At 44.9% G+C, this 49,376-nt stretch carries 41 protein-coding genes; 21 read left to right on the top strand and 20 right to left on the bottom strand.

The genetic code is table 11. The features are described from left to right. Nucleotides 1–281 precede the first annotated feature (281 nt). Both JMY03_RS06320 and JMY03_RS06315 read left to right on the top strand, forming a co-directional pair. The gene (locus JMY03_RS06320; RefSeq protein WP_201602027.1) at nucleotides 282–1,334 is read left to right on the top strand and encodes a 5'-nucleotidase; all 1,053 of its coding nucleotides are present in this window, start codon (nucleotides 282–284) and stop codon (nucleotides 1,332–1,334) included. 40 nt (nucleotides 1,335–1,374) lie between these two features. Then, nucleotides 1,375–1,977: a rhomboid family intramembrane serine protease gene (locus JMY03_RS06315; RefSeq protein ID WP_201602025.1), complete on the top strand. Its 603-nt coding sequence runs from the start codon at nucleotides 1,375–1,377 to the stop codon at nucleotides 1,975–1,977. Between the two features lie 46 nt (nucleotides 1,978–2,023). Here JMY03_RS06315 and JMY03_RS06310 read toward each other — a convergent pair whose 3' ends face one another. The 4 genes from JMY03_RS06310 to JMY03_RS06295 all read right to left on the bottom strand — a co-directional run bounded on the left by JMY03_RS06310 (nucleotide 2,024) and on the right by JMY03_RS06295 (nucleotide 6,342). Further along, a complete protein-coding gene (locus tag JMY03_RS06310) occupies nucleotides 2,024–2,569 on the bottom strand; it encodes a hypothetical protein (RefSeq protein ID WP_025646233.1) in 546 nt (181 codons plus the stop codon). Nucleotides 2,570–2,738: 169 nt separating this feature from the next. Then, nucleotides 2,739–4,607, bottom strand: coding sequence for a sodium:solute symporter family protein (locus JMY03_RS06305; RefSeq protein ID WP_201602023.1), 1,869 nt, complete (start codon nucleotides 4,605–4,607; stop codon nucleotides 2,739–2,741). 3 nt (nucleotides 4,608–4,610) lie between these two features. Next, a complete protein-coding gene (locus tag JMY03_RS06300) occupies nucleotides 4,611–4,871 on the bottom strand; it encodes a DUF4212 domain-containing protein (protein WP_025646237.1) in 261 nt (86 codons plus the stop codon). 589 nt (nucleotides 4,872–5,460) lie between these two features. Then, entirely contained in the window at nucleotides 5,461–6,342 is an 882-nt protein-coding gene (locus JMY03_RS06295) for an IS982 family transposase (protein ID WP_201595979.1), read from the bottom strand. 268 nt (nucleotides 6,343–6,610) lie between these two features. Between JMY03_RS06295 and JMY03_RS06290 the strand changes: the two genes are divergently transcribed. Then, a complete protein-coding gene (locus JMY03_RS06290) occupies nucleotides 6,611–8,107 on the top strand; it encodes an alanine/glycine:cation symporter family protein (protein WP_201602021.1) in 1,497 nt (498 codons plus the stop codon). 146 nt (nucleotides 8,108–8,253) lie between these two features. On the opposite strand, the gene JMY03_RS06285 is transcribed toward JMY03_RS06290, so the two are convergent. Beyond that, a complete protein-coding gene (locus JMY03_RS06285) occupies nucleotides 8,254–9,891 on the bottom strand; it encodes an electron transfer flavoprotein-ubiquinone oxidoreductase (protein ID WP_037059361.1) in 1,638 nt (545 codons plus the stop codon). Nucleotides 9,892–10,337: 446 nt separating this feature from the next. Between JMY03_RS06285 and JMY03_RS06280 the strand changes: the two genes are divergently transcribed. The 5 genes from JMY03_RS06280 to JMY03_RS06260 all read left to right on the top strand — a co-directional run bounded on the left by JMY03_RS06280 (nucleotide 10,338) and on the right by JMY03_RS06260 (nucleotide 14,416). Continuing rightward, on the top strand, nucleotides 10,338–10,544 hold the full coding sequence (locus tag JMY03_RS06280; RefSeq protein WP_201602019.1) for a hypothetical protein: 207 nt from the start codon (nucleotides 10,338–10,340) through the stop codon (nucleotides 10,542–10,544). A gap of 26 nt (nucleotides 10,545–10,570) precedes the next feature. Further along, nucleotides 10,571–11,260: a DUF1285 domain-containing protein gene (locus JMY03_RS06275; protein WP_201602016.1), complete on the top strand. Its 690-nt coding sequence runs from the start codon at nucleotides 10,571–10,573 to the stop codon at nucleotides 11,258–11,260. Nucleotides 11,261–11,719: 459 nt separating this feature from the next. Continuing rightward, nucleotides 11,720–12,550 carry a glutamate racemase gene (gene murI / locus JMY03_RS06270; RefSeq protein ID WP_227675523.1) on the top strand — a complete coding sequence of 277 codons (831 nt, stop codon included), beginning with the start codon at nucleotides 11,720–11,722 and terminating at the stop codon, nucleotides 12,548–12,550. Between the two features lie 167 nt (nucleotides 12,551–12,717). Continuing rightward, nucleotides 12,718–13,722: a DUF4062 domain-containing protein gene (locus JMY03_RS06265; RefSeq protein ID WP_201602010.1), complete on the top strand. Its 1,005-nt coding sequence runs from the start codon at nucleotides 12,718–12,720 to the stop codon at nucleotides 13,720–13,722. 394 nt (nucleotides 13,723–14,116) lie between these two features. Continuing rightward, nucleotides 14,117–14,416, top strand: coding sequence for a hypothetical protein (locus tag JMY03_RS06260; protein WP_201559272.1), 300 nt, complete (start codon nucleotides 14,117–14,119; stop codon nucleotides 14,414–14,416). Nucleotides 14,417–14,493: 77 nt separating this feature from the next. On the opposite strand, the gene JMY03_RS06255 is transcribed toward JMY03_RS06260, so the two are convergent. Further along, nucleotides 14,494–15,987 (bottom strand): lytic murein transglycosylase, encoded by a 1,494-nt coding sequence (locus tag JMY03_RS06255; protein WP_201602007.1) that lies wholly within the window; start codon nucleotides 15,985–15,987, stop codon nucleotides 14,494–14,496. A gap of 279 nt (nucleotides 15,988–16,266) precedes the next feature. Between JMY03_RS06255 and JMY03_RS06250 the strand changes: the two genes are divergently transcribed. From JMY03_RS06250 to JMY03_RS06230, 5 genes are all read left to right on the top strand, one after another. After that, on the top strand, nucleotides 16,267–18,222 hold the full coding sequence (locus tag JMY03_RS06250; RefSeq protein WP_227675499.1) for a site-specific DNA-methyltransferase: 1,956 nt from the start codon (nucleotides 16,267–16,269) through the stop codon (nucleotides 18,220–18,222). Nucleotides 18,223–18,236: 14 nt separating this feature from the next. Then, nucleotides 18,237–18,695, top strand: a complete 459-nt coding sequence (gene darG, locus JMY03_RS06245) for a type II toxin-antitoxin system antitoxin DNA ADP-ribosyl glycohydrolase DarG (RefSeq protein WP_201602005.1) — start codon at nucleotides 18,237–18,239, stop codon at nucleotides 18,693–18,695. 9 nt (nucleotides 18,696–18,704) lie between these two features. Beyond that, on the top strand, nucleotides 18,705–19,241 hold the full coding sequence (locus tag JMY03_RS06240) for a hypothetical protein (protein ID WP_201602003.1): 537 nt from the start codon (nucleotides 18,705–18,707) through the stop codon (nucleotides 19,239–19,241). A 32-nt stretch (nucleotides 19,242–19,273) separates the two neighbouring features. Further along, entirely contained in the window at nucleotides 19,274–20,104 is an 831-nt protein-coding gene (locus tag JMY03_RS06235) for an abortive infection family protein (protein WP_201602001.1), read from the top strand. Nucleotides 20,105–20,185: 81 nt separating this feature from the next. Beyond that, the gene (locus JMY03_RS06230; protein ID WP_201601999.1) at nucleotides 20,186–23,023 is read left to right on the top strand and encodes a restriction endonuclease; all 2,838 of its coding nucleotides are present in this window, start codon (nucleotides 20,186–20,188) and stop codon (nucleotides 23,021–23,023) included. Between the two features lie 62 nt (nucleotides 23,024–23,085). On the opposite strand, the gene JMY03_RS06225 is transcribed toward JMY03_RS06230, so the two are convergent. The 3 genes from JMY03_RS06225 to msrA all read right to left on the bottom strand — a co-directional run bounded on the left by JMY03_RS06225 (nucleotide 23,086) and on the right by msrA (nucleotide 25,422). Further along, the gene (locus JMY03_RS06225; RefSeq protein WP_201601997.1) at nucleotides 23,086–23,778 is read right to left on the bottom strand and encodes a DUF1499 domain-containing protein; all 693 of its coding nucleotides are present in this window, start codon (nucleotides 23,776–23,778) and stop codon (nucleotides 23,086–23,088) included. A 314-nt stretch (nucleotides 23,779–24,092) separates the two neighbouring features. Beyond that, nucleotides 24,093–24,770 (bottom strand): thiopurine S-methyltransferase, encoded by a 678-nt coding sequence (gene tmpT / locus JMY03_RS06220; protein WP_025646260.1) that lies wholly within the window; start codon nucleotides 24,768–24,770, stop codon nucleotides 24,093–24,095. A 127-nt stretch (nucleotides 24,771–24,897) separates the two neighbouring features. Further along, nucleotides 24,898–25,422 carry a peptide-methionine (S)-S-oxide reductase MsrA gene (msrA, locus tag JMY03_RS06215; protein WP_025646261.1) on the bottom strand — a complete coding sequence of 175 codons (525 nt, stop codon included), beginning with the start codon at nucleotides 25,420–25,422 and terminating at the stop codon, nucleotides 24,898–24,900. 186 nt (nucleotides 25,423–25,608) lie between these two features. Between msrA and cmoA the strand changes: the two genes are divergently transcribed. The 3 genes from cmoA (at nucleotide 25,609) to JMY03_RS06200 (ending at nucleotide 28,860) form a co-directional block, all read left to right on the top strand. After that, nucleotides 25,609–26,418 (top strand): carboxy-S-adenosyl-L-methionine synthase CmoA, encoded by an 810-nt coding sequence (gene cmoA, locus JMY03_RS06210; protein ID WP_201601995.1) that lies wholly within the window; start codon nucleotides 25,609–25,611, stop codon nucleotides 26,416–26,418. 202 nt (nucleotides 26,419–26,620) lie between these two features. Continuing rightward, on the top strand, nucleotides 26,621–27,655 hold the full coding sequence (cmoB, locus tag JMY03_RS06205; protein WP_201601992.1) for a tRNA 5-methoxyuridine(34)/uridine 5-oxyacetic acid(34) synthase CmoB: 1,035 nt from the start codon (nucleotides 26,621–26,623) through the stop codon (nucleotides 27,653–27,655). A 41-nt stretch (nucleotides 27,656–27,696) separates the two neighbouring features. Beyond that, on the top strand, nucleotides 27,697–28,860 hold the full coding sequence (locus JMY03_RS06200) for a DUF1176 domain-containing protein (protein ID WP_201601989.1): 1,164 nt from the start codon (nucleotides 27,697–27,699) through the stop codon (nucleotides 28,858–28,860). On the opposite strand, the gene JMY03_RS06195 is transcribed toward JMY03_RS06200, so the two are convergent. Continuing rightward, entirely contained in the window at nucleotides 28,857–29,075 is a 219-nt protein-coding gene (locus JMY03_RS06195; RefSeq protein ID WP_201601986.1) for a DUF2788 domain-containing protein, read from the bottom strand. The genes JMY03_RS06200 and JMY03_RS06195 overlap by 4 nt on opposite strands. Before the next feature lie 255 nt (nucleotides 29,076–29,330). Between JMY03_RS06195 and argS the strand changes: the two genes are divergently transcribed. The 3 genes from argS (at nucleotide 29,331) to JMY03_RS06180 (ending at nucleotide 33,362) form a co-directional block, all read left to right on the top strand. Continuing rightward, on the top strand, nucleotides 29,331–31,160 hold the full coding sequence (gene argS / locus JMY03_RS06190; RefSeq protein WP_201601983.1) for an arginine--tRNA ligase: 1,830 nt from the start codon (nucleotides 29,331–29,333) through the stop codon (nucleotides 31,158–31,160). A 94-nt stretch (nucleotides 31,161–31,254) separates the two neighbouring features. Next, the gene (locus JMY03_RS06185; protein ID WP_201601980.1) at nucleotides 31,255–32,088 is read left to right on the top strand and encodes an SPOR domain-containing protein; all 834 of its coding nucleotides are present in this window, start codon (nucleotides 31,255–31,257) and stop codon (nucleotides 32,086–32,088) included. Nucleotides 32,089–32,267: 179 nt separating this feature from the next. Beyond that, a complete protein-coding gene (locus JMY03_RS06180; RefSeq protein ID WP_201601977.1) occupies nucleotides 32,268–33,362 on the top strand; it encodes a PTS transporter subunit IIC in 1,095 nt (364 codons plus the stop codon). Nucleotides 33,363–33,482: 120 nt separating this feature from the next. Here the strand turns inward: JMY03_RS06180 and JMY03_RS06175 are convergent, their stop codons facing one another. The 6 genes from JMY03_RS06175 to rdgB all read right to left on the bottom strand — a co-directional run bounded on the left by JMY03_RS06175 (nucleotide 33,483) and on the right by rdgB (nucleotide 40,643). Next, on the bottom strand, nucleotides 33,483–34,508 hold the full coding sequence (locus JMY03_RS06175) for an SDR family NAD(P)-dependent oxidoreductase (RefSeq protein ID WP_227675498.1): 1,026 nt from the start codon (nucleotides 34,506–34,508) through the stop codon (nucleotides 33,483–33,485). A 251-nt stretch (nucleotides 34,509–34,759) separates the two neighbouring features. Beyond that, on the bottom strand, nucleotides 34,760–36,034 hold the full coding sequence (gene clpX / locus JMY03_RS06170) for an ATP-dependent protease ATP-binding subunit ClpX (RefSeq protein ID WP_201559011.1): 1,275 nt from the start codon (nucleotides 36,032–36,034) through the stop codon (nucleotides 34,760–34,762). Between the two features lie 140 nt (nucleotides 36,035–36,174). Beyond that, nucleotides 36,175–36,816, bottom strand: a complete 642-nt coding sequence (gene clpP, locus JMY03_RS06165; RefSeq protein WP_201559027.1) for an ATP-dependent Clp endopeptidase proteolytic subunit ClpP — start codon at nucleotides 36,814–36,816, stop codon at nucleotides 36,175–36,177. 439 nt (nucleotides 36,817–37,255) lie between these two features. Next, on the bottom strand, nucleotides 37,256–38,599 hold the full coding sequence (gene tig, locus JMY03_RS06160; protein ID WP_025646278.1) for a trigger factor: 1,344 nt from the start codon (nucleotides 38,597–38,599) through the stop codon (nucleotides 37,256–37,258). Nucleotides 38,600–38,903: 304 nt separating this feature from the next. Beyond that, complete coding sequence (locus JMY03_RS06155; RefSeq protein WP_201595979.1) at nucleotides 38,904–39,785, bottom strand: IS982 family transposase; 882 nt, start codon at nucleotides 39,783–39,785, stop codon at nucleotides 38,904–38,906. Nucleotides 39,786–39,959: 174 nt separating this feature from the next. Beyond that, on the bottom strand, nucleotides 39,960–40,643 hold the full coding sequence (rdgB, locus tag JMY03_RS06150) for an RdgB/HAM1 family non-canonical purine NTP pyrophosphatase (RefSeq protein WP_390880008.1): 684 nt from the start codon (nucleotides 40,641–40,643) through the stop codon (nucleotides 39,960–39,962). A gap of 446 nt (nucleotides 40,644–41,089) precedes the next feature. On the opposite strand from rdgB, the gene JMY03_RS06145 reads away from it, so the two are divergent. Then, on the top strand, nucleotides 41,090–41,722 hold the full coding sequence (locus JMY03_RS06145; protein WP_025646282.1) for a superoxide dismutase: 633 nt from the start codon (nucleotides 41,090–41,092) through the stop codon (nucleotides 41,720–41,722). A 350-nt stretch (nucleotides 41,723–42,072) separates the two neighbouring features. Here JMY03_RS06145 and JMY03_RS06140 read toward each other — a convergent pair whose 3' ends face one another. The 4 genes from JMY03_RS06140 to JMY03_RS06125 all read right to left on the bottom strand — a co-directional run bounded on the left by JMY03_RS06140 (nucleotide 42,073) and on the right by JMY03_RS06125 (nucleotide 46,790). Then, complete coding sequence (locus tag JMY03_RS06140) at nucleotides 42,073–43,230, bottom strand: metal-dependent hydrolase (RefSeq protein WP_201601973.1); 1,158 nt, start codon at nucleotides 43,228–43,230, stop codon at nucleotides 42,073–42,075. Nucleotides 43,231–43,261: 31 nt separating this feature from the next. Beyond that, on the bottom strand, nucleotides 43,262–44,080 hold the full coding sequence (locus JMY03_RS06135; RefSeq protein ID WP_201601971.1) for a DUF72 domain-containing protein: 819 nt from the start codon (nucleotides 44,078–44,080) through the stop codon (nucleotides 43,262–43,264). A 108-nt stretch (nucleotides 44,081–44,188) separates the two neighbouring features. After that, nucleotides 44,189–45,211 (bottom strand): polyprenyl synthetase family protein, encoded by a 1,023-nt coding sequence (locus JMY03_RS06130; RefSeq protein WP_201602214.1) that lies wholly within the window; start codon nucleotides 45,209–45,211, stop codon nucleotides 44,189–44,191. A gap of 364 nt (nucleotides 45,212–45,575) precedes the next feature. Then, nucleotides 45,576–46,790: an IS256 family transposase gene (locus tag JMY03_RS06125; protein ID WP_201601968.1), complete on the bottom strand. Its 1,215-nt coding sequence runs from the start codon at nucleotides 46,788–46,790 to the stop codon at nucleotides 45,576–45,578. Nucleotides 46,791–47,151: 361 nt separating this feature from the next. Between JMY03_RS06125 and fadB the strand changes: the two genes are divergently transcribed. Beyond that, complete coding sequence (gene fadB / locus JMY03_RS06120; protein ID WP_201601966.1) at nucleotides 47,152–49,311, top strand: fatty acid oxidation complex subunit alpha FadB; 2,160 nt, start codon at nucleotides 47,152–47,154, stop codon at nucleotides 49,309–49,311. Nucleotides 49,312–49,376: the final 65 nt, after the last annotated feature.

The following is a 49,376-nucleotide window of genomic DNA, read 5'->3' as shown; positions in this document are numbered from 1 at the left end:
TTATTCATTATTCTTTCCTGATTCTTTAATATCTGTTGGTGAGCATTGATTTATTACTCTTAGCTATTTATTTGAGGCCAAAGGGGTATATTTCAATAGTATTATATAATTTTTATTAATAGTTAATAACGATAATTAAGTATTATTTAATAAATTATCAGTACAAAAGGGATTACTATTAAAGAGTAGCCAATAATAAAAATCTTACTTACCTACTGAGGTTTAATTGCTAAACTGATGAGCATTAACCAATACCATGCTTAGAATAGAGAACGGATAATATGGCAGTCGATTTAACCAATACTTTAATAGTGGCTATATCAGCGACAGCATTGTTTGACTTAACGGAGTCTGAGAACCACCTTTTACAGCTACTACAGCAGCGCCCTGACGAGGCAGTAAAGGAGTTTCGCGATTATATGGCGAAGCGTGAAGATCAGCCATTAGATAGTGGTGCAGGATATCCATTAATCAAAGCGCTGCTGAATCTAAATAATTACTGTAACGACTGTCTATCAGCGGATTTAACGACCGAGTCGCCACTTGTAGAAGTCGTCATCGTCTCAAAGAGCAGTCCTGATACTGGCATTCAAGTGCTCAATGCCATTCGTGACAACGGTTTGAATATTTCACGTTCCGCCTTTGTATCCGGAAGTCCTGTCGCTCCATATATCAAAGATTTTAATGTCGATCTGTTTTTGACGACCAACCGTGAGGACGCTCAGCAAGTCGCTGATGCCAACATTTGCGCTTGTGCGATATTGGACGCCACTCCCGTCAACACTTATGAGCTGGATACCGATCAGCTACGCATCGCCTTCGATGGTGATGCGGTATTGTTTGACGACTCAGGGGAGCTATTGTATAAACAACAAGGCCTACAAGCTTTTCATGATAGGGAAGCTGAGATGATCGACTTACCGATCGAAAAGGGCCCTTATGCCGAGCTATTAATTAAGCTATCAAAATTGCAGCAGCGCTTACCTGCCAAAGTGCATCACTGTCCGATTAAGATTGCTTTAGTGACGGCCCGCAATGCGCCTGCAGACCTGCGAGCGATAAAAACCTTGCGAGCTTGGGGCGTAGATGTGGATATGGCTTTCTTCTTGGGAGGGCTTGAGAAAACATCGGTGCTCAAAACCTTTGCCCCGCATATCTTTTTTGACGACTCTATAAAGCACATAGATGCGGCGCGGCGCTTTATGCCGACCGCTTTAGTCCCTTATCGTTCGACGTCGTTACTGCACGGTGATAGCTATCTAACTACTGATAAAGATGCAACATTATTGTCATTCAAGCCTGCTGTGCGCCCACTATTTGTAGTAAATCATTGAGCATGTACAGATAAGCGAAATTTAAACAATAGGATGATATATGAATTGGCAGCAATTGCTCAACTTGATTGTGGCGCGAATAAAGCAGGTTGTTGGTTTATACGCTTTTGTACTCATACCGATGTGGGGTATGTTTTTTCTGAATGAAAGCGTGCTATTTGGCTTATGGAATATCTTCGGTATTGTGCCGCGCACCCTAGATTTGGGTAGTATGATAGGCGTGATAGCGTCATGGACGATGCACGGTAATTTTGCTCATTTGACGGGCAATACTTTTATATTATTGCAGATATTGTTTTTGTTTGGGCTGTTTGAAAACAATGCTTATCGTACAATATTGAAGCTTATTGTCGCCTCAGGAGTGGCCACTTGGGTGATAGCATCACCCTTGACCATTCATATTGGAGCGTCGGGGTTATGTTTTGCGATGCTTGGCTATATGATAGGCGGCGCTGTTTTTGCACGGCGTTGGGGCTATTTGCTTGCTTGTATTGTGATGGGAGCAGGGTATTGGCTGACCATTAAACAAGGTCTAATGCCGCAGCCAGGGGTGTCTTTTGCAGCGCATTTCGGTGGTCTGTGCGCCGGATTACTAATAGGGGCCAACTCAAAGCACGCTTATAAAACGACTAAGCCGCTCTAAGCCAATTGGCTGGCAACAGCACGTGCCGCCTTTGTTGATAAAGCGCTTACGTCTGATCTGTGCAGACATTGATATATAATGGATCTTCTGTGCTTAATGGACGCCATGCGGTCGTCTGCTTGACATGCTCATCGAGAGTCAGCTCGCTTGTCTTGTCTTGAAACACATAATCTGCGCGTGCAGGGGCAGCGCAGTTAATCACTTGCGGTATCTGCTGCACACTTCGACGTCTCTCAAACAAATATAAATTTACCAAGCGCATATCTGGATTATCTACGTGCATCGTAGCATTGCCGCTATCCGCCGCGATAAAACGCAGTATCTGCGGTTTTATATAAGACCAAGGACGAAACCATTCTGAGCTCTCGGCAGTTTTTACTACGGTTACGCCCTCAGGTAGCTTAGCGACTTGCTGATGGTACCAGTTGTACTCTTGATGAATCTGAAAACCAAAAATACCAATAGCGGCAAATAAAGGCACCAGCCATTTTGGCGCGCGCTTGCCTGCTATTTTGGTGAGGTGAGTTATAACAAGGGCCAAACCTGCCATGCCAAAAGCGGCGGCTATGGTAGCGATAAACTCAAAAAGCATAGAACTTTCCTTAATGCGATCAGCACTGAATATAACCAAAACAGCTTAGAGACAGTCTGTTTGTGCCAGTGCTGGTATAGTGATAAGCGAATAAAAAATCACTCACAAGCAGTTGCTGCCTGTGAGTGATAGATAAATAACCGATAGATTTCACTGTTTATACAATAGCTTAGTGGTCGATTGCGCCGCCAGCTCCACGCGGAGAACGTACGCTCTCTACTAGCTCTTGAATGTGCAGTGGTGGTGCTTTGGTTGCGTAAGACACCGCGAAGGCTACGGCAAAGTTCAGTACCGCACCGATAGCACCAAAGGATAATGGTGAGATGCCAAACAACCAGTACTCTGCAGTATCAGGGAAGTTCGCCGTACCACTAATGAAGAACCAACCTTTGAAGACAAAGATGTAAACTAAGGTGGTGAGTAGACCGGTGAGCATCCCGCAGATAGCGCCTAAGTTATTAATACGCTTAGAGAAAATACCCATCATCAGTGCTGGGAACAAGGATGCTCCAGCAATACCAAAGGCAAGAGCAACCACCTGTGCTGCAAACCCTGGCGGATTGAGTCCGAGCCAAGTTGCGACGACAATGGCAACTGCCATAGAGATACGGGCGACTTGCAACTCGCCTTTATCGGTGATGTTTGGATTAAGATTACGCTTAATCAAATCATGACTGATAGCGGATGAAATCGCAAGGAGTAGGCCGGCTGCTGTCGATAGTGCAGCGGCAAGGCCACCTGCAGCGATCAGACCGATAACCCAAGGTGGTAGCTGCGCAATCTCTGGGTTGGCGAGTACTAAGATGTCATTGTTCACATCCAGCTCGTTACCTGCCCAGCCAGCATTAGCAAAACGTCCATCAAGTGCAGTATCGTTGGCAACACGAGCCTCTTCGACGGCTGTAGTAGCCGCGCCAACATCACCACCTTCGGTTTCGGCATTGGTTAAAGCCAGCTCCGCTGCGCCAAGGCCACTATCGTTATACATCTGAATGCGGCCGTCATTGTTGAGATCGTTGTACTTAATCAGTCCCGTATCTTCCCATGTTGCCATCCAGTCTGGACGTTGATCATACTCTAAAGGTGCTTCTGCAACCCCTTGTGGATAGACCGTATCAATGAGGTTTAGACGAGCCATCGCACCTACCGCTGGAGCAGTAAAGTACAATAGCGAGATGAATACTAGTGTCCAACCCGCTGTCCAACGTGCATCAGCCACTTTAGGAACGGTGAAAAAGCGAATGATAACGTGTGGTAGGCCAGCTGTACCAATCATCAGTGATAAGGTAAACAGCACCATATTGAGCTTGTTCGGGACGTCAGCGGTATAAGCGGTAAAGCCTAAGTCAGTGACGACTTGATCAAGCTTAGTTAAGATAGGAATGCCTGACTCAACATGGTTTGAGAACAAGCCTAGACCTGGGATTGGGTTACCGGTTAGTTCTAGCGAGATAAAGACTGCTGGAATGGTATAAGCAATCATTAGCACCACGTACTGTGCTACCTGCGTGTAAGTAATCCCTTTCATACCGCCTAATACGGCATAGAAGAAGACAACGACAGCAGCGATGATCAGTCCGGTATCGTTTTCAACTTCTAAGAAACGAGAGAAAGCAACACCAGCACCTGTCATCTGACCGATAACGTAAGTGGTGGAGGCGACAATCAAACAAACCACCGCAATCATAGCGGCGGTCTTAGAATAAAAGCGATCGGCAATGAAGTCTGGAACCGTAAACTTACCGAATTTACGTAAGTATGGGGCAAGCAACATAGCGAGTAGTACATAACCGCCTGTCCAGCCCATCAAATAAGTTGAAGCACCATAACCACCAGCAGCAATCAGACCTGCCATGGAGATAAAGGACGCCGCACTCATCCAGTCAGCAGCGGTAGCCATACCGTTTACAACTGGATGCACGCCGCCGCCTGCAACATAAAACTCACTGGTTGAACCAGCACGTGCCCAAATCGCGATACCGAAGTACAGCGCGAAAGACGCCCCTACAAAAATAATATTAATCAGATATTGGCTCATGCTCTACTCCTCGTCTACGCCGTATTGTTTATCCAACTTATTCATACGCCACGCGTAGAAGAAAATTAGAATGATAAATACGGCAATGGAACCTTGCTGAGCGAACCAAAAGCCTAAGTCAGTACCACCGATTCTGATACCTGCTAAGAGGGGACGCAATAAAATTGCAAATCCATAAGAACATAGTGCCCAAATGACTAGGCTACCTAAAATGAGACGGACATTGGCGCGCCAATAACCGGATGGATCGTTGTGGTTCTCCATAGGACAACTCCTTTTGCCTAACAATAAAACAAGATGGTCGAGCCGCTGCTAATGAGTCATATTGACTTAACGATTGAGAGTTAACACTCGCGGCTTAACGTCTATCGCACTCATAACTCAGTGCTATCTATATAAAGCTGAACCATTTTGGCTCTAAAGACTTACTCGACTCTCAATACTTATATAGAGATTACAAACATAGAGGGTACAAGCATAACGACTAACGGCTTACTTAACCAGTTTTATCAAACATTAATTGATATGTGACAGTGTCATCACATATAAGCGTCGTCAAATCACAATAACATTTGCACATTTAAACATTCGTTATTGTCTTGCTTGTCGATGACTATACTGAACAGTCATAAACTTATTAGGAATATATACAAAAATGAGTCAATTAACAATACGTAATCTAAAATTACTTTGTGGTAACGGTATGCTTAAACTGTAAATGAAAACAAGTTATGAGATGAGTTGAAGGCGCAAAGACAGGTATACTGTACCCTTGACAAGATAGATTAAAATGATAAAGCAAATAAGACAACGAAGTTCAGAATAAATAGTTGTCATTTATTTAACCCCACTCTCAACTTGAAATAAGCAAATCAAACTGAAGAGGCGGGTTACCAAGTTTTTTGTTGAGTACAAAGCACAGATTGTGTGAAAGAATCTTACGAATCAATCGATGAGACAAATGCCATAAATCTCTTGCTCGTACCTTTTGTATATTAAATCGTTCTGATAACTGACCAATGACTGTTTCAACGATACGGCGGGCTTTCATTAGCCGCCTTACCACAGGTTTGGGTCTATCCTCTTTCATGTTGGCTCTGAGTGGCGTTTGTAAATCCACGCCTTGAGCGTCGTAGTACGATGTCAGACTAGGGCTGATATACCCTTTATCAGCGCCAAGTAGCCCATGAATATGAGTGGTGATTTCTGGGGCAACCGCTCTTTCATCAACATTGGCAGGAGCAAAGGTAAAGCCTTTAATCATGCCCGATAAGTTAACAAGCAAATGTCCTTCAAAGCCATAGTACCTCTCTTGCTTAGCCGCACAGTAGCTAAAAGCCGCTAAGTCTTGATAGTTTTTATGCCGATAAGCGCGTCCATAATGACAGACGGGTATCGGAAAGCCATCCATAAAATGAATGTTGTCACGGCCCTCAAGTTCACTGACTTTATCTTGTATCTGCTGTTTGACTTGCCACAGATTGGCGCAGTGCTTTGCGAAGTTAGGGTATGAGCCGATGGCTGGAAACCAGTCTTGCCAATGCTGGGTAAAGTATTGCCAAATTTGTTTGTCTTGATCAAGGTGTAAAAATTCACCGACCATCTCCATGCAAATAACCTCAGGATCACTTAGCTTTGGCGCGTAACCTGCACTTCGCAAGGGTTTGGTGACGACTATTTTGTAATATTGCTCTACCATTAAATAGATATTGATGATAAATTCGTCTATGGGCATCTCACAACTCCATTGTATTCTTGGTCGAAAACAATAGATTAGTGAGGTGCTCTTCTTTTTTCAATCACTTTCGAAGTTGAGAGTGGGGTTTATTTAGTAAATACTTATACGAATACTATCTTTTGACGTGATTAGGATAGCTCACTTTTATTTGCTAAGGTTATTTTAGGTGTCTAGACAATAAATTATTTTTATGATAAGGGGAATTAATACACAGTGGTTTTATGGATAAATACTGGTATCAATAATAAAGAGAAGAGGTGACACCATGGGTGGAAGTATTGCAGAGTGGTTCAACAGTATAGTGAACTACGGTGTGAGTATTATTTGGGGTAATAATGATTGGTTGATCGCTAGCAATCCATGGTATGGCTTGTTGATGTTTGTACTGATTGGCGCGGGTCTGTACTTTACGGTAGTGACACGTTTTATGCAGTTTCGGCATTTTGGACATATGTGGAAGCTGTTATGGGTGTCTAATCAAGGACGCAAAGATGGCGGCATCAGCTCTTTTGAAGCCTTGATGACATCGCTAGCCGCGCGCGTCGGTACTGGTAACTTAGCTGGGGTGGCGATTGCTATCTATTTAGGCGGTCCGGGCGCTATCTTTTGGATGTGGATAACGGCAATAGTCGGTATGTCGACCAGCTTTATCGAATCGACTTTAGCGCAGGCTTACAAAGTACCGCATACGGATAATGTCTATCGCGGCGGTCCTGCGTATTATATCGAAAAAGGTCTAGGCAAGCGCTGGATGGCGGTATTTTTCTCCGTTTGTCTGCTAGTTGCTTTTGGCTTAGCATTCAATGGCGTGCAGTCTAATACTATCGCGCAAGCGACGAATGAAGCTTTTGGTATTCCGACTTGGATGACCGGTTTGTTGTTAGTAGTGTTAGTGGCACCAGTAGTATTCGGTGGTCTACGCTCAGTGGCGCGTATTGCAGGTAAAATCGTTCCGATAATGGCGATTTTGTATATCTTATTAGCGCTGTTTATTATCATTACTAACTTTAGCCAGTTTCCTGCAGCGATTGCTTTAATCGTCAAATCCGCATTTGGTTTTGAGCAAGCCGCGGGCGGAGTGTTAGGTTATGGCATCGCTCAAGCTATCATTAATGGGATTAAGCGTGGTCTATTCTCTAACGAAGCTGGTATGGGTTCAGCGCCTAATGCGGCGGCTACTGCCCAAACCAATCCCAATCATCCAGCGGTGCAAGGCTTTATGCAAATGCTTGGGGTGTTTATGGATACGCTAGTCATCTGTACGGCCACCGCTTCGATTATCATACTGTCAGGCGTGGTGGACCCCAATGTCGAGCAAGAAGGTATTCAGCTCACGCAGTTAGCTCTATCTCAGTACGTCGGTGATTGGGGTGTTATCTTCGTGGCCATTGCGATTTTCTTCTTCTCATTTACTTCCATTATTGCTAATTATAGCTATGGTGAGTCTAACCTTGAGTTCATCTCTGGCAGTAAGAATGCCAAAGTGATGATTATGGTCTTCCGCTTTATGGTATTAGCGATGGTGTTCGTCGGTGCTATTGCCAGCTTACCTGCGATATGGAACTTTGCTGATCTATCAATGGGACTCATGGCATTGACCAACTTAGTGGCTATCATGCTATTATCGCCAGTGGCACTCAGAATACTACGTGACTATGAGCGGCAGGTAAAAGCGGGCAAGACTGGGAATCAAATCAAATTTGATCCAGATGATTTTGTCAAATTAAAAGACGAGGCCAATCGTGATGCTTGGATTGACTAAGTGCTAACTAGGCGTTGCCGTGACGTTATCTTTACTTTGCATAAGCATAAAAAAACCGCTCTTAGATAAGAGCGGTTTTTTTAGTATTGCTTAGCTTAAAGTCAGTACTTGCCTGTTTGGCTAGTGCTTACATGTTTGGCTAGTGCTTACATGTTCGGATAGTTAGGACCACCGCCGCCTTCTGGGGTTACCCAAGTGATGTTCTGCGAGGGGTCTTTGATATCGCAAGTTTTACAATGCACACAGTTTTGCGCATTGATAACGAACTTAGCGCCTTCGGCATCTTTCACCACTTCATAAACTCCAGCTGGGCAGTATAAACGCGCAGGCTCAGCATATAAGGGTAAGTTAATAGCGATAGGTACCGTTGGATCTGTTAGCTTCAAGTGCACAGGCTGATCTTCGGCGTGGTTGGTATTTGAGATAAACACTGAAGAGAGTTTATCAAAGATAAGTTTGCCGTCAGGCTTAGGATAAGTAGGCTGATATGCATGAGCTGCACGCTCTAAGTGATGATAGTCATGCGAGTTATCATGAATCGTCAAAGGCATCTTACCGCCAAGCAGGTTTTGGTCGATAAAGTTGAACGCGCCGCCCATCCATTGACCCATACGGTGCATAGCCGGCGAGAAGTTACGTGCCTCATAGTTATCTTGATACAACCAAGACTCTTTGTACATCGTACTATAAGCGACTACTTCATCATGCTGACGGCCGGCTTCTATCGCTTCGAAGATAGCTTCAGCAGCGAGCATACCCGACTTCATAGAAGTATGCGTACCTTTGATTTTGGCTGGGTTTAAGAAACCAGCGTCATCCCCTGCTAACACGCCACCTGGGAAGGTAAACTTGGGTAAAGAGTTGAGGCCACCTTTGGTCAGCGCTCGTGCTCCATATGAGATACGCTCGCCGCCTTCTAAGATATTGCGAATAAGTGGATGCAGTTTTAGGCGCTGCATCTCATCGAACGGTGACATATACGGGTTAGAATAAGATAAGTCAATGACCATACCGAAGCTGACTTGATTGTTTTCGGCATGATAGAGCCACCAACCACCAGAAGATCCGGTATCACTCAACGGCCAACCAGAGCCATGCAGTACCACGCCTTCTTCATGCTTAGCAGGATCGATGTCCCAAAGCTCTTTTAGGCCAATACCATAATGCTGTGGGTCAGAGTCATTATCAAGTCCGAAACGGCTGATCAAACGTTTGCCTAGATGGCCGCGGCTACCTTCGCTGAAGATAGTGTATTTTGCTAGGAGCTCATAACCAGGCTCAAAGCTTGGCTTCTCTTCACCGTCAGCGGCAACACCCATATCGCCAGTCAAGATACCTTTGACCGAACCATCATCATTATAGAGAATATCAGCAGCAGGGAAGCCTGGGAACATCATCACTTCAAGCTCTTCAGCTTGCTCAGCGAGCCAACGTACGACATTACCTAGTGAGACGATGTAATTACCGTCATTATGCATGAGGGCTGGAACCACTGAATCCATAAGCTTTGTGGCTTTGGTCGCCGAACCAAGCATATAAACGCGATCTTCAATCGCAGGGACATTAAGCGGTGCGCCTTTCTCTTTCCAGTCCGGAATTAGTTCATCTAGGGCGCGCGGCTCGATAACCGCGCCTGATAAAATATGCGCGCCAAACTCAGAGCCTTTTTCGACCACACAAACCATAAACTCATCGTTACCCGCTGCGATAGCCTGTTGACGCAGACGAATAGCAGCAGATAGGCCAGCGGGTCCGCCGCCGACAACGATAACATCAAACTCCATTGATTCGCGTTCAATCTCGGGTTCTGGCTCAGGCTCAGGTGCTTGTACAACTGCTTCTTCGGCGACTGGTTCTTCAGTAACGGGCTCTTCGACAACTGCTTCTTCAACGACTGGCTCGTTAGTAACGGACTCTTCTACAGCCGTTTCCTCGACAACGGGCTCTTCGGCAACTACAGGTTCTTCGACAACCACTTCTTCGGCGACTGGCTCTGCCACTACTTCTGCTTTATCCACCGAATTCGCTTCTACTTCAGTAGCTTCTGTCGTTACCACCTCATTAGTGATATCAGATTCTGCATCTACAACTGGCACTTGCTTGTCTTGTTCTTGCATACCTACTCCTAAATTCTTAGTGGCTTATCTCAGAACATTATTCGCAATGTCATTGAATAAGACTTGCTCTATTTGCTGTCTAAGATATTGGGCTACTCGATAAAGCTGTCTTTGTGATCGTAATTGAAGGGACGCTCACACAACTGGTTCAAAAAATCGTTACTCATTATAAAAGAAAAACACCACAAACACGATACGCATTTATGGACATCAGTGTTAAGGTGAAGCGTAAACGCTATCATGAGTATAAAGATATTGAGCCGCTTGACCTAAAACTAAAACGTATCACTCAATCATCTATAGCAAACTTTAATGAATAATATATCGCTAACAAGGAAACTGCCTTATGGATAAGAGTAATAAATCCGACAGAAAAAATACTGACGATACCGCCAAAGCCATGCAGGATATACCATCGGACCTAACTAACATGGAGGCGCTTAGCCACTATTTAAAGTCATCATCAGGCTCTCGTCAAGGTCGTAGTATACCGCCGTTAGAAAAATGGCATCCTGAACAGGTTATGGATATGGACCTTGTGATAAAAGCCAATGGCGAATGGTGGCACGAAGGTACACATATGACGCGTGAGTCACTAGTCAGTCTATTTGCAACTATTTTATGGAAAGAAGATCAAGGCGGCAAAGCAGAGTATTTTCTGAAAACGCCAGTACAAAAACTACGCATCACCGTCGAAGACGCGCCGCTGCTCATCAATGATGTCGGTATCGTCAACGAAGAAGGTGTCAGCTGGCTTGAATTTACCACCTCAACCGGCGATGTCGTCCGCCTAGATCCCAAGCATCCTATAGAGCTACGGGCTTTTCATAGTGATAGCAAAGACGATTCTCACACTCACAATGATGCTGATGAGCAAATTCGCCCTTATATGATGGTACGTAATGGTCTAGAGGCGCTGATCGGTCGCAATACTTTTTATCATTTAACAGACATCGGTACGCTGAGTGAGCAGGCAGGAACGACGGTTTTGACCTTAAAAAGTGGTGGTCAAGAGTATCAGCTCTCCATGCCTTAAGATGAATAATTAAACTATAGCGGCTAGTGCTATAAAGGCTAGTACTTTAAAGGTCAGCACTATAAAGGCTTAGTCTAGTTTCCAGCTTTTACCGCTTGTGAGTAATATTTATAAGACCCAAAACTCATTTCATCCTCTACTCACTATGTTTTGTCGAGATTGAGAATAAATCATCGTTATCTAGTATATACTCTTCATCTGATAAAAGTGCCAGTACACTAGGATATAGATAACCGGCGATAGTTAAGCTATGAGGCGACTTGAGCATATCAAAGGCGAGTGATAAATGACGCCGCTATAAGTTCCGGCTTAAAGTTCCCTATCGATAATACTATTTATAAAAACAATATGGCCAAAATGAATAACCAAGCAGCATCTAATGGCGAGCTAAGCAATGCTCGTACTATAAATAAGATGGATAATGCGCTAAACGCGGCCTCAACTTGCGTACCAGAGCATATGTCAAATCAAGCTCTTAATGAAGCACCAATAGGCGTCTTTGATTCAGGTATAGGCGGCTTGTCTGTGTATCTGCATTTGGCTCAGCAGCTCCCTGCCGAGCGTTATTTGTATTATGCCGATACCAAGCACGTCCCGTATGGTAATCGCGACAGCCAAGATATCCAAGCGTTGACGCTAACCGCAGTGCATTGGTTATATGAGCAAGGCTGCAAGATTATCGTCATCGCTTGCAATAGCGCGTCTGCGCATGCGCTGACGACAGCCCGCGAGCGCTACCCGCAGATACCTATCGTAGGGTTAGTACCAGCGCTCAAGCCTGCGGTGTTAGGTAGCCTTAGCGGCCGTGTCGCTGTTATGGCAACCAAAGCGACTCTTGAAGGGATTTTACTCAATCAAGTCATCAAAGAGGTGGCTAAGCCAAACAACATAGCAGTGAGCAAATACTTCGATCCAGAATTAGTGCCGTGGGTTGAGGCGGGGATGCCTATCATCTCGCCAACGGCTCTTCGCTTGCGGCAACAGCTACAGCAATTGGCTGATGACGGTATTGACTATTTAGTGCTAGGCTGTACGCACTATCCCTTTTTTAAGGAATTTTTGTTGCAAGCGATAGCTGAGCAACAGCTGCCGATTACGGTAGTAGATTCAGGACAGGCAATCGCTGCTCGAGTGCGATCCTTGCTAATAGAAAAACAGCTGTTAGCGGCGTCAGATAACACTGAGATGAACAACGCATTAATGCTTTATGCCAGTAAGTATGATGAGACTTTGGGTCAAGTTATCAAGCGCCTGCTTGGTGAGCGCATCAATATTCAATACGTCGCCTAACAAGAAAAATATCTAAAAACTCGGTTGAGTATTGAAAAAACGCCTAACCGTATTGTGTTAGGATAAATATATAATAATAAAGCTGTGTTTAGACACTGTGCAAGTAGCAAGTATGATTGCAAGCATAAGTGAGAGCATGAGCATCGCTAAATACTGTAGAGGTCACTTTGTCAAACCGTCGATATCACATTCATGTTATCTGCGTTGCCCACAGTCAGCCCCTGATTTTGGATAGTTTGGCAGTGTTTTTTCAGTCGCGAGCATTTCTGACGTATGATCTCTCAACGCATCTATCACAGTCAGCGTTATACGGTCGGCAATGCGTTGATGCTTGTGATTATGTACTGATGGTGATTGGCGATAGCTATGGCGCGGTGCAAAATACCGGGTTTAGTCAAATGCACTTGAGTTACTTCAATGCCAAGGCTTGTATCAAGCCTATGATGACGCTCATAAAAAGACATTATGATCCGGACGTGGTCAGTGAGTCCCTCAAAGGTTTTATTCGTATGGTAGAGCAAAAAAACAATCAGGTGCACTATTATGACGACAATACAGACATTAAGCAGCTATTACATAATATACACGCTGATATGATAGAAAAGTCGAATTTAGCGCCAGAGTGGATAAAGGTTAGGGACCTTGATAGTAGCACGGCGGCGAATACTCAAGGAAGTTTAAACCCTCAAGCAGGTCATCTAGCAAGTGCTCGTCGCCAGACTAATAACCGTTATGAAGCTAGCGATAGAGTCACTACAATGATCGAGCCGAGCGCAGCTTTCGATATCGAGTACAGCGCTCAAGCCTACGAGGATGGTAATTTAACTGACGTTATGATGACCATGTCGCTCACTTGGCAAGATGTTTTGCTAGCTTTAGGCGGCCTGCCTGCTGTTTTTTCAAGTTATGGTCTGCAAAGTCAATTCAACCGGTTAATTGCTGCTAAGGCTGAGCGTGATATCAAACGGCTCATGCCTAAAGTTCATGCTGTCGCTCGCTGTCAGATTATAAAGAGCGATTTAGATAAGCTGCAACGACTACTAGTAGCCGCCAACTGGATTCAGATAAAAAGCGCTGGCTCTGGGGTGCGCTCTACGAAGGAGCTGTGGAGTCTGACTTTTTACGCCAAAAAGTTATTAGCAGAAAATAAAGCCAACGATAAGGATAGATAACACTCCTCTACTCAAGATTAGCACGCGCCGCTTATCGGCATTCCGCACAAGATCCTATCGTCTATAACACCTCTTATCACCGAAAAATACCGCTAAGCATTCGTTAACATTGCAATAGAGTTGAGCAGAGCTACGTTTCGTAATACAAAGCATACGTGCCAACGCTTGTTAAACTTGTCTATATTCATAATAATAGGAATGACTGTTGGACGAAATAGCTGTTATTAAACAATCGTATTAAATGATCGTATGGAATGATTGTATTAAGTAGCTGTTATAAATATAAGAATAATAAAATAAGGTCTGATGACTATTTAGTATAAATAGACGCAAGTCTTATACGATATATTCTGTAAATTATTTACTTGATTTTTACTTGATTAAGGAGAGCATAATGAGCAACTCAAAAAGTGATGAACTAAAGCATGAGATTGATGGGTTAGAAAAAGCCATGCATGATGCCGATCAGTTTCGCACGCTAGAAGAGCAAGTCGCTGATATGAAGCGCCGCGGTATCGACCCGAGTCAAGCCTATAAGGACTTGGATAGAAAGGAAGAAGATGAAGATTGGGGCGATGACACTTGGAAAGAAAACGGCAAGTGGGAGCCAAAAACACCTGCTGATCTCGATGACAAAGCTCGTGAAAACTGGGGCGGCGATAATGGCGAGCCTAATCCACCGCCTATTGTATAAACGACAATATCTAATAGTTAAAAAAACCACATCAACTTGATGTGGTTTTTTTATGTCAGTCTAAAGTCTAATAGGGTTTAGTTAATACGCTCAAGACGTACGCTGCCATCACTATTAGTCACTCGGCGATAGCGGATATTACCATTGTTACTAGCAGGCTGTATCGTTCTTTGCACAGAAGGCTGCGGGGAGTAAACATTAGGCGTGGTCGTCTGCCGCTGAATCAGCTGACCCATACGATCGGCAGGTGCTGGATTTAAAGGCTGACTATTGATAGACGGATTGCCGACTGGTTGGCCATATTGATTACCATACTGGCTTTGGCGAGGGGCGGCACTGCCAATGATGGTACGATAAAACTTCTGACCGGCGCGGCCATCAGCAGGGAAGATACCGCGGCTGGTTTGATATTGCTGAATCGCGGTTCGGGTATTATCTCCGATAATCCCATCAACGCCGCCAATATCATAACCTGCGTCTAGTAGCGCTTGCTGGATGTCTTTGGCTTGTTGACGGCTGATACCTGGATCGTCGGTCGGCCAAGCGGTGATAAAGTCAGTTTTGCTACTGTCCTCACGCGTGATCAAGTCAGATAAGTGGGCAATCGCTAAGGCATAGTTCTCTGAGGCGTTGTACGAATAAAAAGTATCAAAGTTTTTGCCGACTAAAAAAGCGGGTCCATCGATACCGGCTGGCAAGAGTAATCCGGCGCTATTTAAATCGTAAGGCAGTGGACGACCATCAGCTAGGGTCAACCCTTGATTACGCCAATGGCTCATCGATTTTTTGTTCTTACGGTCTGATGCTGCCCAGTAACCATCAGGTAGCTTGACTTCATAACCCCACGGCTCGCCTGTGCGATAGCCACGGTTATCCAAAAAGTTAGCCGTAGAAGCGAGTGCATCCGGCACGCTATTGACGAGGTCGCGGCGACCATCACCATCAAAATCAACTGCCAGCTCTAAAAAGGTACTCGGCATAAACTGCGTCTGCCCAAATGCGCCCGCCCAAGAACCGGTCATATCATTTGGCGCAATATCACCGCGCTGCACGATTTTGAGTGCATTGGCAAACTCACCTTGGAAGTAGCTTTGACGACGATCAAAACAAGACAGCGTCGCTAAGGATTCAAACAAAGGCTTTTTGCCTAAAGTCTGGCCAAAATTGGACTCAACACCCCAAACGCCGAGTACATGCTCCGCTTTTACGCCATAACGCGACTCGATTTGGCGCAGCGTATCACGCCATTGGTGTTTGGCACGGATACCGTCTTCAACGCGCTCTTTATCCACTAGCGCGGATAAATAGTCCCAAACGTCTTTTTGAAACTCAGGCTGATAGTTCAGCGATTGAATCACGCTCGGATCAGGCTGGCTTGGGCGGTAGTTATTAAAGGTGAAGCTATCGACACTACGAAATTTACTGGAGTTTTTGAGTCCATCTAAGCACTGCTGAAATTCGCTATTAGACAAGTCAGGTGCAGGCGGACGAGCGGCCTGCGCGGTGCTAGTAAGGCTAAGACCAATAGCAGCGGTCAATAGAGAGAGGGTGGAGAGCTGAGTCAAACGCATGGAGATATCCTGTAAAGGTGAAAAACAGAGCATAAAATCAAAGATTTAATTAGAGTAACCAATATCGATAATAAAGAAAAGTACGAGCATGGCTTGGTTACGATAAGCTGACGTAGGGGTGAGGTTATTACATGAGAACTGAGTTTTTTGTCACGTCATTTGCTGTCGTCTGAATAGCCGAAAAAGTCGCACTATCCATAGTGCTATTGCTATACTGTCCCGATGCTAACTTCTATACTTTAATCATCTTGTCCTTTCACGAACAGTGTAGCCGCAACTATGAGTAATCCGATACATCCTACCAGTCAAACTCCTCAAGATATAACTCTTGCACAGCTCAAGCAGATAATGCCAGAAGCATTTAGTGAAGGTCAGCTTGATATCCATAAACTCACCGCGCTGTTATCTGAGCAGAATATTGCACCCGCGCAAGAGGCGTATGGACTAAGCTGGGCGGGCAAGCATCAGGTGTATCGTGAGCTAAAAACTCCAACCAGTCAGACGCTAGTGCCAGAGCCTGATGAATCAGTCAATTTTGATACCTCGCAAAATCTATTTATCGAAGGTGATAATCTGGCGGTGCTAAAGATACTACAAAAGAGCTATCACAGCGGTATCAAGATGATATATATCGACCCGCCATACAATACGGGTAATGACCGCTTTGTCTATGCCGATGATTTTAGCGAGAGCATTGCGGACTATAAGGCGCGAGCAGGGCAAACCGATGAAGACGGTAATCTCACTCATAGCGACGGGATGCAATCAAATCGAAAAGAAAACGGTCAGTATCATAGCAATTGGCTAAATATGATGTATCCAAGGCTGGCACTGGCAAAGAGCTTGCTGCGTGAAGATGGCGTTATCTTTGTGTCGATAGATGACAATGAAGTGGCAAATTTGCGCTTGCTGATGGATGAGATATTTGGCGAGGAGAATTTTGTAGCTGAAATCGTTTGGCAAAAAAAGTATTCACCTCAAAATGATGCTACCTACTTTTCATTAAATCATGAACAAATACTCTGTTATGCCAGAAGTTTGAATAATTTTGAGAGAAATTTACTGCCTTTAAATGAGGAACAGATAAAAAGATATAAAAATCCAGATGACGATAAAAGAGGAGTCTGGAAAAGTTCTGACTTGTCTGTTGCTACCTACAATCAAGATTACGACTATGAGATAACAACACCATCAGGTCGTGTTGTCAGTCCGCCCCAAGGAAGATGTTGGAATACGAGTGAAGAAAACTTAGAAAAGTTGATTAAAGATAATAGAATTTGGTTTGGTAAAGATGGTAGTAATGTACCTTCTGTTAAGAAGTTTCTAACAGAAACAAACGACGGTGTTGTACCAATTTCTTTATGGGGTTATAAGGATGTCGGTCATACACAGTCAGCTACTCAAGAGTTAAGAAAACTAATGGGTGAGAAAATATTTGACCATCCTAAGCCAATACGATTAATACAAAGAGCAATGAAAATTTCATCTAGTTCTGATGATATCATCCTTGATTTCTTCGCAGGTTCTTCAACCACCGCTCACGCGGTTATGGCGTTAAATGCTGAAGATGCAGAAAATGGCAAAGCAGGTAAGCGCAAGTTTATTATGGTACAAATCCCCGAAGTCATTGATGCCAAAGATAATCAAAGCGCTTATGAATTTTGCATTAACAATAATATGCCGCCTAATATCGCCGAGATATCCAAAGAGCGTATTCGCCGTGCCGCTGCTCATATTACCTCCGAGCTGCCTGAATCCGTCGATAGCAAGGCGCTGGATTTTGGTTTTAAGGCGTACAAACTTGCCGACAGTAACTTTATCCCGTGGCAACAGCCTGCCAGTTACGATGCCGACAGCCTAATGGCGCAGTTAGAAAAACACCTTGACCCTATCGTTGATAATGCCACCACTGACGGTATCATTACCGAGCTGATGCTCAAAGAAGGCTATACCTTGACCGCAGATGTTATAGAGGTCGACGGCTATTATCTGGTCACCCAAAACGATGCGCTGAATCAAAGTTTGTTTAATAGTAAAGCGTCAGAAAATACTACCGACACGGCAATGCGCCTAGCGATCGTCTTAGACGATATGACCACTAGCAAAGCCACACAAATCATTGCGCGCGCTCCCAATAAAACGTTGATTATGGATCGCGCCTTTAGCGATGACGCTAACAAAGCGAATATCGTGTTGCAGTTTGAGGATGCAGGGCTTGTGGTTGGGTGTGTTTAGGGGGTGGGATTATTATGATTTATTATACTAGCGGAAATTTATTAGATGCGGACGTCGAAACGCTTGTAAATACTGTTAATACAGTAGGCGTTATGGGTAAAGGCATTGCGCTGATTTTCAAAAAATGCTTTCCTAAAAATATGCAAGAATATGCTCAGGCTTGTAAATCAGGTGAAGTACAAACAGGTAAAATGTTTGTCACCAACACTAATGAATTGATAGGCGCAAAATGGATAGTTAACTTTCCTACTAAACAGCATTGGCGCAATCCGTCACAGATGATTTGGATTGAAGAAGGTTTGCAAGATTTACGGCGCTTCATTATTGAAAATGAGGTGAAATCTATCGCCATTCCAGCACTTGGCGCAGGCAATGGTGGTCTAGACTGGCAAGCGGTTAAACCTAAGATTGAGCAAGCTTTAGGTGATTTGGATGGTGTTGAGATTTTGGTTTTTGAACCGTTGGTATCGTAAGGGTATATAATGGGAAGTTGGTTAGAATTAATTAGTTATGTCAGTTATCTGCTAATGGCAGTGATGTTTGGTCTATTTATTCCCTTTTTTGCAAGTGAAATGTATCAACAATTAAAAGCAAAGAAATTAGCAGAAAAAATAGCGGACAATCAAGACTATGAAAGATATGATATTGATTTGTTAGAGGTTTTATTAAGAGATAAACGTATAGAAACTAAGTATCTTAAGTTACTGATAAGACATATATTGAGTCATATCCACGAAAATTCAGAAAATAATGAAAAACTCAACTATTTCAAGAAAGTATACGCAGATTATAATTCAGACGAAATATATAACGATATTTCACAACCAATCTCAGTACAAGTTAAAGCCTTAAAAAAAGTTTTAGATGAACCCCAGCAAACGGTCTTATCAAATCTTGCCTACAATATTAAGATACTTGAAGCTAAAAGTCAGTTCAGTAAAAAACTAAATATGGCTTTGACGATAATTAGTATTTTGGTAACTATAATTGGTATAGCTTATCCCTTCTTTTCAAAGTAAGTAATTTTAGCTATTCAAGATTAGGTAATAGTATGAGAACAGAAATACCCCGTCCAATTATTTCAGTATTAGCAGACAACCTACCTGATTTAGAAACACATGCTACTTTAAACAGTTTGTTTTTGTATGCTGATGCACCAGGTGAATCACCTGAAGGTAATAAAAATGCAAAGGTTCAAGAGTGGTTATTAAGAGTCAATAAAGAGTCGCCTAAGCCCTTAGTTGTACTAGGTAAGTTATTAGAAAAATATATGGAGCTTCCCGAAGAGGATGAGATATCTTTTTTTGATACCTATGCTAAAAATCGGCTGAAAGAAAATCAGGTTTTTAAAGAAAAATTAATTAAGATATTATCTAGGTATAATTTAACTTATGTTAGAGGTGGCAATATTATTGTTGGAAGCACAGTTTCAAGTCAAAACTTAAAGGATTTAATTCAAGAAAAAGATATTCCAGCTATAAACTTAGAGTTTGAAAGAGCATTGAAAAGTGTTGATAGTGAACCATTAGAAGCTATATCTGCTGCTTGTAATATTCTAGAATCTATTTGTAAGGTTTATATAGATGACGAACAACTATCCATGCCAAGTAAGCAAACTTTAAGATTCTTATGGAAAGTAGTTAGCCAAGATTTGAATTTTGACCCTAGTAAACTACAGGACGATGACTTGAAAAAGGTAATATCTGGTCTGTATTCAATTGTGGATGGGATATCTGCGTTAAGGACACATGGAAGTTCAGCGCATGGACAAGGTAGAAAGATGTATAAGCCTGAACCACGACATGCTAGATTGGCGGTAAACTCTGCTCACAGCTTAGCACTCTTTATATTAGAAACTTGGAATCACAATAAAATAAAGTAAAATGAACTCCTAAGCAATCCTTAGCAGTTCAAACCACGCACGAAACTACCAATATACCCCTATAAAAGTGCCAAAACCACCATGATAACCCTCACCTTTGAACCCAACCTTGAACACCAAAGCCACGCTATCAATGCCGTGGTTGATATATTTCGTGGACAGCCCTCACAGTTAGATACGAGCGCAGCGCTCGATAATTTTGCCTTAGCTCAGCCAATAGACGCCTCAGGTAGTCAGGCGGTCATCAGTCAACAAATCAGCAGTCAAGCCATCGCCAATCAGCGCATTATTAGCGATGAGCAAGTGCTGGATAATATCCAAGCCGTGCAGCGTGAGCATAATATCGAGCCGTCAACCACGCTCTATGACGATGACAAAAACCTTGCCCAATATGGACTAAACGCTTCTATAGAGATGGAGACCGGCACGGGTAAGACTTACGTCTATCTGCGCAGCATCTACGAGCTGTATCAGACTTATGACATGCGTAAGTTTGTGATCGTCGTACCGTCAGTAGCGATTCGTGAAGGCGTAATGAAGTCTATCGAGATGACCAAAGCGCATTTTGCCGCCCTGTATGACAATACCCGCGTGGATGCGCGTATATACGATAGCAAAAATCTAAACAGGCTACGCGACTTTGCCACCAGTCAAACCGTGCAAATCCTCGTGATGAACATTGACGCCTTTGCCAAAGACGAAAACATCATCAACCAAGTCCGTGAACAAGGCGTTGCCCCGATTGAATATATCCAAGCAACCCATCCTATCGTTATCGTCGATGAACCGCAAAATATGGAAACGACTAAGCGCTTGGACGCTATAGCTAGCCTGCATCCGCTGATTACCCTGCGTTATTCAGCGACGCACAAGTACAGCCGTCATCTGCTCTATAGCCTAAATCCAGTCAAAGCCTATGATGCAGGTTTGGTCAAGCAAATCGAAGTCGATTCGGTGATGAGCGATGACGCCTTTAATGAGGCCTATATTGAGCTGCTCGACATCACCGCTAAAAAGACCAAAATCACCGCCAAGGTCAGCGTCTATGCCAACGTCAAAGGCGTGGTCAAAAAGAAAACCATCAGCATCAGTGACAACGATGATCTCTATAAAAAGACCGAGCGTGAAATATATGCCAATGGTTACATTGTCAGCGGCACTAACGCTGTGGAGGGCTACATTGAGTTTGATAATGGTGTGGTGATTTATAAGGGTCAGCAAACTGGTGGCATGAGTGATAGCGTTATGCGGTATCAAATCGAGCGCACCATTGAGGCGCATCTGGACAAGCAGCGTAAGCTCTTGCCGCAAGGCATTAAAGTATTGTCCTTGTTGTTTATTGACCGCGTTGATAACTATCTTGTTAATAATGAGCTGGTTAACCAAACAGATGGCTATACGCGCTCAGGTAAATTTGCCCAGTGGTTTGAAGAGATATATCAGACGTTATTAGACAAGCCTAAATATCGTGATTTAAAGCAGCAATTAGCGGCGCATTATCAGGCTGGGGTGAGCGATATTCATAACGGTTATTTTTCTGTCGATAACAAGGGACGCGCTAAAGACACCTCTGGTAACACTAAGGGCGATGATGATACTTATAGCCTAATCATGCGAGATAAAGAAAAGCTGCTGAATCTAAATAATCCGCTGCAGTTTATCTTTAGCCATTCGGCATTGCGTGAAGGCTGGGACAATCCCAATGTGTTCCAGATATGCACCCTTAACGAGACCAAATCTACCCTAAAAAAACGCCAAGAAATCGGTCGTGGTCTGCGTCTATGTGTCGGTGCAGATGGTCATAGAGTCTATGACAAGCAAATCAATATACTGACCGTCGTCGCCAACGAAAGCTATGATGACTTTGCTAAAAGTCTGCAAAATGAGATTCAAGATGATTGCGGTGTGAGCTTCGCAGGGCGGGTGAAAAATCAAGCGCACAAGCAAGCCGTTCGTTATCGTAAAGGCTTTATGCTCGATGATAACTTCAAAGCCATTTGGGATAAGATTAAACAAAAGACTCAGTATCAAGTACGCTTTAATACTGATGAATTAATCACTGCCGTTACCAGCCTAATAGCCGATATGGCAGAAATAGTCGCACCGCAAGTTCAGGCTAACAAAGTACGCCTTACGATGAGTGAACAAGGCGTGGAGAGCAGTTTGTTGGCCGTCAATAGTCAACGCCAGCATTATACAACGGATAATAGCTATGATGGTAGCGACACTGATGCTGACTCAAACGTGCCCCAACCCACGTGGCAACTGCCTGATATCTTGGCTTATCTGGCTCGTCATACCAAGCTGACTCGTGCCACCTTGATAGAGATATTGCGCCAAAGCGAGCGTATCGATGAAATGCTGATCAACCCCCAAGTTTTTCTAGAGCGCTTGGTAGCGATTATTAAACAAGCCCAGACTGACCTGATGGTAAAAGGCATTGAGTATCAAAAAAACGGTCAGATATATGCTCAGCGATTATTAGAGAGCTTAGAAGCTCAGCCGGCGGATGTCTACGCCAGTGATGATCATTTCGGGGTTACCGATACCCATAAGACGATTTTTGACAACTTAATACCGCTGGACTCCAATACTGAGCACCAGTTTGCAAACGATTGTGAGAGTATGGAGAGCGTGCGCTTTTATTTTAAGCTGCCCAATTGGTTTAAGATTAGTACGCCACTTGGCAGCTATAATCCGGATTGGGCAGTGATTAAAGAAGAAGATGAGGATGTAAGCCAGTTATACTTTGTCGCCGAAACTAAGAACACAGGTGGCAAAAGTGCAACAGGTCATGCGGTAGATATCGCCAAGCTACCACTACCGCAACAACAAAAAATCCGCTGTGGTCGAGCGCATTTCAAAGCGCTAGACAATGAGCTGAGCTTTAAAGTGGTAGAAACGGTGGCGCAGTTGTAATTTATAGTAAATAGAAGCCCTAAACGAAATTTGGGACTTCTATTTACACCTGTTGTAAAAAGCTACTCTCCCAAAACCTGATCCAATTCCTCAATAAAACCACTAATGCGCTCGGCGTTTTTACCCAGATCACTCTTACCCATTCTCGATTTACTACGAATATCGACCAGACGCTCGCCGCCTTGGTCAAGCACACGTACGACAATATCATCCTTAAACCCAAACCACATAGTGCTATCTGTCGCTTCAATGACACCTGCGCTTGCATTCGTATTAACGAGCTGCCAGCCTAAGTTATTAGCGGCCTGCTCAACAGCGGCTACGAGCTCCGATTTCGGCTGTGAATACTGCAAAGTCTGAAGCTCAGGATAAGCTTCGCGTTGCTTCTCGGCAGTTTCAAGACCTACGTAAGTCGTTGGATTGGGAGCATCAGCACGTAGCGGAGCGATAGCGACAAATTCAGGCGGCGTCATTATATCGGTTGAGATATCATGAATAGCCGGCACGCTATTAGCCGTAATCATCATTCTCAGAGGTATAAGGATTGCGATGAGAGAGAAGACTATCGCGACCGCTGCACTGGTAAAAGTCACGGTCTGCCGCTTAAATAACATCAGCACGCTAAGTAATATCAGCGCTGCAATACCAGTGATAACCGCATATTTGAAGCCCGCAAAAGCAGTTCCCAACTCCACTAAGCCAGATTTGTAAAGGGGACCGGGTAGCGTCACTAGCAAAAATGCCGCCAAACTCATTAGGGCGTGTTGAACATTCGACCATGGCACTGACAGAGACTATTTTTTAGGCGATTTGCAGATAAAAATGGTAAGTTTAGTCGTTCTAAACGTCTATTTTTATCAATAAAGCGGCAAAAAAATAGTCCTGTCCCTGTTGTTATCGTGAGGGCTGATGCTAAAATCGCCCTAGTCGTTGCGAAAATCTAGCCAATGCAATAAGCATTACCTGCAATTTTCACTTAGACTAGAACTATTTTAGCAATCAGCAGTGCGCATTTGTGAATGTTCAACACGCCCTAGTAACACTAAGATTTTCATATTGCGCTTCTATCTCAAGGGTTATTATTATCAGCGTTAGGTGTCAATAACCAAACATGCTCAGTGACGCTTAGTGCCGCATTAGCGTTTAAGATTGAGGGGTTGTCCTCAAGCTCAGTGAGCTGATAAGTATCGCTATAGTACTGACGCACTTGCTCAGGGCTGACTGAGAATGGCGGGCCATCCTTTTGACTTTGATCATAATGGATAGTGACCAGAAGCTGCGGCGCGTTATCGCTTATATTAAGTATATGTTCGCAATACTTCGGGCGCGTATCTGGCGGTAAGGCTATCAGTGCTGCTCTATCATAAACGGCATCAATTTGACCGACGTCTTCGCTTGTCAGCGCAAAAATATCGGCGACCCACAGCTCAATAGTCTGCCCTGATAATTGTCCTTGATAGCGTTTAATATCCGCGTTATTGCTAGGCTGAGTCACTGTAGGAGTAATCCCTTGTTCAGCAAAAAACTCCTCTACCGCCGACTCGACCAGCTCGATACCAATCACCTCATAACCTTGCTGCGTCAGCCAAGCCATATCGAGGGATTTACCGCTTAACGGCACTAATATTCGGCCGCCTTTGGCTACATTTAAAGTCGAAAAATACGCCTTCAATAGCGGATTGACCTCCGACTTATGAAAGCCAATACGGCCTTCCTGCCAACGCGATTGCCAAAATTCTGGATTCATGCGGTTTTCCTTAACGTAATTTATGGAGACATAACGATATCACACCGCTAATTGGCATAAAAAAACCAAGTGTCTTTACACTTGGCTTTATTTATAACGGTATCTATAACTAGGGCTTCAACAACGTTTAAGCGACCATGTACTCTTTGAACTCTTGACGTAATTTGGTGAGCTTTGGCGGAATGGCGAAATTGCAATAAGCTTGGTTCGGGTTGCGATTGAAGAAGTCTTGGTGCTCTTCTTCAGCATCATAAAATTCGATAGCAGGGTGCACTTCTGTGACGATATCGATACCCATATCGCGTAATTTATTGATAGTGCGATCGATGGTCGGCTTTTGCTGCTCTTCGTCAGTATAGAAGACGACACTGCGATACTGGCTGCCGACATCATTGCCCTGACGGTCTTTGGTGGTGGGATCATGAGTGGCAAAAAAGATATCTAAAATCACTTCTAATGGCACGATAGCGTCATCGAACTCAACCTTGACCACTTCGATATGACCACTATTACCACCGCAGACCGCGCGATAATTGGCAGTAGTGGCTTCGCCGCCCATATATCCTGATACCACGGACTGTACGCCTTTGACAGATTGAAAAACGGATTCAGTACACCAAAAACAGCCGCCACCTAATATAATCGTTTGCATAACATTTCCTATTATTAATCATTTAAACCAAGCCTATCTTGCGATTTTGACTGTACACTTATAATGCTTAGTTTTACCTATTTAGCATAACAAGCAGGCTCTGAGCTATGAGTAACAAACAGTAATGTTATAATGGGCTTTTGCTAAATGTTCTACCATAACACTATCTGTCAAACGAGCCGTTCCATGAGTCACTCTAATTCCTCTCCAGAAGCTGATATCGAGCCTAGCGTCAAACCCGATACGCTATTCGATAAGCCCTTTACCACGCCACTAGATAAAGTGGCGCGCTTCTCCTTTGATGAGCAAGTGGTTGCCTGCTTTCCTGATATGATTCGCCGTAGCGTGCCAGGCTACGGGCAAGTATTAGCGATGCTACCTATTTTTGCGCGTCGTCATTGCAAGTACCGTCAGCAAAACAATAACGGTCAAAAAGTGAGCCGTATTTATGATTTAGGCTGCTCGCTTGGCGGCGCCACAATGGCTTTGGCAGGCGAGTTTGAGTCAACAGACTTACAGGTTAAGGCAATAGATATCTCACCTGCCATGACCAGCGAAGCCAAAAATTTGCTCTGCGATAATTACCCTGAGCACGATATCGACGTCATCACTGCTGATATTCGCGATATCGAGCTTGAGGCTTGCGATATGGTTATTCTCAATCTCACGCTACAGTTTTTGCCTGTCGCCGATAGAGTCGCAGTGCTAAAGAAGATATATAACGCGCTAGAAGAAGGCGGCATCTTGGTCTTGACGGAGAAAACGCACACACTCGATGAGCAATATGATGCATGGCTCATTGAGCGTTATTATGACTTTAAACGCGCCAATGGCTATAGCGAGATGGAGATCAGTGGTAAACGTAACGCGCTTGAAAATGTGCTGATTACTGATACTTTAGAGCAGCATCACGAGCGTCTACATTACGTTGGTTTTAAGCGGCATTTAACCTGGTTTCAGTTTTTAAACTTTGTGTCGATTGTAGCGTTTAAATAGGGGTGGATTCAGCTTTTTTAGATATGCCGCTATTCTACGGCAAGCTTCATGTATAAGCGGTTTTTATCCAATCCTTAAAAATAAATAACCTATGCCTTGCAGATTTCACGACCATTAAAATGCGCTAAACTTGAGGCTCATCTTTTCCTCTTTGTTCTTCCTCTTATCTGGCCAACGATAACTAAGCGAAACTTGAAACTTTATGACCAACAACACCATTGCCAATGCTGAACGCGAACTGTATTTAACCTTGTTGACCATCGCTGAGACGCAGCCCAGTGCTTATGAGTGGCTGACGAAATTACCCGAATGGCTCACCGCTATCAAAGATAAGCGCAACTATGCGCATGCGCCCGCTTATCAGTCCTCGGTGGCGCGGTTGCCTGATTTAAACGTCGATAGCGTGAATTTAAATAGTTCAGCTATTACTATTAACGCTCCTCTTAATGACTCTGAGCGTAAGCAAGCTTTAGCGCTACTTAAGCAATTAATGCCGTGGCGAAAGGGACCGTTTCAAATAGGTCATGAGAGTTCAGGCATTCAGATAGATACTGAGTGGCATAGCGACTGGAAGTGGGAGCGGGTAGCGCCGCATTTGAGTCCGCTAAAAGGTCGGCGGGTACTCGATGTCGGTGGCGGTTCAGGCTATCACGGCTGGCGCATGGCGGGGGCAGGTGCTCAGACGGTGATTATCGTTGATCCGTCCTGCCTGTTTTATCATCAGTTTATGGCGATTCGGCATTTTGTTGGTGCAGCGGATATGAATGATACAGGTAATTATCGCACGCACTATATTCCCGTACCCTTAGAGGTACTGCCGGAGCACAGTCAGCTGTTTGATACGGTATTTAGTATGGGGGTGCTTTATCATCGGCAGTCGCCTTTTGAGCATCTACAGCAGCTGCGCGGTCAGCTGGTCAAAGGCGGTGAGCTAGTGCTTGAGACTTTAGTAATCGATGGTGATGCTAATACGGTACTAGTGCCACATGATCGTTACGCGCAGATGAATAATGTCTACTTTTTGCCATCGGTTGCGGCGCTAATCGGTTGGCTTGAAAAGGTAGGGTTTCGTGAGGTGCGCTGCGTCGATATCGATGTGACGACGATAGAGGAACAGCGCGCGACCGAATGGATGACCTATCAATCGCTGGCAGATTTTCTTGATTCCAATGATCAGAGTAAAACGATTGAGGGCTATCCTGCGCCGAAGCGCGCGACGCTTATCGCCAAGCGGTGAGGTTTTTAAAGCATGTTTATTTGGCATAAGGAATGTGACAGATGACAATCTTATCTTTTTTGAGGGTAGCGAGCGTTAGTGCCTTATTATCCGCAGCATCACTATCTGCTGCCGCATCAGACGCCTACGGGGATGCGTTCAAGGGCAGCGGCTTTGTTAGCGGTGATTGGCAACTGGTCTGTGATAATACTTTGACTTGCCGCGCAGCCGGTTATACCGATGAAGTAGATGATTGGCGCGGTAGTGTTTTGATGACCGTAACGGCAGGTGAGAAAACACCACGTACGCAAGTTTCACTGAACTACTGGGAAGCATCAGACGAGATAATCGCGCAAATTAACGCGGCAAACGAGCCTGTTGAATTATGGCTAAATGATAAGCCTTATGGTGAGGTTGAAAACGGAGAGCTGACTAGCAAGCAAACGGCTCAACTTATCAGACACGCTCGCCAAAATACTAAAATAGTGTTGGCAAGAGGTGATTACCACTGGCAAATATCTGACAAAGGTATGGCCGCTGTATTATTGAAATTAGACGACGTCCAAGGCCGAGTAGGCACATCGCTTGCACTAGTCAGTAAGAATAATCCCAATCGGCAAACTCCAAAAGCGGCTAATGCCAAACCTATCATCAAAAAAGCCTTTGTATATGCTGACCCAGACAAGCAGCCGCTTGCACCATCGACCTTGAGTTATTTTCAAGACAATATCGATACATGGGTAGATATTGACTCTGAGGAGTTAATGGGTACAAAAGAGAGGATGGGAGAGTGTGAGCTGGTCAATCCAAAAACCAAAGCCTACCAAAGGATCCAAGAGTATAGCCCAAGTGAGCTTAACTGGACGTTTATACCCGTAGATAGTCAGTATACGTTAGCGGTCCATAGCTGTTGGACGGGCGCTTATAATTTTGGCAGCGGTTACTGGCTTATAGATAATACGCATCCCCAAAACCCGCAGCTGATTACTACATCAGGTAGTCGTTATGACGATGGCGAGATATTCGCGGCGCATAAAGGTCGCGGATTAGGCGACTGTTGGTCAATGACTCACTGGGTTTGGGATGGCAAAACCTTTGCAAAAGCACTTGAGCAGACCACAGGGTTATGTCGCCTGATAGAAGCAGGCGGCGCTTGGGGTATGCCCACTTATGTCAGTGAAGTGGTTATCAGCGAAGTGGTTGTCAGTGAAGGGCTAGCCCCTTAAATCAGCCATTTCTTAAAGGCTACTTCAAGTAATAGTTTGAGTAAAAAGCCCATAAACCCAGCGCCGAGTGCCAAAAATATCCAAAAGGTGCCCGCGCGGCCGGCGTTGGATTTTTTAGAGATATCGAACATAATAAAGAATAAAAAAGCGATAAATATCGGTAGTAATATATACAGGCCCCAATTGGTGACTGTGCTAGCAGCAATGGCGAACATATCTATATCCTATGGTATAAGTTGGGTAGCATTATAACTTCTATCACTGTGATATGCGTGTATCAACTCTGTAGGACAACCGCTAGGCGCTGGTTATTACGACTAAGTAGTCATCGAAGTAGCGTTAAGCCATTTATGTGCGTAAATTAGCACACAGCGCTACTATTTTTGTCAATTGTGATGCAATAAATCCCAAAGATTGTTATATTTACGGGTTATCACTTTTTTGTCCTATTTATCTGAGTTCATACCCCTATGTCACAAGCCCAAATCGATACTTTAGCCGCCCTGTTTGATGATGCTGTCCAAACTCTAAAAGAAGGCGGCGTATTGCCTGCTGATTGGCAAAATAAGAGCCAAATTACTCGTACCAAGGATTTAAGTCACGGCGATTTTGCCAGTAACATCGCGATGACCGCTGCCAAAGCCGCCAAAACAAATCCGCGCACGCTAGCGGAGCAAATCGTAAATGCGCTTCCTGACAACCAAGATATCCGTCAAGTGGATATCGCCGGGCCTGGCTTTATTAACGTGTTTTTGAACAGTGATGCTAAGTTTGCCGTTTTAGAGGATATCTTCGCTCTACAAGACCGCTTTGGTCTTAGTGAACAGTACGCAGGGCAAAAGGTGCAAGTCGAGTTTGTCTCCGCCAATCCGACCTCAAGCCTGCATGTCGGTCATGGGCGCGGCGCCGCCTTTGGTATGAGTGTGTCCAATTTGCTTGAAGCCGTCGGCTATGACGTTACCCGTGAATATTATGTCAATGACGCCGGCCGGCAGATGGATATCTTGGCGACCAGTACTTATTTGCGCTATCTAGAGGCGAACGGCGAGAGCGTCACTTTTCCTTCTAACGCTTATAAAGGCGACTATGTCCGCGATATCGCAGAGATGGTAAAGACGCAGCACGGCAACAGTTACGTGCATTCTTTTGAACAAGTCGCCAAAGACGTTGCGGCAGATGCTCAGTACGATATCACCGCGAACGGTGACAAGGAGCTGATCTCAGGTGACAAAGAGGCGCATATCGATGGCTTAATTGCCAATAGTAAAGCATTGTTAGGCGCGAACTATGAGTTGTTTCTTAATGCCGCGTTGACGGGAATTTTGGCTGATATTAAAGACGATTTGAACGATTTTGGCGTGCGTTATGAGCGCTGGTTTAGCGAAAGATCAATCACTGATGAGATTGAGCCGGCGCTACAAATATTAGAAGACAAAGGCCACCTATACGAGAAAGACGGTAATGTCTGGTTTAAATCGACAGATTTTGGTGATGAAAAAGATCGGGTAGTGCGCCGCGCGAATGGTCAGACCACGTATTTTGCCTCCGATATCGCTTATCACAAAAACAAGTTTGACCGTGGTTTTGATAAAGTTATCGATGTCTTAGGCGCGGATCATCACGGTTATGTGCCGCGAGTCCGAGCAGCGCTATTGGCTCTTGGTATCGACGCCGAGCGTTTGGATGTGGTGTTAGTGCAGTTTGTTGCTTTATGGCGCGGCAGCGAAAAAGTACCCATGTCTTCGCGCTCTGGGGAGTTTGTGACACTGCGTGAGCTACGTGAAGAGGTCGGTAATGATGCTGCGCGTTTTTATTATGTGGCGCGTAAGCCTGAGGTGCATGTAGACTTTGACTTAGAGCTGGCCAAATCCCAGAGCAAAGACAATCAAGTGTACTACATTCAGTACGCGCACGCCCGCGTCTGCCGCGTATTAGAAAAACTAGAAACTAGCGGGCTGAGCGTTGATGACAGCGTAGGTGCAGCGCAGCAAAACTTGCTGAGCGCGCCAAGCGAAGAGGCGCTTATTAAACTGCTGGCCGCTTATCCTGCGACTTTATTGCGCGCCGCAACAGGTTATGAGCCGCATATTTTGACCAACTACCTCAAAGAGTTAGCCGCGCTGTTCCACGGCTGGTATGACACCAACCGTATCTTGCCTATGAGCTTGACCTCAGGGGCGACACCGAGCGCTGAGGAGCTAGATATGATGCAGGCGCGCCTACGTTTGTCAAAGGCGGTTCGGCAAGTACTGGCTAATGGTCTAAATCTATTAGGGCTGACTGCGCCTTCTAGCATGTAGGCGAATACGTTATACTGCTATCAGTGTGGTTTTAGATTAATATAGTCTTATATCAACATAGTCTTATATAAACTCAGTAGGGAGAAACCGATCCATGTTAGCCAAAAAACCTAGAGGCGCCACTGAAAAACGTAAGTCGAGTAGCGTATCAGGCTTATTGTGGATGTTCGTTGGTGCAATACTGACGCTAATGATAGGGGTGTTTATATACCTCTCGCCCTTGTTCAATTTCAGCCCCACAGGCAATGAAACCGCAGCTGATACTGATCGGCAGATACAGCCGCGCGTGGAGACGGACACTGACAATGCCGATTATGAGTTTTATGATATCTTGCCTAACCAAGAGATGGCGACTATTCCTGATGAAGATATCGGCGGAGCCGAGAATGATCGCTTAGGGGCTACCGACGACTTTGAGGCTGATGTTGTCGTGACTCAGCCTGAGACTAACGCTGACAATAGTAATGATACCGGCAATTTTGGTATCTCTGAAACTACAACGATTGAACCGAGTAGCAATTCAGCAGCTAATAACAGCGGCGCTAACAGCAGTGCTAGTAATGAGATTACCATAGTAGAAGAAAATGCCACTTATGACGGCACTACGCCTGCATCTCCTAATAGTAATGCAAGCAATAACGCCAATACGGCTGCTAATAGCGGCGCAGCGACAGTACAAAGAGCGCAAGCACCAACTTATATCCTGCAAATCAATAGCTTCGGTGATGCTGATGAAGCGGATCGTCGCCGCGCGCAAGTGCTGATGGCAGGGGTCGATGCCAAAGTCGTCAAAAATACGACTGGTAATGGCTTGCCTATTTATCAAGTGATTTCGCGGTCGATGACCACTCGTCAAGAAGTCACTAGCGCTCAGCAGCGCCTACAAAACAACGGTATCGACTCTATTATCGTCGAGCAGCGCCGCTAGCGGCAAGAAGTTAATATCAAAAAAAGCGTCACATCGACGCTTTTTTTGTGCTATTTTTTTGCAGAGGGCACTGAGCAAGCGCTTGTTTTAACGATAAGATATTTTAATTATGGATTATCTGAGCCGATAGCCATCAGCAAGACTATCGCCCTTTATAAACGAACAGTGAGAGCCTACTCATGAACTCAGCTGAGACGACAACAGCATCAACTGGGATGATCAAATCATTCTTTCAAAAGTATTTTATCGATGCTTTTACAGGTATGGCCTTGGGGCTATTTGTCACCTTAATCGCTGGACTTATCATCTCGCAAATCGGTGGTTGGTTGCAGATCCCGGCGCTAATGGCTATCGGTAAACTTGCCTCTGTGCTAATGGGCGCAGGGATAGGCGTAGGTATCGCTTACTATCTCAAAGCGCCGACGCTTGTGATGCTTAGCTGCTTGGTCGCTGGTATGCTTGGCGCGCATACTGAAGCCTTTATGGCAGGGACATTGTTTACAGCGCAAGACGCTGGGCCGGCTACTTTTTTGGCGCTGCCTGGTAATCCTATTGGCGCTTATTTAGCTTCCGTGTTTGCCTATCGGGCGGGTACTTGGGTCTCAGGTAAGACCAAGCTCGATATCTTGCTGGTGCCTTTAGTAGTCTGTACGGTGGCTTGGGCGGTGTGTGCTTTTCTTAATCCGCCGGTAGTCGTCGCAGTCAATGCAGTTGGTCAAGGCATTCAAGCAGCCACGGAATTACAGCCGCTACTCATGGGCATCGTCATCGCGGTCATCGTCGGTATCTTATTGACACTACCAACCTCTAGTGCGGCTATCTGTATCGCCATTGGCCTTGGCGGCCTCGCTGGCGGCGCGGCGGTGGTCGGCTGTGCTGCGCACATGATTGGCTTCGCGGTTGCTAGCTTTAAGGATAATGGCTTTAGTGGCGTCATCTCGCAGGGCCTTGGTACGAGCATGCTGCAAATTCCTAATGTCCTCAAAAAGCCGATTATCTTATTACCTGCCATCGTAGCGAGCGCCATCGTTGGACCTATCGCAACAGTAGTGTTTAAGCTGGCTTGTACTGCGACCGGCGCAGGTATGGGTACGGCTGGACTGGTAGGAGTATTTGGGGTGATTGAAGCATCGCAAGGCCTGATGAGCACCACGCAGTTGTGGACGGCGATTATCTTACTGATGTTTGTACTACCGGCTATCATTGCAGGATCTGTGGCTTGGCTAATGCGAAAATCAGGCTGGCTAGTCGCGGGAGATATGAAATTACCCTAACGCGCGTGCAATAAATAAACGCATATATACAAAACTCGCAACTATAAAAAACGCCTAAGCTCTAAAGCTTAGGCGTTTTTTTATTGCCATCATAAATGAGAGATTAAACAAACAAGTGAACTAAGAACGACTGGTTTTTGCTGAGTTGCGTTTTTTAATCTTGCGAGATAGCTTATTAACGTCATTCAATATCTTGCTATAACGGTTTGGAAATACCCGCTGCACCGCATCTATCATCTTAGCATCATTACCAATCAAGCGCCGCGGCTGATTGGTAGCGGCGGCTTCTAGAATAATCCAAGCGGCCTCATTGGCATCAAATTTCAAAAACTTATTAAAGCTGCGAATGGCGCTCGGGCCTGAGCGCATGCCAAGCTCGCTGATGCTATCGTTACCGCGGGCGCTGTTGGCGATATTAGTACGGATACCGCCCGGATGAATACAAGTCGCTGAGACGCCGCTACGCTGAATATCGAGCTCTTGACGCAAGCTCTCAGTGAAGCCGCGTACCGCAAACTTACTAGCGTTATAAGCAGACTGAGACGGCTGAGCGGTGAGACCAAATAGGCTTGAGATATTAACGATGTGCCCATGCTCATAGAATTGACGTGATTTATTATCGGCTTTGGCTTTACTGGCATTGGTTTCACTGAGCTTGACGCTGTTTTTGATCAGTGGCAAAAAGGCCTTGGTGCCATATACCACGCCCCAGAAGTTGATATCCATCACCCATTCTAGCTCCTCTAAACTACTACCTTCGACCGTCGAGTAGAGCGCCACGCCGGCATTATTGAACACAAAGTTCACTTTGCCGTGGTCGGCGACTACGCTATCCGCCCAGTTATAAACGGCATCTTTGTCCGCAACATCAAGGACACTAATAGTGCTTTTAACATCATAACCTTCGAGCAGTTTTTGCGTTTCAGCGAGCGGCTCTGCACCGATATCTGAGAGCGCCACCTCACAGCCCATTTTGGCCAAATGGATGGCAAGCGCGCGGCCCATACCCGAGCCTGCACCAGTAATCGCGGCGACGTGACCTCTATAAAAGTCGCTGATATCTTCGCTTTGCGTGCTATTGGAGGCATGAGGTTGTAAGGAGTCAGGCAAATGCTGGCGTAGAGCCGCGGTCATAGAGTTCAACATGAGTAACAATCCTTTGTAATGATGAGGGTAATAATAAAAGTAATGAGGTATTAAGTACGAGCGTTAAATAGATAAAATAACACGTTAAATACAAACGAACATGATATGAGCTTATCACGACTTAGGCTTGCAATTGAAACCCATCAGTATACGCAGCTGTCATCTTTTAACATAAAAAAAAGTGCCTAGCATACATAATGCTAGACACCTTTGTATTATTTAATAAGCCTATAACTGCCAACAATAAAGAGCTAGGCAATTTTAGGGATTTTGCCTTCGTTGATGACGGTATCATCGACAGTGACTGACTTAGCATTTTCCATCGATGGTAGCTCATACATAGTTTCTAGCAAGGCGTTTTCGACGATAGAACGTAGCCCACGCGCCCCTGTTTTGCGCTCCATGGCTTTTTTGGCAATGGCATCAAGCGCCTTTTCGGTAAAGGTAATCTTAGCGCCTTCCATATCGAAGAGATACTCGTATTGCTTCACCAAAGCGTTCTTAGGCTCGGTCAATATCTGGATGAGCGCATTTTCGTCGAGCTCTTCTAATGCGGCTAATACCGGCAAACGGCCAATCAGCTCTGGGATCAGGCCAAACTTAATCAAATCCTCTGGCTCGACAAGCTGTAGTAAGTCTGAGCTGCGGCGGCTATCGTCTTTTGAGCTGACATCAGCATTGAAACCGATACCGCCTTTTTCAGTGCGCTGCTGGATGACTTTATCGAGACCAGCAAAAGCACCACCTACGATAATCAGGATATTACTGGTATCGACTTGGATCAGCTCTTGCTGTGGATGCTTGCGACCACCATGCGGCGGAATAGCAGCAACTGTGCCTTCGATGAGCTTGAGCAGTGCTTGCTGAACGCCTTCGCCTGAGACATCACGAGTGATCGATAGGTTCTCACCTTTTTTACTGATTTTGTCGATCTCATCGATATAGATGATACCTTGTTCGGCTTTGCTGACATCATAATCAGAAGCTTGCAGTAGTTTTTGTACGATGTTTTCGACATCTTCACCGACATAACCCGCTTCGGTGAGCGTTGTTGCATCCGCCATAGCGAAAGGCACGTCAAGAAGGCGCGCTAACGTCTGCGCGAGTAAGGTTTTACCTGAGCCGGTCGGACCGATTAGCAAAATATTACTCTTGGCCAACTCAACCATCGCATCATCCGCGCCGATCTTAGCTTTTTTCTTATCACTGGCCAAAGTTTGGCTGACTTTCAGGCGCTTATAGTGGTTATAAACCGCAACGGCCAAGGCTTTTTTGGCCGCGTCCTGACCGATTACATAGTCATCAAGCTTGGCGCGCAGCTCCTTAGGAGTCGGTAGCTTTTTGTTGACCCATGAGGTATCAAGCTCGCCATCTGTTTCTTCCTCGTCAACGCTGTCTACGATGAGGTCAGTACAAAGCTCAATACATTCATTACAGATATTGGCATCATCAGCGGCAATTAACTGTTTTACTTCACTTTTGGCTTTACCGCAAAATGAGCACTGCGGGGTCTTATCTTTTGCCATATAAAGGCACTCCTAAAATCTTGCTTTTTAGTTTAAAACTTATCGATAACGGTGAGTCAGTCGTCTACTTAAACCCTAGTGACTTACTACTTAAATTATCAGCATTAGAGTATTCAGTATTCAATCATAACTATCAGAGATTACTTAAGGTCAGCAGGGCGACGCTCTAATACTTCATCGACTAAACCATACTCTTTGGCTTCCTTGGCATCTAACCAGTAGTCACGCTCAACGTCTTTTTCGATTTTCTCTACTGGCTGGCCAGTACGCTCAGCCAAAATCTCATTGAGACGGGCACGAGTCTTGATGATTTCACGCGCGTTAATCTCGATATCAGTCGCCTGACCTTGCGCGCCGCCCGATGGCTGATGAATCATTACGCGCGAATTAGCTAGCGCATAGCGTTTACCGCGCTCGCCCGCTGCCAACAAGAACGAACCCATGCTATAAGCGCCGCCCATACAGATGGTTGACACTTCAGGCTTGATGAAGTTCATGGTATCAAAAATAGCGAGACCGGCACTTACAGAACCACCTGGAGAGTTGATATATAAATGGATATCTTTGTCCGGGTTTTCCGCTTCTAAGAATAGCAACTGAGCGACGATAAGGTTGGCCATGTGATCTTCGACTTGACCGGTCAAAAATATCACCCGCTCACGTAATAGACGCGAGAAAATATCGAACGAACGCTCGCCGCGCGCCGATTGTTCAACCACCATAGGAACGAGAGCGCCTTGTGCCGCTTGGCCTGAACTTTGCACTTGATCGTGGGCGCTCATCAGCATATCGAAATGAGGATTAGCAGTGATGCGATCATAATCTGTCATAGAAATGTCCTAATATTTAAAGGTAAATAGAAAAGGGTAGTAATAAAATAACTGTTTTTATAAAAAACGCTGTTTTTAGAATAGAGGGATTAGTCTGTGAACGGACTAAGCTATAAATTAAAAAGTCCAGCAATAGTAACTTTTTTAGGGCGTACTAGTAAATGCTTAGCGTCACAAATGATAAATTATCCCCTATTAATAAGGCGTCAGTCATCAATTATCAAGGGCAGCGTAGCAAAGATAGTAAAAAACTCACTATTCGTCGTAGCCAAAAGCAAATCGTACTGACAAAAATGCCCCAACAAAGGTGTTGAGGCAATTTATATATCTCGCTAGCGCTCAATGCGGTAATGATCGCTCATTCATGCGCACAGGCGGTAAGACTCACTGACTACATTGCTTGCTGCTGCTGTTGCTGAGCCGCGAGCAGGTCTTGATAGCTGACTTCTTTATCAGTGACTTTACCTTGCTCAATCAAATAGTCAACCACTTGGTCTTCTAACACGACTGATTCGATATTTGCGCGTTGCTGCTTGTCATTAGTATAGTACTCGATGACCTCAGCTGGATCTTCGTAGTTTTCAGCAGCTTCTTTGATGAAAGTCTCGACGCGATCTTGATCGACTTCAATACCCTGAGTATCGATGAGGCGAGCGACGATGATACCTAGACGCGCGGCACGTAAGGCTTGCTCTTCGAACAGCTCATTAGGAAGCATATCTTTATCAAAGCTATCAGCGCTTGAGCCGAACTGCTGAGCGAAACGCTGCATCATCATGCTGCGCTGACGATCGATCTCTTGCTCTAGCATCGCGCTTGGCACATCAAATTCGTTTTTCTCTAGTAGCGCATCAAAAGTCGCTTGCTTCACTTGGCTACGCGCGGCGTTCTTGATTTCGCGTTCCATATTTTTGCGCACATCTTCTTTTAGTTTGTCTACGCCGCCTTCAGTCACGCCGAACAGCTCAAGGAACTCTTCATCGATCTCAGGTAACTTAGGTTTTTCGACCAATTTGACATTGATCTTGAACTGAGCTTCTTTACCTGCTAAGTTTTCGGCTTGATAATCTTCTGGGAAAGTCACATCGATGGTCTTTTCTTCGCCAGCTTTCATGCCTTTGATACCGTCTTCAAAGCCTGGAATCATCTGGCCGCTACCGATGACTAGTTTGAAGTCTTCAGCGCTACCGCCTTCAAACTTCTCGCCGTCGATTGAACCTTCAAAGTCGAAAGTGACCTGGGTATCTTTGGTCGCTTTACCTTTTTTCTCAACGTACTCTTGACGCTGCTTTTGTAGGTTTTCGATCATAGTATCGACATCAGCATCATCAACAGTAGCAGTATGACGCTCTACTTCGATCTCATCGATACCTTGTACTTCCACTTCTGGGAAGATCTCAACAGTCGCTTGATACACTAAGAAGTCATCTTCAAGTTTAACGTCGTCGATATTTGGCATACCAACGGCGCGGATGTCCTCTTCTTTGATCGCTTCAAAGACCGTATCACGAATGACATCATTGATCACTTCTTGCTGAATGCCCGCGCCATACTGTGAGCGGATGTGCGACATTGGCACTTTGCCTTTACGGAAACCGTCGATTTTGGCGGTTTTCGCCACTTGGCTGATGCGGCCTTCGACTTTACTTTGGATTTTTTCTACGGGGACTTTAACCGTCAGCTGAGTCTCTTTGTTAGACAGCTTGTTGGTTGTGACTTGTAAATCTGTAGCCATGTTAATTACACCTTAGATGATTAAAATAATAGCCAATCGCGCTTATATATGGATAAAGATAAACGAGTTATCGATTGCCGTTAGAATGAATAGGGTCTTGCAGATATCAGCTTTAAACAATCAGGTTAAAATACTTAGCCTTAAATACTGAGCTTTGAACACTGAGCGCTGATAACCATTACCGCTGCCTGTAACCCTGATTACTGTTTTAGTCAGTCTTTTATCAAATAAAAGGGCCAAAGCCCAGCAGCAATAAAATTTAAAAGTAGAACAGTATAATCTATCTACTAATTAAACCCCACTCTCAACTTGAAATAAGCAAATCAAACTGAAGAGGCGGGTTACCAAGTTTTTTGTTGAGTACAAAGCACAGATTGTGTGAAAGAATCTTACGAATCAATCGATGAGACAAATGCCATAAATCTCTTGCTCGTACCTTTTGTATATTAAATCGTTCTGATAACTGACCAATGACTGTTTCAACGATACGGCGGGCTTTCATTAGCCGCCTTACCACAGGTTTGGGTCTATCCTCTTTCATGTTGGCTCTGAGTGGCGTTTGTAAATCCACGCCTTGAGCGTCGTAGTACGATGTCAGACTAGGGCTGATATACCCTTTATCAGCGCCAAGTAGCCCATGAATATGAGTGGTGATTTCTGGGGCAACCGCTCTTTCATCAACATTGGCAGGAGCAAAGGTAAAGCCTTTAATCATGCCCGATAAGTTAACAAGCAAATGTCCTTCAAAGCCATAGTACCTCTCTTGCTTAGCCGCACAGTAGCTAAAAGCCGCTAAGTCTTGATAGTTTTTATGCCGATAAGCGCGTCCATAATGACAGACGGGTATCGGAAAGCCATCCATAAAATGAATGTTGTCACGGCCCTCAAGTTCACTGACTTTATCTTGTATCTGCTGTTTGACTTGCCACAGATTGGCGCAGTGCTTTGCGAAGTTAGGGTATGAGCCGATGGCTGGAAACCAGTCTTGCCAATGCTGGGTAAAGTATTGCCAAATTTGTTTGTCTTGATCAAGGTGTAAAAATTCACCGACCATCTCCATGCAAATAACCTCAGGATCACTTAGCTTTGGCGCGTAACCTGCACTTCGCAAGGGTTTGGTGACGACTATTTTGTAATATTGCTCTACCATTAAATAGATATTGATGATAAATTCGTCTATGGGCATCTCACAACTCCATTGTATTCTTGGTCGAAAACAATAGATTAGTGAGGTGCTCTTCTTTTTTCAATCACTTTCGAAGTTGAGAGTGGGGTTAATTAAAGTAAAAGCTATCTGTTTACCTAAGCGTATATTTGCTTTAAATTGCTTGCAAAAAGCGATAAATGGATGCCCAAAACCTCATAATTGCTGCAATAATTGCCTAATCGCTTGTCCGCGATGACTGATTTGGTTTTTATGAGCGCTATCCAAACTTGCCGCCGTTGCCTCTAATTGGGGTAACCAAAATAGTGGATCATAACCAAAACCACCATCGCCATGTGGTGCGTCTAATATCTCGCCTTGCCATAAGCCTTGAGCGATAATCGGAAGCGGGTCATCAGCGTGACGGACCAGCGCTAGTACACAGACGAACATCCCCTTAATGGGTGCGTTTGGGTTTTGCTTACGCATAGGCTGCAAGTCAGCGATGAGCTTAGCGTTATTGTTAGCGTCATTGCCATGCTCGCCGGCATAGCGAGCAGAGTAGATGCCGGGCGCATTACCTAACACTGGCACACATAAGCCTGAATCATCGGCAATCGCCGGCAACCCGCTGCTACGGCTAGCATGACGCGCCTTGATAATGGCGTTCTCAACGAAGCTCAAACCGTCCTCAATCGCATCTGCTATATTGAGCTGACCTTGAGGTGTGATGGTAATGTCCAAGTTCGCTGCTGCAAATAATCGCTCAAACTCGGCAAGCTTGCCTTTATTATTACTAGCTAGCACCCATTCATTTTGTGCCGAGAATTGCTTCTGTCCTGAAAATTCGCTGAACTCATCCTTTGACGGGCTCTGTGCCAGCGTTTGCGAAGTGGGAATATTCATAAAAACTATCCAAGATTTGAGAAGTTGTGCTGCGTTATCCGCTAGCCTATACTAGTTAGCGAATGCTCTATAACATTTAGTAACGGACATCACCCGCGACTATTGTTATACTAGCTCACAAGCTACAGTGAATTATAGCTTACAGCTTATGTCCTTTGAGTTTACTTCTTATTCATTAGAATCTATAACATTGATTTAAATCGATAAGTAGCCACTCGGAGTCATTAAGCTCGTTTTAGGGTTATAACTTTTTAGATTTCTGATAAAGGAATTTATAATAAGGTGTCTAAGTACTTCAAGGTACTTCAAGCGCCAGTGCATATTCACTAATAATAAACTCAGCCAACTTAGTCTTCTATTTAATAGCGAGCTTTATCATCAAAACGGTGTAGAGATTACGGCTATAAAGTGTTGGCTAAAACAGCAAGGATAAAATAACTATGTCAAATATCAAACTACCAGACCTACCTTATGCCAAAGACGCACTAGAGCCACATATCAGTGCCGAGACACTAGAGTATCATCATGACAAGCACCATGCAGCTTACGTAAATAAATTAAAAGATATGCTACCAGGTTCTGGTCTTGAAGATAAGACACTGCCTGAGATCATCGAAGCTACGGCAAAAGACGATAGCAAACAAACCATGTTTAACCAAGCAGCGCAAGTCTGGAATCACACGTTCTACTGGAACTGCATGACGCCTGACAATGGCGGCGGCGAGCCAACAGGTGATCTAAAAGGTAAAATCGAAGAAGACTTCGGTAGCTATGACAAGTTCCGTGAAGAGTTCAAAAATGCAGCAACGTCACAGTTCGGTTCAGGTTGGGCATGGCTAGTTACTGACAAAGTTGGCGGCAAACTTTCTATCATGAAAACTAGCGATGCAGATAACCCACTTGCACACGATAAAATAGCCGTATTGACTTGTGATGTGTGGGAGCACGCTTACTACATCGATTATCGTAACCGTCGTCCTGACTATGTCGATACGTTCCTAGACAAGCTCGTGAACTGGGACTACGCAAACGCTAAATACAAAGGTCAAGATGCTGGTGTTGAAGGTAAATAAGCTACCTAGCTTTTGATTTGTAAATAAAAAGAGGACGCTAAGAGGCGTCCTTTTTTGGTTTACTGTTATCAGAAATTAGTTTCTATAGGGTGTGCCCTGCGCACCATTTATAAAAGTAAATTCTCAAACTAAATACCCTATATCTTAAGTGGCTTCTGCTATTCATATAAAACAAAGGTTAAAACAATCATTGGTGTGTAGGGGACGCGCTACGTTTTAACATTCAACTTGTTCAGAGTACCTCAAACTCAAACTTACTCAACGTTTCTCGCAATATCGAAATATTATAAGAAGAATGAGCATTAACTTTACCCCAAAAACCCAATCCTTGTCACCAATAATGACGAACTTTAATCAACCATTATCCAGCCACTATCTCCATCTACTATTGATTCATCAAACACGCGTTTAAAGCCTTGCTGAATCAGCTCAAAGCGTGACGGTGTGGGCTCGTTGTCTACTGTGATGATAGGTGCATCTATCGGGGTGATGGCTTGCCACTGCGCATGTTGATTGGCTTTCTCCGCTAATACAAAACTAAAGAAAGCCGTGTCACCTGCCATCATACGCAAATCATCAACGACCAGCTGTTCGGCTGCATCGCCAGTGGTAGAAGTGGCGGGTAGCATTTGGACGCGATACCCTGTCCAGTGACCAGAGAACCAGTCAAGACGCTGGGCATAGGGTCGGCTTTGTGCTGGCAGGTTTGTGCGTAGTGTCTGCGCATTATCATACTGCGTCAGATAGCGATATTCAGGCAAGCGGCTGTCTAAGACACTGCCGCGTATCTCAATCAGTCTATGCTCATTATTTTCGGCAACGGTACGCCACATAAGTATCGTCGGTAGGACGGGCATGGTTTTGATGCGCGTGGTATTGATATTAGCCACTGCCAAAGTTTGCTCCGCTTTGGATTGGGCGTGGTATTTTAATCCTAAGCCCAATAATAAATAACTGCTACTGAGCAGCAGCATCCAAACTGCAAGGCGCTGACAACTCATCAGCAGTCCTGCTTTAAATACCGCAAGTTTGCCTCCTTTAATAAGTCCCACGATCACCGCTATCAGGAGCGGCAGGGTATAGAGTGGATCAATAATAAAGACGGAGGCAATACTGATTGGGGTCATCTGCAACGGGTCTTGCAGCGGCCAAAATAGCTGCGTGCCGTAGACCGTAAAGCTGTCCAAGATAGGATGGGTGGTCAACACCAACGTCATGGCAAGTGCTAAGCGCCGCGTTGAATAAGGCAACGGCATATTGCGCCAGTGATGATAGCGACTGATTAGCCAAGCGCCGACGATACCTACTGCGCTCAGGACAAATAAAGAATGACTAAAGCTGCGATGGTAGGTCATGTCGCTGATGGGGTCGGGGTAGCTAATCAGCACATCCAAGTCAGGCAGCGTGCCCAGTATCGCCCCATATAGGTAGGCTTTGCGCCCCTGATATTTGCCAAGTAGTGCCCCTTGGACGCTCGCGCCCAAGACGATTTGACTGAGTGAATCCATAGCGCTCTTATTAAATTAGGGTTTAGGTTAACTACAGTACGTCAAAGTTATGCGCTATTAGCGCCTCTCGCAGCATAGCAATATTATAGTACGCGTGCGCATTGACGGTATTTTGAAAAAAAATATATAGCGTATCGAAATGCTGACGCTGATTGGCAATCGCTTGCGCCCAATTCTGCATCTCCGCCTCGCTATAGCGATAATCATGACGGTCGGCGGCGCTCATCGCGTCCCACCAGTTCAGATTGTTGCCATGCATACGCAGATAGCCTGTACGCTCGGTAAATATCAATCGTGATGGCGGTAGACCGCTGACTTTGGGATAATCGACACTGCACCAGATGATGCCTTGCTCACGAAAGCTATCGACCACTTGCGGCGTGTGCCATGCGTTATGACGAAACTCGACTGCTAGCGGATAATCGCCAAACCAGCTGACCAGATTGGCTAGATATAGCCGATGCTCGCGAGTACGGTCAAAGCCATGTGGGAACTGGAGCAGAAGAGGAGCAAGCGCATTTGCTTCGATCAGCGGCGTCAAGGCATTGAGAAAAGATTGTGCGTGCTCCGCTGTGCCCTTACGCGCATGAGTAAAGTCTTGGTGCAGCTTTACTGCAAACTTCAACTCGCTATCGGCTTGCTCATAAGCTTTATTAATCATACCGGTAAAGGCTTTTTGGCCGATAGGCGCATAAAAGGTACTATTAATCTCCACCGCGCCATATTGCTTGGCGTACTCACGTAAGAAATCGGTCTTTTTGGTACCCTTGGGATATAGCGTGCCCAGCAGGTCAGTATCGCTATAGCCGCCTGTGCCTAAATAGATGGTCGGAGTAGAATGATTATTCATATAGTCAGTTCAAAATAAAATTGTTATGAAATTAAGCGCGCTACGCCATTTTTATAGTGAATCGACTACAGTATCCTATTGCTAGCGGCCTTTATTACAGGTTCGACTTTACTTTTGTCGCTGCCACAGCCATTCGATAACCGCTAGTACGGCATTGTCGTCACCTAACTCACGAGTGATTGCACCGCGACCTTCTGCAAATAGCGACTGCGCGTAGTCTTTGGCTGCATCCACGCCCATGAGCTTCACGTAAGTTGATTTATCAAGCTTCTCATCGCTGCCAGCCGGTTTGCCCAGATCATCGGTATTTCCTGTCACATCCAAGATATCGTCTTGTACTTGAAAGGCCAGACCAATATGCTGGGCACAGTCCTGCAGTGCCATCCGCTGCGGCGCTGTAGCACCGGCGCATATTCCGCCCATCAGCAGCGCCGCTTCTATTAACGCGCCGGTCTTATCCCGGTGGATGGATTCCAAATCCATTTGCGATATGTCTGTACTCGCTTCAGCATTGAGATCGAGCATTTGCCCTGCCACCATACGCCGCGCTCGCGGTGCAAATACGGCCAAAAGCTTACTGGCTATCACCTCATTAAAAGGCGCAAAGGTGGGTATCTCGGCGCTAAGTACTTCAAAGGCTAAAGTTTGTAGCACGTCCCCTGCTAGCAAAGCGGTCGCCTCATCAAAGACGATATGAGCGGTGGGCTGGCCACGGCGCAGCTCATCATCATCCATACACGGCAAATCATCGTGTACAAGAGAGTAAGTGTGCAACAGCTCCACCGCTAATGCCGCTCTTCGGCACATATCATAATGGGCTTCATGGCGTAAAAGAGTCGCCAAGCCAGCTGGTTTATCTGCTATGGCGCTTGTCGTTTCGGCTTGTCCAGTAACTGAGGTCACATCATCAGTACTCGCGATAATACTAGCAAAAGCACTGGCGACTAATAAAGGCCGCACCAGCTTGCCTTCGCCGGTCATCACATAGCGACAAGCATCACCGAGCGGACTTGGCAAATTGGCGTAAGTAAATAGCGCTTCAATATCTGCGGCTAATTGTGTGCGTAACGAGTAAGAGAGCTGCTCAAAGGAGTCAAAAGGAACGAATTGCGAAGTGGAGGGGAGAGACATAAAGCTACCAATGACTAAGTGAAAAGACAAAAGCGAAAATCGCCTTAGTTTAGCATGAGTTTAGCATGATAGTGATAGCGGCTTATATAGCGACTGCGCAAGTATAGTCGCTTAGCCCGTATTGCGCGCGAGTAAGATTGGCTAAGCTTTGGTTACGTATTGATGATTTCATTCAGAGTGCTAATATGTTTTTATAATATAAGCGTTAAAGGCTTAATAACGATGAGTTGTAGAGCCGGCTCTTCGAGGGTGCTGCTATACAAATAAAGCATCTTGCAGAGTAGGTAAATGTCTCTTAAAGACTTAAGAGTGACTTACGAGTCCGGCTTTAGCGAGACCATCCCGAATTCTGTGTAACTGCCGTTTAGATTAAATGCTTGCTGATACGGTCATCAAACATAATCATAAAGCGATTTAAAGCAGACGTCCAGTTACGGATGGGCATCGACCACTTTTTAGAGGCCTGCTGGGTTGCCAGATATACTACCTTGAATGCTGCCTGATCAGAGGGAAACACCTTACGTTTATTCACCGCTGTCCGAATCACGCTGTTTAAAGACTCAATAGCATTGGTGGTATAGATGGCTTTTCTGATGTCTTTCGGATACTCAAAGAACACCGTTAAGCCCTCCCAGTTATTACGCCAAGACTTGATGACATGTGGGTACTTATCGCCCCACACCTCATCAAAGTGTTCAAGATTGGCCTCTGCTATCTCAAGCGTATCAGCGCCGTAGATGGCTTTTAAATCAGCCGCTATTGCCTTTTTATCCGTCCACGGCACAAACTTCATTGAATAGCGCACCATGTGTACGATACACAGCTGAACCTGTGCCTTTGGATAGACGGTATTGATGGCATCAGGGAAGCCCTTTAGACCGTCAACACAAGCGATTAAGATGTCTTGTACGCCACGGTTTTGAAGCTCGGTAAGAACACCTAGCCAGAACTTAGCGCCTTCATTCTCTGAGAGCCACATACCAAGCAGCTCTTTTTTACCACTAAGATTGACGCCTAGAGCTAGGTAAATGGCTTTGTTGATGATCTGCTTGTCTTGACGTACTTTGACGACAATGCAGTCCAAATAGACGATAGGATAAACACTACTCAGCGGTCTGTTCTGCCAAGCGGTGATGTCGTCTAAGATATTATCGGTGACTCTTGAAACTAAGCTACTGGAGATATCGACATCGTAGAGCTCTTTGATGCTCTCTACAATCTCGGTAGTGGTTTGGCCCTTGGCGTAAAGGAATATGATTTTATCATCAAGACCTGAGATACGGGTTTGATGCTTACTAACAAGTACAGGCTCAAAGCTGCTATCACGGTCTCTTGGGGTAGAGATCTCAAGATCGCCTGTGTCGCTACGGACGGTTTTTTTAGTGTGTCCATTGCGCTTATTAGGCTTGTCTGCTTTTTCATGCTTGGGGTAGCCGAGATGCTCTTCCATTTCTGCTTCTAAGGCAGTATCGATAAAGGATTGCATGAGCTGCTTTTGAAAGTCTTTGATGTCATCGAAGCTTTTCATGCTGCTGGCCATTTGCTCAGCCAGTTTCTTGATGTCAGATTGGTTAGTCATTGCTTATTCTCCTGTTAGTGGATTATAAGCAGTTACACAAAGTTTGGGAAACTCTCGCTTTAGCTTGTGACAGTCGCGGTTATAATCCCTAAACTGATTGTCGATACAGGCTAAAGGGCACTGATAGCAACATACATTGCAGTACGCTCTAACCGGTCAAAATTAAATAGCTGGTCTTTCATCTTATTGATCTTTTATTAATTATTATTTTTTACTACCTATTAGTTCTTACTAATAGCTATCAACGATAACTTTAATTCAAAAATGTAATCATTCAAATAATGAACCTTTTAATAAGCTTTGATTGTATCAATCAGCTTGTATAGCCCTATAAATCTTATAACCCAGCAAGGAGTTTCAAATGGTATATCAAGGAAATCGCATTACCGTGAGCATGCTAGAGGATGGCATTGCTAATATGCATTTTAATGCTGAAGGTGAGAGCGTCAATAAATTTGACATGGAAACCAATAAACAGCTTGGCGAAGCGGTGAGCGCTTTAGAACAAGCCGACGATGTTAAAGGTCTTATCGTCACTTCAGGCAAAGGCGTGTTTATCGCGGGCGCCGACATTACAGAATTTGTCGCTTCATTCCAAAAACCAGAAGATGAAATCAAAGACTGGGGCGTCAAAGTCAATGGTACTTTCAATCGCTTTGAAGACTTACCATTCCCGAAAGTTGCGGCTATCAATGGCGCGGCACTTGGCGGCGGCTGTGAGATGACTCTAGTGTGTGAATACCGTGTGATGAGCGAAAAAGCCAGCATCGGTCTGCCAGAGACGCAGCTCGGTATTTTCCCAGGTTTCGGTGGTACGGTGCGTAGTACTCGCGTCATCGGTATTGATAACGCTTTAGAGCTTATCGCGACGGGTAAGCCAAAAAAACCACTTGAAGCGCTAAAGTTAGGCTTAGTGGACGCTACTGTTGCCGCTGATGACTTGCAAAACGCGGCTGTTGATTTAGTCAAAAAATGTATCTCAGGTGAGCTTGATTGGCAAGCCAAACGTGAAGAGAAGCTCAATCCTGTTAAATTAAACCAGCTTGAGCAGGCCATGGCGTTCAATAGCGCTAAAGGCATGATCTTCTCAAAAGCCAATCCTAAGCAGTATCCAGCGCCAGCGCTCGCTATCGAAGCGATCGAAAAGCACGTCAATTTGCCACGTGACAAAGCTATCGAAGTTGAGGCCACTTATTTTGCCAAAGCTGCCAAAACGCCACAAGCTGAGAGCTTAGTCGGTCTGTTCTTAAATGATCAGCTGGTTAAGAAGCTGGCTAAGAAACACAGCAAACAAGCGCATGAAATCAATGAAGCCGCGGTATTAGGTGCAGGTATCATGGGCGGCGGTATCGCGTATCAAGCCGCTAGTAAAGGCTTGCCGATCATCATGAAAGACATCAAATCTGAGCAGTTAGATTTGGGTATGGGTGAAGCGAGTAAACTACTTGGCAAAATGGTCGAACGCAAAAAGATGACCCCAGCGAAAATGGGCGAAACCTTAAGCCGTATCCGTCCTACCTTGAACTATGGCGACTTTAGCGAGACTGATATCGTTATCGAAGCCGTAGTAGAAAATCCAAAAGTGAAGCACGCGGTACTCAAAGAAGTCGAAGGCTTAGTCAAAGAAGACGCGATTTTGGCTTCGAATACTTCAACGATCTCTATTACGCATTTAGCAGAAGTGCTTGAGCGTCCAGAGAACTTCGTTGGTATGCATTTCTTTAACCCAGTACACCGTATGCCGCTAGTTGAAGTGATCCGCGGTGAGAAGTCCTCTGAAGAAGCGATTGCCACCACGGTTGCGCTCGCAACTAAAATGGGTAAAGTGCCCGTCGTCGTCAATGACTGCCCAGGCTTCTTAGTGAACCGTGTCCTATTCCCATACTTTGGTGCTTTTGACTTATTACTTAAGCAAGGCGCAGACTTTACTCATGTCGATAAAGTTATGGAAAAATTCGGCTGGCCTATGGGTCCGGCTTATCTCATCGACGTCGTCGGTTTAGATACGGGCGTACACGGTGCAGAAGTTATGGCACAAGGTTTCCCTGATCGCATGAACCCTGATTATAAAGGCGCTATCCAGCATCTATATGAGAATGAGCGTCTCGGTCAAAAGAACGGCGTTGGCTTCTATAAGTACGAAACTGATAAGCGCGGTAAGCCGAAAAAAGTCGCTGATGAAGCCACTTATAAGCTGTTAGAAGTGACCACCGACAGCGACAAACAAGAGTTTGATGATCAAACGATCATCGACCGCACTATGCTAGCTTTCTGTAATGAGACGGTACGCTGCTTAGAAGATAATATCGTCAGCACCCCTGCTGAGGCCGACATGGCTATGATTATGGGTGTTGGTTTCCCGCCATTCCGCGGTGGTCCGTGCCGTTACATTGATCAATTGGGTCTAGATAACTATTTAGCGCTGTGTGAAAAATATGCACACCTTGGCAAAGCTTATGAAGCGCCGCAAAAGATTCGCGATATGGCAGCGGCTGGTGAGAGATTCTACCCTGTTGCATAACTGAGTCTTAACAACAGATAGACCACAGTGTATAGATAACCTATTAGGATAAGTGCCGTAAGCTT

The sequence above is a fragment of the Psychrobacter submarinus genome (assembly GCF_904846685.1).
In the GTDB taxonomy this organism is placed as follows: domain Bacteria; phylum Pseudomonadota; class Gammaproteobacteria; order Pseudomonadales; family Moraxellaceae; genus Psychrobacter; species Psychrobacter submarinus.
The sequence above is the reverse complement of the archived record's forward strand: the minus strand, read 5'-3'. Positions and strand labels throughout refer to the sequence as shown.

Coding starts and splice junctions, on each gene's coding strand:
- JMY03_RS06320 (WP_201602027.1), top strand. CDS start 282: ATGGCAGTCGATTTAACCAATACTTTAATAGTGGCTATATCAGCGACA.
- JMY03_RS06315 (WP_201602025.1), top strand. CDS start 1,375: ATGAATTGGCAGCAATTGCTCAACTTGATTGTGGCGCGAATAAAGCAG.
- JMY03_RS06310 (WP_025646233.1), bottom strand. CDS start 2,569: ATGCTTTTTGAGTTTATCGCTACCATAGCCGCCGCTTTTGGCATGGCA.
- JMY03_RS06305 (WP_201602023.1), bottom strand. CDS start 4,607: ATGAGCCAATATCTGATTAATATTATTTTTGTAGGGGCGTCTTTCGCG.
- JMY03_RS06300 (WP_025646237.1), bottom strand. CDS start 4,871: ATGGAGAACCACAACGATCCATCCGGTTATTGGCGCGCCAATGTCCGT.
- JMY03_RS06295 (WP_201595979.1), bottom strand. CDS start 6,342: ATGCCCATAGACGAATTTATCATCAATATCTATTTAATGGTAGAGCAA.
- JMY03_RS06290 (WP_201602021.1), top strand. CDS start 6,611: ATGGGTGGAAGTATTGCAGAGTGGTTCAACAGTATAGTGAACTACGGT.
- JMY03_RS06285 (WP_037059361.1), bottom strand. CDS start 9,891: ATGGAGTTTGATGTTATCGTTGTCGGCGGCGGACCCGCTGGCCTATCT.
- JMY03_RS06275 (WP_201602016.1), top strand. CDS start 10,571: ATGGATAAGAGTAATAAATCCGACAGAAAAAATACTGACGATACCGCC.
- murI (WP_227675523.1), top strand. CDS start 11,720: ATGTCAAATCAAGCTCTTAATGAAGCACCAATAGGCGTCTTTGATTCA.
- JMY03_RS06260 (WP_201559272.1), top strand. CDS start 14,117: ATGAGCAACTCAAAAAGTGATGAACTAAAGCATGAGATTGATGGGTTA.
- JMY03_RS06255 (WP_201602007.1), bottom strand. CDS start 15,987: ATGCGTTTGACTCAGCTCTCCACCCTCTCTCTATTGACCGCTGCTATT.
- JMY03_RS06250 (WP_227675499.1), top strand. CDS start 16,267: ATGAGTAATCCGATACATCCTACCAGTCAAACTCCTCAAGATATAACT.
- darG (WP_201602005.1), top strand. CDS start 18,237: ATGATTTATTATACTAGCGGAAATTTATTAGATGCGGACGTCGAAACG.
- JMY03_RS06240 (WP_201602003.1), top strand. CDS start 18,705: ATGGGAAGTTGGTTAGAATTAATTAGTTATGTCAGTTATCTGCTAATG.
- JMY03_RS06235 (WP_201602001.1), top strand. CDS start 19,274: ATGAGAACAGAAATACCCCGTCCAATTATTTCAGTATTAGCAGACAAC.
- JMY03_RS06230 (WP_201601999.1), top strand. CDS start 20,186: ATGATAACCCTCACCTTTGAACCCAACCTTGAACACCAAAGCCACGCT.
- JMY03_RS06225 (WP_201601997.1), bottom strand. CDS start 23,778: ATGAGTTTGGCGGCATTTTTGCTAGTGACGCTACCCGGTCCCCTTTAC.
- tmpT (WP_025646260.1), bottom strand. CDS start 24,770: ATGAATCCAGAATTTTGGCAATCGCGTTGGCAGGAAGGCCGTATTGGC.
- msrA (WP_025646261.1), bottom strand. CDS start 25,422: ATGCAAACGATTATATTAGGTGGCGGCTGTTTTTGGTGTACTGAATCC.
- cmoA (WP_201601995.1), top strand. CDS start 25,609: ATGAGTCACTCTAATTCCTCTCCAGAAGCTGATATCGAGCCTAGCGTC.
- cmoB (WP_201601992.1), top strand. CDS start 26,621: ATGACCAACAACACCATTGCCAATGCTGAACGCGAACTGTATTTAACC.
- JMY03_RS06200 (WP_201601989.1), top strand. CDS start 27,697: ATGACAATCTTATCTTTTTTGAGGGTAGCGAGCGTTAGTGCCTTATTA.
- JMY03_RS06195 (WP_201601986.1), bottom strand. CDS start 29,075: ATGTTCGCCATTGCTGCTAGCACAGTCACCAATTGGGGCCTGTATATA.
- argS (WP_201601983.1), top strand. CDS start 29,331: ATGTCACAAGCCCAAATCGATACTTTAGCCGCCCTGTTTGATGATGCT.
- JMY03_RS06185 (WP_201601980.1), top strand. CDS start 31,255: ATGTTAGCCAAAAAACCTAGAGGCGCCACTGAAAAACGTAAGTCGAGT.
- JMY03_RS06180 (WP_201601977.1), top strand. CDS start 32,268: ATGAACTCAGCTGAGACGACAACAGCATCAACTGGGATGATCAAATCA.
- JMY03_RS06175 (WP_227675498.1), bottom strand. CDS start 34,508: ATGTTGAACTCTATGACCGCGGCTCTACGCCAGCATTTGCCTGACTCC.
- clpX (WP_201559011.1), bottom strand. CDS start 36,034: ATGGCAAAAGATAAGACCCCGCAGTGCTCATTTTGCGGTAAAGCCAAA.
- clpP (WP_201559027.1), bottom strand. CDS start 36,816: ATGAGCGCCCACGATCAAGTGCAAAGTTCAGGCCAAGCGGCACAAGGC.
- tig (WP_025646278.1), bottom strand. CDS start 38,599: ATGGCTACAGATTTACAAGTCACAACCAACAAGCTGTCTAACAAAGAG.
- JMY03_RS06155 (WP_201595979.1), bottom strand. CDS start 39,785: ATGCCCATAGACGAATTTATCATCAATATCTATTTAATGGTAGAGCAA.
- JMY03_RS06145 (WP_025646282.1), top strand. CDS start 41,090: ATGTCAAATATCAAACTACCAGACCTACCTTATGCCAAAGACGCACTA.
- JMY03_RS06140 (WP_201601973.1), bottom strand. CDS start 43,230: ATGGATTCACTCAGTCAAATCGTCTTGGGCGCGAGCGTCCAAGGGGCA.
- JMY03_RS06135 (WP_201601971.1), bottom strand. CDS start 44,080: ATGAATAATCATTCTACTCCGACCATCTATTTAGGCACAGGCGGCTAT.
- JMY03_RS06130 (WP_201602214.1), bottom strand. CDS start 45,211: ATGTCTCTCCCCTCCACTTCGCAATTCGTTCCTTTTGACTCCTTTGAG.
- JMY03_RS06125 (WP_201601968.1), bottom strand. CDS start 46,790: ATGACTAACCAATCTGACATCAAGAAACTGGCTGAGCAAATGGCCAGC.
- fadB (WP_201601966.1), top strand. CDS start 47,152: ATGGTATATCAAGGAAATCGCATTACCGTGAGCATGCTAGAGGATGGC.